The sequence below is a fragment of the Streptomyces sp. NPDC046197 genome, from assembly GCF_040646295.1.
Lineage (GTDB): Bacteria > Actinomycetota > Actinomycetes > Streptomycetales > Streptomycetaceae > Streptomyces.
This window is the reverse complement of sequence record NZ_JBEYZY010000042.1, coordinates 1-55,377: the sequence shown is the minus strand read 5'-3', so window position 1 is coordinate 55,377 and position 55,377 is coordinate 1. Positions and strand designations below refer to the sequence as shown.

Below are 55,377 nucleotides of genomic sequence, written 5' to 3'. Positions count from 1 at the left end.
GTCCTCGTACTGGACGTACTTGGGCTTTCGGCCGGTGCGGCGAGAGTGCGTGCCGGGCGTCGCGACGGGGCGAACGTTGCCTGCCGGGGCACTAGTTGCCGGCGACGTCCATGCCGCCGTCGACGGTGAGGATCTGGCCGGTGACCAGGGAGGCGGCGGGTTCCGCGAGCCGGGTCACCCAGGCGGCGATCTCCTCGGCCTCGGCGACCCGGCCGAGCGGGATGGAGTGGACCACGCCCGCGAACAGCCCCTCGACCTGCTCCTCGGACAGGCCGTTGGCGGCGTACGCATCGGTGCGGACGAAGCCGGGCGCGACCGCGTTGACGCGGATGCGGCGCGGGGCCAGCTCGGCCGCCCAGCTCCGGGTGAAGCTGTGCACGGCGGCCTTGCTCGCGCAGTACAGCGAGCTCTCCGGGCCCGGGTTGTGGCCGCCGCGGCTGGAGACGAGGACGACGGCGCCGCCCGGGGAGCGCAGCAGCGGCAGCAGCCGGCGGGTCAGCAGGACGGGGCCGAGTACGTTGGTCTCGAGTACCTCGCGGGCCGTCGCCACGTCGAGTCCGGCCAGCGGGGTGAAGCGGAAGACTCCGGCGTTGTGCACCAGGACGTCCAGCGTGCCGCCGCGCTCGGCCACCGCCTCGGCCACGGTGTCCGCGCCGGTCTCGGTGGTCACGTCGGCGGTCACGGGGACGATCGCCGGGTGCAGTCCGGCGACCTCCGCCAGCCGCTCCTTGCGGCGTCCGGTGATGACGACGGCGGCCGCCCCGAGGGCGGCGAAGGCCAGGGCGGAGGCCCGCCCTATGCCGGTACCTCCTCCGGTGACGACGACGGTGCGCTCGGCAAATGGCTTGTCCGACATGGCAGTTCCCTCTCTGGGCCGGTGGCCGGCCGACGGACGGATCCGGCCATGGCCAGTACACCGGGTCCGGCTGGGGCGCCGGTCGAGTGGACGGCGAGCGTCCGCGGATCCCCAGGGACTGCCTGACGATTCGCGTCGGGTCAGGCCGCGGCGGGGCCGAAGCGCACGCCGGCCGGAGTGCGGTCGGCCGCCGCGAAGGCGAGCAGCCGCATGCCCTCCTCGGTCAGTTCGCGTCGCCGCGCCCGGTCCACCGGGGAGAACGGCTCCAGGACGAGGTGGGCCGCGTCGGCCTCCCGTTCGATGCGCCACAGCCCACGGACGAAACCGTCCACCAGGAACGTCGACCTGACCAGTCCGTTGCGGGTGAGGACGCGGGCGCGCTGTTCGACGGTCAGGATCCGCGAGCGGTCGGCGTGCGAAAGCAGGATGTTGTCGAACTCCGGCAGGAAGCGCACGGGCGCCGGGGTGCCCGGGTCGGGACGCGGCGCGTCCGGCAGGTCGTACAGGACGGCACCGTTCTCGTCGCGGAAGGTGCGCAGCCGCGGGCCGAGCCGTCGTACCACCGCGGCCAGGCCGGTCATGCCGGACCAGGTCTGGACGTCCTTGACGGTCGCCGGACCGAATGCGGCGAGATGGCGCAGGACCATGTGGTCCGGGGTGTCGTCGGCCTCCAGCGGGTGGTTCAGCCACGCTTCGGCGGTGGTGTGCACGGCCTGGCCGCCCCGGCCCCACAGGCCGCGCGGCGGGGTCTGCACCAGCGGCACGAGCGCTCGTACGGCATTGGCGAGGGCGAACGCGTCCCGGTCGGGCCAGTGTTCGGCGAGCTGGGTACCGAGTCGGCCCAGGGTGAGCGGTTCCTTCTCCACCAGCGCCCGGCCGCGCGCCGCCACCTCGGCGAGGTCGAGGCCGGCCACCTTGCGCCCGAAGGTGCTGGTCAGGGAGCGTGCCAGGGAGCCGTGCAGCACCGGCCGCAGCCGCAGGCAGTCCCGGGCGGTGACCAGGTGCAGCGTCGAGCGCATCAGCACCAGCCGTACCGCCGCCCGGCTCTCCAGCAGCTCGGACAGCTCCTCGGGCCGAAAGGCCGCCAGCCGGGTCCACAACCCGGTGTAGGGCGGCTCGGGCGCCTGGGCCTGCATGCCGACCAGGTGCTCCAGGGCGTCGGCCGCGCCCATCGGCGAGCGCTCCAGCAGCAGTTGGCGGGCCAGCAGGGCCCGGTTGAGCGCCACTCGGTCCAGCACACCGTCCGTGTCGTGTGCGGTCATGGCCCTCGCCTCCTCGGGACGTACACGGGGCGGCCCGTCCCGGACCGTCCGGGACAGGCCGCCCGCCTCAGTGGTTCGTGGTTCAGCTCAGCCTTACCAGGACGGTGCCGCTGTACCGGCGTTCCAGCAGCGCGATGAACGCCTCCGGGAGCGCGGCCACCCCGCCCTCGACGACCGTGTGCGGGAAGACGATGCTCCCCTCCCGCAGCCACGCGCCGAAGCGGGTGTTCCAGTTCTCGATCTGGTCGGGCGTGTGCAGGGTGGCGAAGCCGCGCAGGGTCAGGTCCTTGCTGATGACCTGCATCAGCGGCAGCCGGGGGGCGCCGCCGTCGCCGGAGCCGTGCTGGCCGGCCAGCGCACCGCAGAGCGCGAACCGCGCACCGCGGGAGGCCACCTGGACGGCCGCCTCGAACTGTTCACCGCCGACGTTGTCGAAGACGACGTCGAGGCCGTCGGGGGCCAGCTCGGCGAGCTGTTGGGCCACCGGCCCGTCGTGGTAGTCGAAGGCGGCGTCGAAGCCCAGCTCGTCGACCAGGAAGCCGGTCTTCTCCTTGGAGCCGGTGCTGCCGATGACCCGCTTGGCGCCCCGCAGTCTGGCGATCTGCCCGGCCAGCGCGCCGACGCCGTTGGTGGCTCCGGAGACGAACACGACGTCGCCCTCGCCCACCTCGGCCGTGTCCACCATGCCGTGCCAGGCCGTCGGTCCCTGGGACAGGAAGTACTCGGGGCCGGGCAGCAGCGCGCGGTCCCGGGGGAAGAACTCGTGGGCGGTGCCGACGGCGTACTGCCGCCACCCGGAGAAGTGCTCCACCAGGTCACCGACCGCCAGCTGGGGGCTGCGCGAGGCGACGACCGTGCCGACCGTGCGTCCCCACATGGCGACTCCCGGCTGGAACACCGGGATCGGCAGCTTGGTGCCGGGGTTCATCTGGTCCCGGGCCACCGAGCCCAGGGTCATCCAGTCGTTGCGTACGACGACCTGGCCCTCGCCCGGCTCGGGCAGTTCCGACTCGCCGAGTTCGAAATGATCGAGGGTCACCTCGCCCTCGGGATAGGAGGCCAGCCGGACTTCGCGGCTGGTCGCCGGCAGCTGATCGGCGGTCATGCGGTGCTCCTTGTCAGACGGACGGGCAGGGCGAGCAGGTTGTGGTTGACGTCACCGGCCCGCCACCGCAGGTCCTCCTCGGGGACGGCGAGGGCCGCGTCGGGGAATCGGCGGGTCAGCTCGGCGAGGGCCACGGACAGCTCCAGCCGGGCCAGGGGCGCGCCCAGGCAGCGGTGGATGCCGTGGCCGAAGGCCAGGTGGGGGTTGCCGGCACGGTGGAAGTCGGTCCGGTCGGCGTGCGGGAAGACGTCCTCGTCCCGGTTGGCGGAGGCGAAGGCGAGGAAGACCGCGTCCCCGGCCGGGATGACGACGCCGCCCACGGTGACGTCCTCGGTGGCGATGCGCGGCAGGCCGGAGGTGTCGTTGCCGTTGAGGTTCACCGTGCGCAGCAGTTCCTCGACCACGGCCGGGATGTCCCCGGGGTGTTCCCCCAGACGGCGCCAGACGTCGCGGTGTCCGGCGAGCAGGGTGGCCACCACGTTGCCGAGCTGTCCGGCGGAGGAGTCGAAACCGGCGCCGAGGAGGGTGAAGCCGAGCCCGACCAGTTCGTCGAAGCCGAGGCGGTCCTCGCCGATCCGTGCCGCGGCCAGCGCCGACAGCACGTCGTCGGCGCCACGGCGGCCTTGGGCGGAGGTGGGTTCGCCGTCTTCGGCCACGCCGCCCCGGCGCTCCCCCACCAGTCGCGCGATGTACGCGCCGAGCCTCTCCCCGCCCTCCGCGGCCCGTTCCGGCGGGCCCGACACGTCGGCGAACTGCCGTACCCAGACGTGGAACTGTTCCCGGTCCGCCTCCGGCACCCCCAGCAGCTCGCAGATCACGGTCATGGCGAGCGGTGCCGCGAAGCCGGCCACCAGATCGACCGGGCCCTGCCCGGCCTGCTTCTCCAGCGCGTCCAGCAGCCCTGCGGCCAGCTCCCGCACCCGTGGCCGCATCGCGGCGATCCGGGCGGCGGAGAAGGCCTGTTCGGCGAGGGCGCGCAGCCGGGTGTGGTCCGGCGGGTCCAGCGAGATGATCATTCCGGGCGGGGCCTGGAACAGTCCGCTGAACCGGGGCGCCCCGGGTGCGTAGGCCGCGGCCCGGCTGAAGCGCGGGTCGTCGAGCACGGCCCGGACGTCGCGGTGCCGGGTGACCAGCCAGGCGTGGCCGCCGCCGGCCCACTGGACGCGGACCACCGGGCGCTCGGCCCGCAGTCGTGCGAACAGCGGGGCGGGGCCGCGGTGGCTCGACCCGGGGAACGGGAAGGGGGGCAGGTCCTCGACCGGGCCCGGCGTGGGGTGCGTCATGGCGTGTCCTCCCGGTCGGCGGTCAGCGCAGCGTGCGGAAGAAGGACCGCAGTTCGCCGACGAGCAGTTCGGGCTGTTCCAGGGCGGGGAAGTGGCCGCCCCTGTCGTGGTCGGTCCACCGGCGCAGGTCGGTGAACCGGTGCTCGCACCAGGCGCGCGGCATCCGGGCGTCCTTGGGGAAGACGGAGCAGGCCGTCGGTACCGCCACCGGGTCGAGGGCCATCCGGTTGTGGCTCTCCCAGTAGATGCGCGCGGAGGACGCACCGGTACCGGCCAGCCAGGCCAGGGTCACCACGTCGAGCAGCCGGTCGCGCGGGATCACCTTTTCCAGGTCGCCGTCGTGGTCGCTCCAGGCCCAGTACTTCTCGGCGATCCAGGCGAGCTGGCCGACGGGCGAGTCGGTGAGGGCGTAACCCAGTGTCTGCGGGCGGGTGGCCTGGACGGCGGAGTAGCCGCCCTCGTTCTGCTGGAACTCCTTCAGCGCCGCGAGTCCGGCCAGGTCGCGGGCGTCGAGTTCGACCTGCTCCTGCGGGGGTTTGGCGAACGGCATGGCCAGGTGGACGCCGAGCAGGTGGGGGGCGTCCAGGGTGCCGAGCGCGCCGGTGAGGAAGGAGCCCCAGTCGACCCCGTGGGCGGCGTAGCGCTCGTACCCCAGGCGGGCCATGAGCTTTGCCCAGGCCGCGGCGGTGCGCTCCACGGTCCAGCCGGTGGTGGCCGGCTTGTCGCTGAGGGCGTAGCCGGGCAGCGAGGGAGCCACCACGTGGAAGGCGTCGGCCGGGTCGTGAGGGTTCGTCAGCGGTTCGATCAGGTCGAGGAACTCCACGACGGAGCCGGGCCAGCCGTGGCTGAGCAGCAGCGGCACGGCCTGCGGGTGCGGGGAGCGCACATGCAGGAAGTGGACACGGAGTCCGTCGATCCGTGTGCGGTACTGCGGCAGCGCGTTGAGCCGGGCCTCGGTGGCACGCCAGTCGTAGGTGGTCCGCCAGTGGCCGGCCAGGTCACGCAGATACGTGAGGGGCACGCCCTGCGACCAGTCGTCGACCGTCTCCGCCTCCGGCCACCGGGTACGCGCCAGCCGGTCACGAAGGTCGGTGAGGGCCGACTCGGGAAACTCGACGCGGAAGGGCGTGAGTGCCGTGTCCATGCGGGGTTCCTCTCGGGCTGCCGAAGGCTGGGTGCGCCCAGGAACGCTACGGACCGCCCCTTGAGCCGGAGTCGACCGGCGCACCCGTCTCCCGAAGAGCGGACGCAGCGCCAACGCGGTTTCTCACAGCGGTCGTTGAGCACCGGTCCGGGATCGCCGCGCCCTCGGACGGCCGGTCGGGCCGACGGAGCACCGGACCGGGACCGGCGCGTCCCCACCGGCGCCCCGGCACGCCCCTCCCAGCGCCCCAGCACGCCCCTCCCGGCGGCGCGGCGTGCCCCCGGCGACCCAGCATCCGGTCCCGCCGGCCCGGCGCGCCCCGGCGACCCAGCACGCCCCTTCCCAGCGGCCCGGCGTGCCCTCCCGGCGGCCCGGCGCGCCCCCGGCACCCAACACGCCCCCTCCCAGTGGGCGGCGTGCCCCCGGGCGGCCCAGCACGCCCCTCCCGCCGGCCCGGCGCACCCCCGGCAGCCCAGCACGCCCTCCCGGAGGGCGGCGTGCCCCCGGGCGGCCCGGCACGCCCCTGGCGGCCCAGCACGCCCCTCCCGCCGGCCCGGCGCACCCCCGGCAGCCCAGCACGCCCCCTCCCAGCGGGCGGCGTGCCCCCGGGCGGCCCAGCACGCCCCTGGCGGCCCAGCACGCCCCTCCCGCCGGCCCGGCGCACCCCCGGCACCCAACACGCCCCCTCCCAGCGGGCGGCGTGCCCTCCCGGCGGCCCGGCGCACCCCCGGCGGCCCACCCCCCGGGCGACCGGGCGGGCAGGACGACCGGGCGCCGCACCGGAACGCGACGCGGCCATGGCGCCGACTGCCCCCGTCCCGTAATCGCCGACTCGCGCGCAAGCGCCTGCCCACCGCGGCGCGAGTGGCCCGCCAGCCGGGTGCGAGCGGCCGGACGGAGCGTGCGGGGCCGGTTCGTCGGTGACGAGGAGGACAGGGATGAGCACAGACCCCGCGACGGGACCGCTGCACGGCCTGCGCGTTGTGGAGCTCGCGGCGATCGGGCCCGCCCCCTTCGCCTGCATGGTCCTCGCCGACCTGGGCGCGGACGTGCTGCGCGTGGAGCGCGCCGACGGCCGCCGCCCCTTCGCCGACTGGCACCGGGTCCTGGACCGGGGCCGCCGCGTGACCGCCCTGGACCTGAAGGACCCGGCGGGCGTGGCGGAGCTGCTGCGCCTGGCCGAGGGCGCCGACGTCCTGGTCGAGGGCTTCCGTCCCGGAGTCGCCGAGCGGCTCGGCATCGGCCCCGACGTGTGCCTGGAGCGCAACCCGCGGCTGGTGTACGCCCGGATGACCGGCTGGGGACAGGAGGGACCGCTGGCCCACACCCCCGGCCACGACATCAACTACCTGGCGCTGACCGGTGCCCTGCACGCCATCGGTGAGGGCGGCGGTCCGCCGGTCCCCCCGGTCAACCTCCTCGGCGACTTCGGCGGTGGTGGCATGTTCCTGGTCGCCGGCGTGCTCGCGGCGCTGTACGAGCGGCAGGGCTCCGGCCGCGGTCAGGTCGTCGACGCCGCGATCGTCGACGGCACCGGCGCCCTGCTCGGCATGCTGGTCGGCATGGCGGCCGCGGGCCGCTGGCGCCACGAGCGCGGGGCGAACCTGCTGGACGGCGGGGCCCCGTTCTACACCTGCTACGCCTGCGAGGACGGCCGGTACGTGGCGGTGGGTGCTCTGGAGGACCGCTTCTACGCGGCCCTGCTGGCCGGCCTGGAACTGGACGCCCGGCGGCTGCCGGACCGCGGCGACCCGGCCAACTGGCCCGCGCTGCGCCGCAGTTTCGCCGACCGGTTCCTCGGCCGGGACCGCGACGCCTGGGCCCGTCACTTCGCGCACACGGAGGCGTGCGTGACCCCGGTCCTCACGGTCGACGAGGCCGCCGGCCACCCCCACCACCGGGCCCGCGGCAGCGGCCCGGCCACGTCCGCACCCCGCTTCAGCCGCACTCCAGTGGCGCTCCACCGGCCGCCGTCATGCTGCTGAACCGATGCTTCCGCGGCCTTCGGCCGCCGAGAGACCGGTTCCCGAACGCCGGACACCCCCCGAGTATCAGAGAGGTACATCATGGCTATTGAGTCCCAGCAGGCTCCGTCCGTCGAGACGGAGGTGGGAAATTACGCGCACGGTGCGGACGCGGCGGCCGAGGGGGCGAACCTCGACCCCAAGCGCTGGGCGGCGCTGCTGGTGCTGCTCGTCTCCGCGTTCATGGATCTGCTGGACGGGACGATCGCCAACGTGGCGGCGCCCTCGATGCAGCGCGAGCTGGGCGCCGGGTACTCGGCCATCCAGTGGGTGCTGGTGGGCTATCAGCTCGCCTTCGCCCTGATGCTGATCCTCGGCGGGCGTCTGGGTGACATCTACGGTCGCAAGAAGATGTTCCTGCTCGGCGTCGCCGGCTTCACCCTGGCCTCGCTCGCGGCCGGTGTGTCGCAGGAGCCGTGGCAGCTGGTGGCGGCCCGCGTCGTCCAGGGGGCCTTCTCCGGTGTGATGGTCCCGCAGGTGCTGTCCATCATCCATGTGACGTTCTCCGACAAGGAGCGGGGCACCGCCTTCGCGCTGCACGGCCTGGTCGGCGGACTCGCGGCCACGCTGGGTCTGGCCCTCGGCGGCCTGATGGTCGAGTGGAACCTCTTCGGCCTGGACTGGCGGCTGATCTTCCTGGTCAACGTGCCGGTCGGCCTGCTCGGTCTGGCCTACGGGTCCAAGGTCATCAGCGAGTCGAAGGCGCCGCACGCGCTGCGGCTGGACACGCTCGGCGTGGTGCTGGCCACCGCCGGCATGGTCATGCTGGTCTACCCGCTGCTCCAGGGCCGCGAACTGGGCTGGCCGGTCTGGGGCTATGTCTCCATGATCGCCGCGGCGCCGGTGCTGGCCGTCTTCGTGCTGTGGCAGAGGGCCAAGGCCCGCAAGGACGGCTCGCCGCTGGTGGAGCTGAGCCTCTTCCGCATCCGCAGCTTCTCCTCCGGCCTCGCCGTCAACATGATCTTCTACACCGGCATGGGCATGTTCACCATCGGGTGGACCCTGTACATGCAGATCGGCCAGGGCTGGTCGCCGATGCGCGCCGGTCTGACCAGCCTCCCGTTCTGCGTCGGTGCCTTCCTCACCGCCACCTCCTCGGTGATGATCCTGGTGCCCAAGTTCGGCCGCAAGGCCATGCAGGTCGGTGCCGTCGTCCTGGTCGTCGGCCTGGCCACGTACATCTGGGTGGCCGGCGCGAAGGGCAGCGAGGTGACCTCCTGGCACATCGCGGCGCCGCTGTTCCTGGTGGGTCTGGGCTTCGGCACGGTGGCCACACCGCTGCCGCTGATCGTGACCTCCGAGGTCCCGCACAAGGACGCCGGTTCCGCCTCCGGTCTGGTCAACACCAACACCCAGCTGGGCTTCGCCATCGGCGGTGCCCTGGTCAGCGTGGTCTTCTTCGGCGGCCTGGTGGGCAATACCGGGTCCAGCGTGGACGACCACATGGCGAACCTGCGCAAGGACCTGGTCGTCACCGCTCAGCTCACCCCCGGTGAGGCGCGGACCACGGCCGAGGCCTACCGGACCTGCGCCACGGACCGGGCCGGTCAGAAGGACCTGCAGGTGACCCCGGCCAGCTGCACCGCGGCGCCGCTGCGGGACGCCAGGGTCGCCCCGGTCCTGTCCAAGTACCAGGGCGAGGTGCGCGGCGACTCCTTCGCCGCCAGCTTCCAGACCCTGATGTCGGTGTTCATCGGCATCACGGCGGTGGTCTTCGCCCTGATGTTCGCCATCCCGCGCAGGCTGCGGAGCGAGGACCAGGGACAGGCCGAGGGCACTTCGGCAGAGGTGTCCTGACCTCTCGCAGCACCGCCCGCTCATGGCGCGGCGGGACCCGGACGGCCGTGCGCCGTCCGGTCCCGCCGCGCCGTCGTGCGCCCGCGCGCCGGTCCAGCGCCGTTCGAGGGGTTCTCCGGCCCTCCGCCGGACCGTGGACGAAGCAGCCGGAACGGACGTCCGAAAACCACCGGCACACATCGGGACAAGGGAGGGGCGATGGCTGAGCGGAGCTTCCAGCTCTACGACACGACCCTGCGCGACGGCACCCAGCAGGAGGGCCTGGTGCTGACGGTCGAGGACAAGCTCGCCGTCGCACGCCGGCTCGACGCGCTCGGCATCCACTTCATCGAGGGCGGCTGGCCGGGGGCGATACCGAAGGACACCGAGTTCTTCCACCGGGCGCGGACCGAACTCCAGCTGCGCAGCGCCCAGTTGGCGGCCTTCGGCGCGACCCGCAGGCCGGGCGTCTCGGTCGCCGTCGACCCACAGGTCAGGGCCCTGCTGGCGGCCGAGACGCCCGTGGTGACCCTGGTGGCCAAGAGCCACACCGGGCACGTCGGCCATGCCCTGCGCACCACGCTCGCCGAGAACCTGGCCATGATCGGCAGCACCGTGCGGCACCTGGTGCACGCCGGGCGCCGCGTGTTCCTCGACGCCGAGCACTACTTCGACGGGTACCGGCTCAACCGCGAGTACGCCCTCGCCGTCGTCCACACCGCCGTCGAGGCCGGCGCCGAGACCGTGGTCCTGTGCGACACCAACGGCGGCTCACTGCCCAACGAGGTGGGGGCCGTGGTCGCCGACACCATCGCCATGACCGGGGCGCCCGTCGGCATCCACTGCCACGACGACACCGGTTGCGCGGTCGCCAACACCATGGCGGCGATCGACGCCGGCGCCGTCCACGCCCAGGGCACCGCCCACGGCTACGGCGAACGCTGCGGCAACGCCAACCTGTTCACCGTCATCGCCAACCTCCTGCTCAAGCGCGGCAAGAAGGTCCTGCCGCTGGACCGGCTGCCCGAACTCACCAGGACGGGTCTGGCGATCACCGAGATCACCGGGGTGCGCGCCGACCCCTCGGCCCCGTACACCGGCGCCTCCGCCTTCACCCACAAGGCGGGGCTGCACGCCTCCGCGCTGCGCGTCGACCCCGACCTGTACCAGCACACCGACCCGGCCCTGGTCGGCAACGTGATGCGCACCCTGGTGTCCGACATGGGCGGCCGCTCCTCCGTCGAGCTCAAGGCGCGCGAGCTGGGCTACCAGGTCGCCGCGGGCTCCGACGTCGTGGCGCGGGCCGCCGCCCGCGTCAAGGACCTGGAAAACCGGGGCTACAGCTTCGAGTCGGCCGACGCCTCCTTCGAGCTGCTGCTGCGCGAGGAGCTCGCCGGCAGTCCGCCGCCCCCGCCGTTCGAGGTCGAGTCCTGGTCGATCGGGGTATCCAGCCGGCCCGACGGGCAGGTCCGCACCGAGGCCTGCGTACGGCTGCGGGTCGAGGGGGAACCCGTCACCGCGGACGGTCACGGCAACGGCCCCGTCAACGCCCTCGACACCGCTCTGCACCGCGCCCTGGACCCGTACTTCCCCGCGCTGGCCGGACTGGAACTGGTGGACTACCGGGTCCGCGTCCTCAGCGGGCAGACCGGCAGCGGCGCGGCCACCCGGGTCCTGATCTCCTACCGGGACGGCGAGCGGCGCTGGGGCACCGTCGGCGTCGACCAGAACACCGTCGCGGCCAGCTGGGCCGCGCTGCTCGACGCCGTCCACTACGTCCTGCTCGACCGGTCCCGCAGCGCCCCCGGTTCGCCGCCCCTGGCCGTCGCCGCCTCCGGCTGAGCCGGCGGTTCCCGCAGTACCCCGGCTCACCGCCACCGGCCCTCGCCGCCACCGGCCGAGCCCCGACCTCCTGGAGCACCTGTGCGTGTGGAAGACGTCTTCATACGGGGGACCTCCGTACGGCTGCCCTCCGTGCTCAATGTCGCCGACGCGGTCGCCACGGGCGCCTGCCCGCCCCGTGTCGCGTCCGCCACCGGCATGGTGTCGGTGGCGTACTCACCCGAGGAATCCGCCGCCGAGATGGCCGCGGCCGCCGCGCGCACCGCGCTGGGCCGGGCGGGCAGCGACGGCGGCGACATCGACCTGCTGCTGCACGCCGACACGTACCACCAGGGCCAGGACCTGTGGCCGGTGGCCTCGTACGTCCAGCGCGAGGCGCTCGGCAACAGCTGCCAGGCCGTGGAGATCCGGCAGATGTCGAACGGCGGCCTGGCCGCCCTCGACCTCGCCACCGCCTACCTCACGTCCGGGCACGGCCGCGCCGACGCCCTGCTGACCACCGCCGACCGCTTCTGCGAGCCCGGCATCGACCGCTGGCGCACCGATCCGGGCACCCCCTACGCGGACGGCGCCACCGCACTCGTACTGTCCCGGCGGGGCGGCTTCGCGCGGCTCAGGTCGCTCGCCCTGTTCGCCGACCCGGAGCTGGAGCCGATGCACCGCGGCGACGAGCCGTTCGGCCCCGCGCCGTTCAGTCACCGCGTGCCCGTCGACTTCGAGGAGGCCAAGCGGGCGTTCATCGGCCGGGTCGGCATGTCCTACGCCATCACCCGGGCCCACCACGGCCAGCAGACGGTCGTCAAGCAGGCCTGCAGCGACGCCGGTCTGGAACTGGCCGAGGCCGACTGGGTGCTGCTCCCCCACTTCGGGCGGCGGCGACTGAAGTCCATCTACTACGAGCCGTTCGGCATCGACCCGGCCCGCACCAGCTGGGAGTTCAGTCGCGCCGTCGGACACCTCGGGGCCGGCGACCAGTTCGCCGGACTCGACCATCTGCTCGTCTCGGGGAAGGCGGGCCCCGGGGACCGCGTCGTGCTCGTCAGCGTCGGCGCCGGCTACAGCTGGGGCTGCGCCGTGGTGGAGATCCTCCGTCCCCCGCGCTGGGAGCAGCAGGACGCCGGAGCCTGAATCCGGCGGCTCGCGTTCCCGTCCCGGCTTTCCGGAGCCCGGATCCACCACTTCTCCACCCTCGCTCGACCATCCGTATGTCAGTCTGCTGGCACGCCGTACGCACGGCTGTCGAAGGGAAGGTTGCCGTGGCGCCGACCGCTACGTCCGAGACCTCTGCTCCCCACGTCACGGAGCACTCCATCACCGTCGCGGCCCCGGCCGCCACCGTCTACGCCCTGGTCGCCGACGTCTCCGCGTGGCCGCAGGTGTTCGGGCCCACCGTGCACGTCGAGGTGCTCCAGGACGCCCCCGCCGAGGGGGGCGAGCAGACCCTGCGCATCTGGGCCGTCGCCGACGAACGCGTACGCACCTGGACCTCCCGCCGCGTCCTGGACCCGGCCTCCCGCACCATCACCTTCCGCCAGCTCGTCCCCGCCGCGCCGGTCGCGGCCATGGGCGGCGCGTGGCGCGTCGAGGAACTGGAGGACGGCAGGACCCGCGTGGTGCTGCTGCACGACTACCGCGCCGTGGGTGACGACCCGGCCGCCGAGGAGCAGATAGAGCGGGCCGTCGACGGCAACAGCCGCGCGGAGCTCGCCGCGCTGAAGAACGCGGCCGAACTGGGCGAGGCGCGCGAGGAGTTGCATTTCACGTTCAGTGACTCGGAGACCGTCGTCGGCGCCGCCGGGGACGTCTACGCCTTCCTGGACCGCGCCGACCTGTGGCCCGAGCGGCTGCCCCACGTGGCCCGCCTGGAGCTCACGGAGGACGAGCCGGGCATCCAGCACATGGACATGGACACCCGCAGCCCCGACGGCTCCACCCACAACACCACCTCGGTCCGGGTGTGCTTCGAGGACCGCCACATGATCGTCTACAAGCAGCTGCGGGTGCCGGTGGCGATGAGCGGGCACAGCGGGCGCTGGGTCATCGAGTCCCTGGGCGACGGCACGGTCCGGGCCACCTCCTGGCACACCGTCACGCTCGACCCGGAGGGGGTGCGCAGCGCGCTCGGCCCCGAGGCCACGCTCGCCGAAGCGCGGGCACTGGTCCGCAAGGCGCTGGGCACCAACAGCTCCACCACGCTGCGCCATGCCAAACAGTTCGCGGAGGAAGCGCGTGTCGGATCGTAGCCCGGACGAGCCGGTGGTCGTCGTCAACTACTTCACGGTCAAGGGCGACCTTCCGGCCTTCCAACGGCTGTTCCAGGAGTACTCGCAGTTCATGCGCCACCGCGAGGACTTCGACTTCCTGGTCACCGTCAGCCTCCTGGACCGGCCGCACGTCTACGCCCACCTCGGCCACTGGCGCACCCGGCGCGGCTTCCTCGACACCGTCCACGACCCGGACTTCCAGGCCCGGATCAAACGGTTGGCGCCCCTGGTGGAGACCGAGGCCGACCAGGCGGTCAGCGTGGCCCGGGTGCTCAGGGAGAACGCCGACGTCGGGGCCGGGAACGTGGTGCTCACCCGGGCCGCGGTGCACGGCGACCCCGCCGCCTTCGAGAAGCACTTCGCCGCGGTCAACGACCACTTCGGCGAACTGGGCCACTTCGGCGGCAGCGACCTGCTGCGCTCGACGCTGCGCCCCGGGGAGTACACCGGGGTGCAGTGGTGGCGCAACGCCGGGGACTGCGAGCGGGCCCTGGACAGTCAGACGTACCTGAGGCTGCGCGCCGCGCTCGCCGAGGAGGCCGAGGTGGCCGTCGTCCGCACCCGTCACGTGGCGTACGAGCGGGTGATCGGCTGAGGGCGCCGTCGGCGCCTCGGCACCGGTGGCGCGAGAGCCGGGGACCAGCGGTCCTCGGCTCTCCCGCGTTCCGTGCGCGAGGCCGCTTCGAGCAGCCCGGAGCAGGCTGTCCCCATGGCCGACACGACACACATCACCGTGGTCCGCGGGCAGCCCGACGAGACCGAACTCGCGGCCGTCACCGCCGTACTGCTCGCCCTCGCCCGGCGCCGGGACGCGCCGGACGAGGACGAGCGGACCGCCTTCGCGGGATGGACCGTCAAGGGCGGCGGCTACCACACCCCGGTGGCCTGGTCGGGTCCGTGATCAGGGACCACGCCACGAACGGGGCGGGAACGGGGCTGCTCCACGAGAGTGCGCCGCCCGCCCTCCGGCAGGACAAGCCGCGGCCGAGCCGCAGAGACGGCCGCACGACATGTGAGGGGGAGGAGCGATGACCGGTCACCGGACCTTCACCGAACTCATCCAGGAACAGGCCGCGAGGACACCCGACCGGGAGGCGCTGATCCTGCTCGGGGAACGTTCCGGAGCCCTGTGGCCCAGGACGGTCTCCTACGCGGAACTCGACCGGGCCGCCCGGGTCCTGGCCGGCCGGCTGCTGCGGCACACGGGCCCCGGGGAGCGGGCGCTCGTGGTGCACCGCGGGCGGGCGGCGTTCGCCACCAGCTTCCTCGCCTGCCTGTACGCGGGTGTGGTCGCCGTACCGGTGGCTCCGCCCGGGGGCCGCGCGCACCACGACGAGCGCATCGCCGGGATCGTCAAGGACGCCGCGGTCTCCTGCGCGCTGACCTCGACCGGTGAGGCCGCCGAGGTGTCCCAGCTGCTCGCCCGTACCGGTCATGGGCACGTCACCTGCGTGCTCACCGACGCCCCGGTCCCGGCCGAGCTCCGCCCGGACTCGGAGTCCACCGGTGCCGCGCCGGCATCCGGCTCCGGCGCTGCCCGGCGCACCGCGGGCGCCTTCCCGGCCGGCCGGTCCGGTGCGCCCGGGTCCACCCCCGCCCCCGAGGCGGCCGCGTTCCTGCAGTACACCTCCGGCTCCACCCGCGAGCCCCGCGGGGTGGTCGTCAGCCACGGCAGCCTGCTGGCCAATCTGCGGGCCATCGGCGACGCACTCGGCACCCGGCCGGGCATCCGCCTCGGCGGCTGGCTGCCCTTCCACCACGACATGGGCCTCGTCGGCCAGTTGCTGCTCCCCCTGTGGCTGGGCGGCACGGCCGTCCTGCTCTCCCCGGCCGCCTTCGTCAAGCGGCCCGCGCACTGGCTGGAGACCATCTCCCGCTACCGGCTCGCCGTCAGCGGCGCCCCCGACTTCGCGTACGAGCTGTGCGTGCGGCGGATCAACGACTCCCAGCTGGCCGGACTCGACCTGTCCCACTGGCGGGTGGCCGTCAGCGGCGGCGAGCCGGTGAACCCGGACACCCTGCGGGCCTTCGCCGAGCGCTTCGCCCCGGCCGGGCTGCGGCCCGAGGCGCTCGTCTGCTGCTACGGCCTGGCCGAGGCCACCCTCCTGGTGTCCGGCTCCGCCACCGCTCCGGCCCTGAGCGGCAGCGGTGCGGGCCAGGCGCACTGCGGCCCGGCGGCCTCCTGCGACATCCGCATCGTCGACCCCGAGACCTGCGAGGAGCTGCCGGAGGGACGCACCGGTGAGATCTGGGTGCGCGGCCCGGGCGTCGCGGCCGGTTACTGGGCTCGTCCCGCCGAGACCGCAGCCGCCTTCGACGGCCACCTCGCCTCGGGCCGCGGCGGCCATCTGCGCACCGGTGACCTCGGCACCCTGCAGGGCGGCCTGCTGCGGGTGACCGGACGCATCAAGGACGTGATCGTGGTCGCGGGTCGCAATCTCTACCCGCAGGACCTGGAGCGCACGGTGCAGCGGGTCACCGGCCTGTTCGGCGCCGGGACCGCCTTCGCCGTACCCGGGGAGCGCGAACGCATCGTGGTGGTCCAGGAGTTGCGGGCCCGCAGCCACTACGACATCGACCTCGGCGCCCTGGCCTCGGCCGTCCAGCAGCGGCTGCGCGAGGAGCACGAGGTGACGGCCGGGGCCGTGCTGCTGGTGCGGCCCGGAACGGTCCGCAGGACAACCAGTGGCAAGGTCGAACGCGCCGCCATGCGGAGGCTGTTCCTGCGCGGCGAGGTGCGCGCGCTGCACCAGAGGGTCGAACCCGAGATCGAGCGCCTGGTGACCCCGGGGAGGCGGCGGTGAGCCGCGCCCAGGACCGTATCGACGCCTTGGAGCGCGCCTTCGGCCCGCTCGACGATCCGGCCAATCCGCTGGGCGGCGCGGCCCTGCTCGCCGCCGACGCGGCGGGCGAGGTGCTGCCCGGAGCCGAACGCGTCCTCGACGAGTGGGGACTGAACGCCGAGTTCGTACCCGTCTCCCTGGGCGGCCGGCTGGAGCGCATGGACGTGCTCGGCCGGGTGCTGCGCCCCGTCTTCCGCCGCGATGCCTCGCTCGGCTTCGGCTACGGGCTCAACTGCTTCTTCGCGGCCACCCCGGTGTGGACCGCGGGCAGTCCCGGGCAGCAGCGGCTGGCCGCCCGGACCCTGCTGGAGGGCCGCCGGATGGCCGTCGCCCGCCACGAGGTCGCGCACGGCAACGACTTCGTCAGCGACGAGTTCACCGTCCGCCCCGAGGGCGACGGACTGCTGCTGGACGGCAGCAAGTCGGCGATCGCCAACGCCTCCCGCGCCGACGGCCTGGTCGTCTTCGCCCGTGCCGCGGGTGTCGACCCCAGCCTCAGCAGCAGCCGTACCGTACTGCTGCTGCACCGCCCCGACCTGCCCCCCGGCACCGTCGAGGACCTGGGCCGGCGGGCCACCACCGGGATGCGCAGCACCGAGTTCGGCGGGCTGCGGATCACCAAGTGCCCGGTGCCGCACGGGGCGGTGCTCGGCGCCCCGGGCGACGGCTACGAACTGTCGCTGCGCTCCTCGCTGGTGATCCGGGGGCTGATCCCGTCCATCGTGCTGGCGGGCGCCGACACCGCGCTGCGCACGGTCGCCCGGTTCGCCGCCCGGCGCCGCGCCGACGGGCGTTCCTCCCTGGACGTCCAGCACGTGCGCGACGTCCTCACCGGCGCCTTCCTGGATCTGCTGCTCACCGACTGCCTGGCCCTGGTGGCCACCCGCGCGCTGCACCTGCTGCCCGGCCAGATGAGCGCCTACGCGGCCGCCGCCGCCTATCTGACGCCCAAGCTGGTCTCCGAGTCCATGGACGAGATGTCCGCCGTACTCGGCGAGGAGACCTTCGCCGAGGACGGCATGTACGGGATGTTCCAGAAGCAGCTGCGCGATCTGCCGGTCACCTCCCTCGGGCACGCCGGCAGCGCGGGCCGGCAGGTCAGCCTGCTGCCGCAGCTGCCGTACTTCGCCCGGTACGCCTGGTTCGCCGACCCGGAGGCACCGGCCGAGCTGTTCCGGCCGCACGAGGACCTGCCGCCGCTGGACCTGTCGAAGCCCACCCTGCTGGGCGACGCCGACCCGCTCGCCGCCACCCTGGTGGCCTCGACGGATCTGCTGGAGGAGGACGAACTTCCGGCGGGCTCAGGGGAGTCCGGGACCACGCTGCGCTTCCTCGCCCGCCGTCTCACCAGCGAGCTGAACGACCTGCGCAGGGCGTTCTCGGAGATCTGCCCCACGGACCGGCAGGCCCTGGCCAGCCCGCACAGTTTCGGCCTCGCCGACCGGTACACGCTGGTGATCGCGGCCGCCGCGGGACTGGGGGTGTGGCGCGCGCAGCGGTCCGCCGGCGCGGCCGCCGACCCCTTCCTCGCCGACGCCGCCTGGCCCACGGCCGCCCTGTACCGGCTGTGCCGGCGGCTGGGTCTGCCGCTTCCGGACCGGCCCGCCGCCGCCGAGCAGCGCGTGCTGCGGGAGGTCCTGTCACGGCTGCACGGTCGACGCAGCTACGACCTGTACGACTCCACGCTTGCCTGACTGCCGGAGGGGGCGCCCTCCACGACCGACCCGGGACTTCGGTGAGCCCGGGTCCCCCAAGGGAGCACTTACGATGCGTGAACAACAGGACGACGACTTCGGCAGGGCCTGCCGCGAGTGGCTGCTGGAACGGCTCGCACACTATCTGAACCGTCCGGTGGAGGAGACCGCGCCGCTGCACGAGTACCTCGACTCGGTGGCCGCGCTCAGTCTGTACGGGGACATCGAGGCGGAGTTCGGGCCGCTGGTGGAGCCCACCGACATCTGGCTGTACCCCACCGTGCGCGAGCTGGCCCGCTACATGGCCGACCGGGACGCGCGGCGCACCGGCAGCCAGGTCAGGGCGGCCTTCGTCTTCACCGGCCAGGGCAGCCAGCACCCCGGCATGACCGAGGGTCTGTACCGCAACTCCACCGGCTACCGGGGCTTCCTGGACGAGGCGGCGGCCGCTCTGCGTCCCTACACCGGGCTCTCGGTGGTCGAGCTGATCCTGGCCAGGGATCCGCGGATCCACCAGACCGCGCTGACCCAGCCCGCGCTGTTCGCCGTCGAGTACGCCCTGGCCCGTACGCTGGAGGAGGCCGACGTGCATCCGGTGGCCGTACTCGGCCACGGCATCGGCGAGTTCGCCGCCGCCACGATCGCGGGCTCCCTCACACTGCCCGACGCCGCCAAGCTGGTCGCGCTGCGGGGGGCGTTCATGCAGTACCTGCCCTCCGGCGGCGGCATGATGGCGGCCTGCATCACCCCCTACGAGGCCGCCGAACTCGTCGCCGACGAGCCGGGCGTGGGCATCAGCGCCATCAACGCCGCCAAGTCCACGGTGCTGTCCGGCGACCGGGCCGGTCTGGAGCGGATCGAGGACCGGCTGGCCGAGCGCGGCGTGCGCTGCCGCCATCTGACCGTCACGCACGCCTTCCACTCGCCGCTGATGGCGCCCGTGGTGCCCAAGTTCGAGGCGGTGGTCCGCCGCATGCCCGGCGGTGCCGCCCAACTGCCCTTCTATTCCACGGTGCACGGCCGGCTCGTGACCGAACCACTGCTCGCGCCCTACTGGACCGAGCAGCTCACCGCGCCGGTGCGGTTCGCCGACGCGGCCCGGCAGTTGCTGGCCCAGCAGACGCCCACCCACGTGGTGGAGATCGGACCGCGCCCGGTCCTCACCCCGTATCTGCGCCGGATGGGCGGCACGGCCGGCCCGGTGTGCCTGCCGGTGTGCCAGGGTCCGCACAGCGACGCCGTGGACCTCGCCGGAGTGATCTCCGCGCTGGACGCCGGCCCGCTGGCCGCCGCACTGGCCGGGGCGTGAAGTGACGGGCCGGATCAAGGCGCCCGTTCCCGCTCCCGGCCCCGACGGCCCCTGGGACCGGTTGCACGACGACCTCGCCGGGACCGGCACGGCGCTGGTCCACGCGGTGATGCGGGACTGGCTGCCGCACCAGGAGGCCGACGAGCGGCTGCGGCCGCTGCTCGGGCGGGACTGGCTCCGGTACGAGAACCTGGCCCGGCCCGGGATGCGGGAGCGGTTCCTCGCCTCGCGGCTGCTGCTGCGGCACACGGCGGCGGCCGCGCTGAAGACCGCCCCGCACCTGGTCGACCTGTCCTACCAGCCGGGGGGCCGCCCCTATGTGCGCGGCTGCGACCAGATCGAGATCAGCCTCAGCCACACCGAGGACATGATGGTCGTGGGCATCACCCGCCGGGGGCGCATCGGCGTCGACGTGGAGCGGGCGGACCGCAGGCTCGCCCACACCGGCTCGGAGTCGCAGGCGTGCACACCGTTCGAGAAGGCACGACTCGACGCGGGCGGTGAGGCGGCGCGCAACGACACCCTGGTGCGGCTGTGGACGCTCAAGGAGGCCTACAGCAAGGCGCTCGGCCAGGGACTGCGGTTCCGCTTCACCGAGTTCGGCTTCGCGCTGGAGGACTCGGGCGCGTCGCTGGTACGCCCGGACGGCACGCCCGCGCGCGGCCCGGAGTGGCAGTTCGGCACCTTCGCGGTGGGCGGCCGCTATGTGGTGAGCGTCGCGGTGGGCGACACGGGCTTCGGTGAGCTGTCCGACCTGTCCGTGGGCACCACCTTGGACCAGGGCCTGCTGGACGCCCTGGTCCGGGCGACCGGCTCGCGGTCAGGGAATCCAGCCGGCCTCCTCGGCGAGCCGGATGGCGTCGATGCGGTTGCGGGCGCCGAGCTTGCTGACGATCGCCGTCAGGTAGTTGCGGACCGTGCCCTTGGACAGGAAGAGGCAGCCGGCGATCTCGGCGGCGTCGGCGCCGCGGGCGGCGAGGCGTAGCACCTCCAGCTCGCGCGCGGACAGCGGATTGTCGGCGCAGTCCCAGGCGGCCAGGGCCAGTTGGGGATCGACCACCCGGCGGCCCGCCGCGACCGACCGGACGGCCAGTGCGAGCTGGTCCGGCGGGGAGTCCTTGAGCAGGAAGCCCGTGACATGCGCGGAGAGGGCGCGTCGCAGGGTTCCGGGGCGGCCGAGGCTGGTGAGGATCAGGGTGCGGCAGGACGGCAGTTGCTCGTGCAGATCGGCCGCCGCCGTCAGCCCGTCGGTGCCCGGCAGGTCGACGTCGATCACGGCGACGTCCGGCCGGGTCTCCAGTGCCGTCCTCACGATGCAGTCGCCTCGGTCGACCTCGGCGACGACCTCCAGGTCGGGTTCGAGTTCGAGCAGCGCCACGAGGGCGCCCCGGATCATGTGCACGTCCTCAGCGAGGAGGATCTTCAACGACAGCACCCATCTCCCCCTTTGTCACCCCATGCCGGGGTACCTCAGACCGCTGCCTTCCCCCGGACCGCGTCGTGCGCCGGAACTCCCGTGTCGGTGCTGCGCGGCCGGAGCGGTGCCCACGCGTCCAGGTGGAATCTGCCGTCCTCGCCCACCCCGGCGTCGAGTTCGCCCCCGATCGCGGCGAAGCGGGTGCGCAGGTTGCCCAGGCCGCTGCCGCCCGCCTCGGGCTCGTCGGGCAGTCTGGAGCCCTCGCCTCCGCTGTGCGGACGGTCGTTCACCAGGGACAGCCGGACGACGTCTCCCTCGACGCGTGCGCCGATGGTACATACCTGTACGGCGCTGTGACGGAGCATGTTGGTGATTCCCTCGCGCAGGGCGGTGGCCAGCACCGTGTCGACGACGGGGTGCAGCCGTCCGCACTCCACCTTCACTTCGGCGCGCACGTCCGCGGCGGCGAGGACCGCGCGGGCGGACTCGGCCTCCTCGCTCAGGGACATGTCCCGGTATCCGCGGGAGACCAGTCGCACGTCGGCGAGCGCCTGCCGGGCGACGACGAGCAGTTCGGCGGTCTCGGTGGCCGCACGGTCGGGCCGGGGCTGGATCAGCCGCTGGATCAGCTCGCCCTTGAGCGTGATCGCGGAGAGGCTGTATCCGAGCAGGTCGTGCAGGTCCCGGGCGAACCGCAGCCGCTCCTGGACCACCGCCATCTTGGCCATCTGCTCCCGGGTCTCGTGCAGTTCCTGGACGAGGTCGGCGAGCCGGCTCAGTCCGTAGACGACCAGGCCGGTGAGCCCGCCGGCGACGAGGAAGTAGCACGTCTCCAGCACCCCGGCGCCGGAGAGCAGCGAGTAGGGGATGATGCCGGCGACCACGACCCCGTACGCCGGCCACGCCAGCCTGGGCGGCAGAGTGAGCAACAGCGTGGCCCCCAGCGGGCCTTGCATGCTGCCCCAGCTGGTGTGGAACCAGACCATGGGGAGGTAGGTCAGCGCGGCCTGCACGCCGAGGACGGTCAGGCGGCGCCGCAGGGACCAGGCGCGCGCCCGTTGCGAGGACACGCTGAACTGGAGACCGAAGTTCAGCAGGACGGTGGCGACGCACGTCACCAGTAACGCGGGGCTCAGCCCCGGCGTGCCCAGGACGTTGATCACCGTCGCGAAGCAGTAACAGGCCAGAGCCACCACGGTGATGCCCCGGGCGACCCGCGGCGCCGGAGTCTGCTGCCGCGGGGAGACGGCGAGTACCCGGCGCAGCAGAGCGGATTGGCCGGTTCCCTTTGGTTCGGCGGACCCGCCCGCCTGCTGACGAGGAATTACAAATTCCGCATCACGGTACTCGTCCGGCATCGCCGTCTCCTCGCCGGGGACTGGGTGGGTGATGCGCATGGTATGACTAACCGTTGGTTCTGGGCCACCGTGAGCGACCGCCGCAGCGATTCAGACAAACACCGGAATGGGATTGAGTTCGCCGTACTTCGTCGGGCGCGCGAGCCTTCCCAGGCGTACCGGAACATCGAACAGCCGCCCCGGGGCGAACCTCGCCCAGAAGTGCCGCATGCCGGGGACGATCACCTTCACCACGGGAAGCCCGACGTCAGGGCGCGTCTGGTCCAGCACCAGCAGTTCCATGCCGTGGGCACGCACCAGCTCCTGCGCGGTCTCCACGTCCCCCCGCAGGTCGTCATGGGTCGGTACGGCACGGCTCCCCGGCCCGAGGGTGGCCTGACCGGGGTCAGCCACCAGGTAAGGCTGGTTTTCGACCGTCGCGCCTTTCCACCATTGGTCCAGTTGCGGATGGGAGGCGCGCCAAACCCGTAATTCCTCGCCGACGGGCAGCAGTTGGCTCATTTCCGTTACCGCCCGGCGTAGCGCGATCCGCGGGTCGAAATGTGCGCCGAACCCGAAACACAGCGCCTGCTCACCCTCTCCGGTGAGCCGCGACAGCGCGGCCACGACCGGGATACCGAAGTCGGCCGTCAGGTCCAGTGCCCACACCTGACGCCCCAGCCGTTCGTAGGCCGTCCGGCTGCGGGCGAGCCAGGGTTCGTCGAAGGCGTCGAGGTCGACGCCCGGTTGCCGGGTGCGGTTGTACCACCACACGGCCACAGCATCCCGCTCCACCAGTTCCAGGAACCCCTGCACCACGGCGTCCTCCGGGCTGCCGCCGGCCGCGTTGCCGTTGGAGTCCGCCCACGGCGCCCGTTCCGTGCCGTCGGGGGCGGGCCCGTAGTACAGCATCGAGGTGGGCAGCATCCGGTGGGTACCCGAGGTCAGGGACCACACCGGCGTCCACTCCACGGGCTCGCGCGGATCGAACGGCTCGGGCACCACCTGGAACGGCCCGCAGGACGCGTTCCACCGGTCGCGGTCCTGGAACTGCCGGTCCGCGTACAGCTGGCAGGCGTTGGGATGGACGGCCGAGGCGCCCAGCCCCGCCATGGTGTCCCGGACGACCGGCTCGTCTCCCTGCCGCGTGCCCGAGTAGCGCTCCACGGCCTCGCACAGCGCCCCCACCTGGGCCTCCAGCGGGGTCGTGCCCTTGCCGCCGCTGTGACTGCGCAGCCCGCCGCGGACCCCGTTCAGCGAGGACGCCCGCAGGGCGGCGTTGCGCCCCGACCGCCAGCGATGGAGGCCGTCGGGCGTGCCCGCCACCGGATGGAGGCCGGAGACGACGCCGGTGACCGGGTCGACGAGGTGCCGGTAGCGGGCCAGCATCAGCTCGGGGGACAGCGCCCGGTGACCGCCGGCCGTCCCGTCGGCCTTGGGACGCGACCGCAGGACGAAGGGCCGCAGCACCTGCCGCGTCACCAGCCCGGGATCCCCGCACTCGGGGCACTGCGGACGCCTGGTCACCGCATGGTGGCGGGTGCGCAGCGTACGGGTGTCCAGGGCGCAGACGGCGCTCTGTTCGGCGTACCGCATCCCGGCCACCCACTTGACCGCCTCCAGTACCGCGGTGTGCAGGCCCAGACCGCGCACCACCGCGAGCGACGCGTCGGGCAGGGGCACCGCGCCAGGCAGGCCCAGGGCCTGCCGGACCGGAGCCTGGGAGAAGATCCGGGCACGGAGCCGGTGGGCCAGACACGACCAGCAGGCGCGCTCACCCGGCCCGAAGACCGGGCCGACCCACGCCTGCGAGCCGCACGGCTTGGCGAGCAGCCAGTGCCTCCCCTCGGCCCGCAGCCGGCTGTCGAGCTCGCCGAGCCGCGGATCGAGGTAGTCGTCGCACAGGACCAGCACGAACTCGGCCCGCCGGTCGCCCGTCGCGACCGTCAGCCCCGAGGCGACGCACTCCCTGCGGACGAGCGCCCGGTTCACCCTCCCCAGGGTGACGAGGTCGACGAGCGTGGCGCGCAGCGCCGATACGGCACTCGCCCCGGGCAGACCCGCCAACTCCCAGTAGGCGGCGGCCGAGTCGTCCCCCGTCGGGTCGCGGTACCCGATCAGGTCGGCTCGCGCGAGTTCGGCTATGACGTGCGCCGCCTCGCCGGGTGACAGTGTCCCCGACGCCTCGTCCAGCACGGCCGGAAGGGTCCGGGTTCCGTCGAGCAGCGGGGCGAGTGACTCCACATGCGCACCCTGCAGCGCGGTGGTTCCGCGTTCCGACAGCAGGTAGACGGCCTCTCCCGCGACGACCTCCACCCGCAGGTGCGGTTTGAAGCCGACGGTGTGCGAAGGGCCCGCGAGCGACACGCCCTTCATCTACGGGTGGCCTTCGCGGACGCGAGCAGATCACCGGACACGCACCACGTGAACGCCACCACCGACGAACGGTCCAGATCCTCGATCAGCAACCGCATCTCGTGCGGTGTTCCCATGCCGTACACCGGCTCCGCGGCCGCCAGGCCGAACTCGGCCAGCAGGGAGCACGGGTCCTCGGAGTAACGCTGTGCCAGCTCCGGTTCCAGAGCGGTCCTGGCCGTCAGCAGGGCGACGCGGTGATCGTCCGGACGCATGACGGCGACGGAGCCGTCCGCGTCGGCTGGTGCGGGTGACAGGGCGATGCTCATGGAAGGTCCCCCTTGAATTGGCGTCGTACGAGCTTGAGTTCGACGGTGCCGAGGGCATGGATTCTGCTTCAGTGGCCGGGAACCAGCCCAGTGCCGTCCTCATCACCGGGGCATGACATTTTCATGCCCGCCCTCGTGAACCGCTCACTGGGAGTCCAACGCCCCTGGTGCGAGGCTCGGTCAATACTCCAGAGCTGTGGCCTGGGCCCAGCCGGGAACCGGCCGCACGAGCGAACGAAAGGGGAGGACTCTCCATGGAGATCAAAGTCCTCGGACCACTGACCGCTCGCGAGAACGGCGTGTCGGTCGTTCCCACCGCCGCCAAGCCACGCCAGATCCTCGCCCTGCTCGCCCTGCAGGCCGAGCGTGTGGTGACCGTCCCGACCCTGATGATGGAGATCTGGGGCGAGAACATACCCCGCAGCGCGGCCACCACCCTGCAGACCTACATCCTCCAACTGCGCCGCAGGATAACGCAGGCACTGGACGGCGACCCGACCCGGCAGGCCAAGGACGTCCTGGTCACCCAGCACGGCGGCTATCTGCTGCAGATCCAGCCCGGTCAGATCGACGTCCAGGAGTTCACCCGGCTCGCCGCCTCCGGGCGGGCCGCGCACGAGGCCGGGGACCACCGGGCCGCCTCCGACCTGCTGGGGCAGTCGCTGCGGATGTGGCAGGGGCCGGCGCTGGTGGACGTACGCGTCGGCAGCGTGCTGGAGCTGGAGGTGCTGCGGCTGGAGGAGGACCGCATGGCCGCCCTGGAGCGCCGCATCGATGCCGACCTGCATCTGGGCCGGCACACCGAGATCGTGCCGGAACTGCGGGTCCTGGTCGCCCAGCACCCCATGCACGAGAACTTCTGCGCCCAGCTGATGACCGCCCTGCACCGGGCCGGCGCGGCCTGGCGCGCCCTGGACGCCTATCAGCGGCTGCGCGAGACGCTCATCGAGGAGCTCGGCCTGGAGCCGTCGCCGCGGCTGCAGCGTCTGCACCAGGCCGTTCTGTCCGCCGACCCGGCACTGGAGCTGTCGGTCCCGGCGAAGGGCTGAACCACTCCAGCACGTCTCTAGCCGGCGTACCTACGTTCGGCCGATGACGATCCTCGACGACCTGACGGTCACACCAGCCGCCCCGGACCTGCGACGCGCCGCCGACGAGCTGCGGCGACTGAAGGAGGAGGTGGGCCGGGGCCCCGACCCCGAGGCCACCAGGCGGCAGCACGCGAAGAACAAACTCACCGCCTACGAGCGCCTGGAACTCCTCTTCGACGAGGGGACGTTCACCGAACTGGAGCCGCTCAGGCGGCACCGGGCCACCGGCTTCGGTCTGGAGGACAGGAAGCCGCACGGCGACGGTGTCGTCATCGGCTGGGGACTGGTCCACGGCCGCACCGTGTTCGCCTACGCCCACGACTTCCGCGTCTTCGCGGGAGCGCTCGGCGAGGCGCACGCCGCGAAGGTCCACAAGGTCATGGACCTGGCACAGTCCGCCGGCGCCCCCCTGGTGAGTCTCAACGACGGCGCCGGCGCCCGTATTCAGGAGGGCGTCACGGCGCTGGCCGGCTACGGTGGCATCTTCCGCCGCAACGTGGCGGCTTCCGGAGTCATCCCGCAGATCAGCGTGATGCTCGGGCCGTGCGCCGGGGGCGCCGCGTACTCCCCCGCCCTCACCGACTTCGTGTTCATGGTCCGCGAGAGCGCTCAGATGTTCATCACCGGGCCCGACGTGGTCCAGGCGGTCACCGGCGAACGGATCACCCACAACGGCCTCGGCGGCGCCGACGTGCACGCCACCGTCTCGGGCGTGTGCCACTTCGCCTACGACGACGAGCCCTCCTGCCTGGAGGACGTGCGCTACCTGCTCTCGCTGCTGCCGTCGAACAACCGCGAGACACCGCCCGCCGTGCGTACGGAGGACCCCGCCGACCGGCGCACCGACGCCCTCGTCGACCTGGTGCCGGCCGACCCGGGCCGTTCGTACGACATGCGCGCGGTGATCGAGGAGATCGCCGACGACGGCGAGTACGTCGAGGTCCACGAGGCGTGGGCGCGCAACGCCGTATGCGCGCTGACCCGGCTGGACGGGCACCCGGTCGGCATCGTGGCCAACCAGCCCGCCGCGCTGGCCGGCGTGCTCGACATCCACGCCAGCGAGAAGGCGGCCCGCTTCGTGTCCACCTGCGACGCCTTCAACATCCCGCTGGTGACCCTCGTCGACGTGCCCGGCTTCCTGCCCGGCGTCGACCAGGAGCACAGCGGCATCATCCGGCACGGCGCGAAACTGCTGTACGCCTACTGCAACGCCACCGTGCCCCGTATCTCGCTGGTGCTGCGCAAGGCCTACGGCGGCGCCTACATCGTCATGGACTCCCGGTCCATCGGCGCCGACCTGTCCTTCGCCTGGCCCACCAACGAGATCGCGGTGATGGGCGCCGAGGGAGCGGCGAACGTCATCTTCCGGCGCGAGATCAACGCCGCCGACGACCCCGAGGCGGTCCGCGCCCGCCGGATCGCCGAGTACAGAAGCGAGCTGATGCACCCGTACTACGCCGCCGAACGAGGCCTCGTCGACGACGTCATCGACCCCGGCGACACCCGGCGCGTCCTCATTCGCTCGCTGGCGATGCTGCGCGCGAAACAGGCCGAAGTGCCTGCTCGCAAGCACGGCAACGTGCCGACGTGATCCGGTGCCGCCGCAGGTCCATGGCGGCGCGAGCGCCGGTCGAGCACACAGACGTTCCATGGCTGAACCGGCAACGGCCGCACGCCACGAGCGGGCGGCCGACCGGTCCGGCCGGCCGGGGCGTTCTCACCCCGAACGCGCCCGGCCGCCGCAGCCGGCGGTCCCTGCGCCGCCGGGGCCCGGCGGTGTCGGCGCAGACAGGCGGAATCGGCAGTGACACGGACGAAGGGATCGACAGTGGCCCGCACAGTTCCATCCGGCAAGTGCCCGTCGCGGCACCCCGCCCCGTCGAAGACGAGGTAGCGCCATGCGCAAAGTCGCCATCACCGGGCTGGGCGTCGTGGCCCCCGGCGGGGTCGGTGCGAAGCAGTACTGGGACCTCCTGACGGCCGGTCGCACCGCCACCCGCAGGATCACGTTCTACGACCCCTCGCCCTTCCGCTCGCAGGTCGCCGCCGAGTGCGACTTCGACCCGCGGGCCGCGGGTCTGACGCCCCAGGAGATCCGGCGCCTGGACCGGGCCGCGCAGTTCGCGGTCGTCTCCGCCCGCGAGGCACTGGCCGACAGCGGACTGGACACCGGCGCCCACAACCCGTCCCGCATCGGGACCTCGCTGGGCAGCGCCGTGGGCTGCACCACCAGCCTGGAGCGCGAGTACGTCGTCGTCAGCGACGGCGGCCGCAAGTGGAACGTCGACCACGAGTACGCCGTACCCGAGCTCTACCGCCACTTCGTGCCGAGCTCCATGGCCGCGGAGGTGGGCCACGCGGCAGGCGCCGAGGGACCCGCGGCGGTGGTCTCCACCGGCTGCACCTCCGGCCTGGACGCACTCGGCCACGCGGTGGAACTCATCCGCGAGGGCACCGCGGACGTGATGATCGCGGGCGCCACCGAGGCCCCCATCTCCCCGATCACCTCGGCCTGTTTCGACGCCATCCACGCCACCACCCCGCGCAACGACACCCCGGAGAGCGCCTGTCGGCCCTTCGACCGCACCCGCAGCGGCCTGGTCCTCGGCGAGGGCGCCGCCGTCCTGGTCCTGGAGGAGCTGGAGGGCGCCCGACGCCGCGGGGCCCACATCTACGCGGAGATAGCGGGCTTCGCCTCCCGTTGCAACGCGTTCCACATGACCGGTCTCAAGCCGGACGGCCGGGAGATGTCGGAGGCCATCGACGTCGCCCTCACCGAGGCGCGGCTCTCCCCCGACACCGTCGACTACATCAACGCCCACGGTTCGGGAACGAAGATGAACGACCGTCACGAGACCGGCGCCTTCAAGCGCAGCCTCGGCGAGCACGCGTACCGGACCCCCATCAGCTCCATCAAGTCGATGATCGGGCACTCGCTGGGCGCCATCGGCTCCCTGGAGATCGCCGCCTGCGCCCTGGCCATGGAGCACGGTGTGCTGCCGCCCACCGCGAACCTGCACGAGCCCGACCCCGAACTGGACCTCGACTACATCCCGTTGACCGCCCGCGAGCAGCAGACCGACGTCGTCCTCAGCGTGGGCAGCGGCTTCGGCGGCTTCCAGAGCGCGATGGTGCTCGCCCGCCCGGAGAGGAGCGCCGCATGACCACGGCAACCGTGGTGACGGGTCTGGGCGTCACCGCACCCAACGGCCTGGGCACCGAGGAGTACTGGAAGGCCACTCTGGCGGGCGAGTCGGGCCTCGGTCCGGTGACCCGTTTCGACCCCGCCCAGTACCCCTCCCGCATCGCGGGGGAGGTCTCCGGCTACGTCGCCGAGGAGCACATACCCAGCCGGCTGATGCCGCAGACCGACCACATGACCCGGCTCGCGCTGACCGCGGCCGACTGGGCGCTGCACGACGCCGGCATCGACACCTCCGCCCTGCCCGAGTACGGCATCGGCGTGGTCACCTCGGCGTCCGGAGGGGCCGTCGAGTTCGGCCAGCGCGAGCTGGAGAACCTCTGGAGCAAGGGCAAGGAGTACGTCAGCGCCTACCAGTCCTTCGCCTGGTTCTACGCCGTCAACACCGGCCAGATCTCCATCCGGCACAAGCTGCGCGGCCCGAGCGGCGTGCTGCTGACCGAGCAGGCGGGCGGCATCGACGCCATCGGCCAGGCCAGGCGGCATGTGCGCAAGGGTTTCCCGGCGGTCATCACCGGCGGGGTGGACGCGGCCGTCTGCCCCTGGGGCTGGGTGCCGCAGATCGCCTCCGGCCTGATGAGCACGGTCGACGACCCGGAGCGGGCCTATCTGCCCTTCTCCCCCGACGCCAGCGGGTACGTGCCGGGCGAGGGCGGGGCGATCCTGATCGTCGAGGACGAACACTCGGCGCGGGAGCGGGGCGCCGAGCACCTCTACGGTGAGATCGCCGGCTACGGCGCCACCCTGGACCCGGCACCCGGCTCGGGACGGCCGCCGGGCCTGCGCCGGGCCGCCGAGAACGCGCTCGCCGACGCGGGCCTGCAACCCGCCGACGTCGACGTGGTGTTCGCCGACGCCTCGGGGGTGCCCGCCCTGGACCAGGCCGAGGCCGAGGCCCTGTCCGGCCTCTTCGGCCCGCGGGCCGTCCCGGTGACCGCCCCCAAGACCATGACCGGGCGGCTGCTCGCCGGCGGGGCCGCCCTCGACACCGCCACCGCCCTGCTGGCCCTGCGCGACGGCATCGTGCCGCCCACCGTCCACGTGCCCCAGGCCGATCCGGCCCACCGGATCGACCTGGTCACCGGCGCGGCACGCGAGGCACGGCTGCGCACCGCACTCGTGCTGGCCCGCGGGTACGGCGGCTTCAACGCGGCACTCGTCGTGCGCCGTTCCGCCTGAGACACACCGGACGTCACCCCACAGACCGCCGGGGCCACCACGCCCCGGCAACCCCCCACGAGCGTGCCCCGGCCGACCGCCCCCCACGCGGCCGACGGGATTCCCTGCGCACCCGCGTTTTTCCGCATTGTTCCATCGTTGTTCCATCGAGAGGACGGCACCGACATGACCACCACGACCACCACCACCGTCACCCTGGCCGACCTCACCCGGATGCTCCGCGAGAGCGCCGGCGAGGAGGAGGGCATCGACCTGGACGGTGACGTCATGGACACCCCGTTCATGGAGCTCGGATACGACTCCCTGGCGCTGCTCCAGGTGATCGGCCAGATCCAGCGGGAGTACGGCATCAGCATCCCGGACGACGCCGTGGTCGACGCCGAGACCCCGGGGGCGCTGCTCGCCCTCATCAACGAGGGCCAGGCCTCCGCCTGACCGTCCCGCCCCGAACGCGGCCGCCCCGCCCCTGTCCCCCGTGGCGGGGCGGCCGTACTCATCCCCGCGCCCGCCACCGGCGGTCCGCGGACCGCGCCACGAGGAGGGAACCATGTCGCTCACCGAGCACAGCGCGGTGATCCGGAGGCTGGTCGTCAGCCCGGGCGCCGCGGCAGGGAACAGGGCGCGGGCCGCGGCGTCGCCCGCCGCCGTCTCGGCGGTGCTGCGCGCCTTCGGGCAGCCGCTTTCGGCCCTGCCCGTGCGTACCGTCGTGCACATCGCGTCGGCCGCCCCGGACCCGGCGCTGCGGCCCGTGCACGAGGGCTTCACCGTGCGCACCGCGTCCTCGTCCGGTCGCGCGCTGCGCCGCGCCCACGACGAACTGCGCAGCGGCGCGGTCGACTTCGCGCTCGTCGCCGGGTTCGACGGGCCCGGCCCCGACACCATCACCGTGTACGCGGTCAAGCGCGCCGCGGAAGCGGTCGCGGACGGCGACAGCGTCGTCGGCGTCCTGGACCTCGGTGACACCGACGACCTCGACGCCGTCCCGCCGCTGCGGCCCCTGCGCCACGGACGGCGCGAGACGGATCCGCAGCGGCACCGGCTGCTGCTGTGGTCAGGCCGGGACGGCGACGACGAGCGGCGGGTCCGCGGCGAACTGCTGCCCCTGCTCTCCTCGTTGCACAGCGAGGCGTACGCGGCCCTGCCCACGGCCGTCCCCTGCGGCACCGCGCCGGGGCCGGTGCGCGGTGCCGCCGTCGCGATCGCCCGGCTGGCCGCGGGCACGGTCCACAAGGCGCCCGTGGTGCGGGCCGGCCGGCCCCGGTCGGTCGCCCTGCTCTTCCCCGGCCAGGGCTCACAGCACCACCGGATGGCCGCGGGCCTCTACCGGCGCGAGCCCGTGTTCACCGCCGCCGTCGACGCGGCCCTGTCCCACATGGGCGAGGAGGGGCCGCGCATCCGCCACGACTGGCTGACCGGCGGGCGGCCCACGATCGGCATCGACGACGTGCGCCGCGCGCAGCCCCTGCTGTTCGCCGTGGACTACGCCCTCGGCCGCCTGGTGCTGAGCTGGGGGGTCCGCCCGGTGGCGCTGCTCGGCCACAGCGCGGGCGAACTGGTCGCGGCGGCGCTGGCCGGAGTGATGTCGCTGCGCGACGCGGTCGGGATGGTCATGGCCCGGGTGCGGGAGGCCGTGCGGGTGCCCGAGGGCGGGATGCTGGCGGTGGCGGCCGGCGAGGAGAGCCTGCGGCCGTATCTGAACGACGAGGTGGCCGTCGCCGCCGTCAACACCGCCCAGCAGGTGATGCTCGCCGGGCGTGCCGCCCCGCTGACCGAGGTACGACAGCGGCTGCTGCGGGACGGGTACGTCGCCGTCACCGTCCCGGCCACCAGCCCCTTCCACTCACCGGCGATGGCTCCGGCGTCCGACGCCGTCGAACACGACTACCGCCGGGTCCCGCTGCGCGAGCCCGCGCTGCCGCTGTACTCCGGTTACACCGGGGCCCTGATGCGCGCCGAGGAGGCCCGCAGCGCCCGCTTCTGGGCCCGTCAGATCACCGACACGGTGTACTTCAGGGCCGCCCTGGAGGAACTGCTCGCGGTCGACGACGTCCTGATGGTCGAGGCGGGGCCGCGCCAGACGCTCACCGCGTTCGCGCGCAGGCACCGCGCGGTGCGCCTGGGCGCCAGCGCGGTGGTGCCGCTGCTGCCGGCCCGGCCGGGGACGGCCGAGGCGGACCGGCAGTCGGTGCTGACCGCCGCGAGCCGGCTGTGGACCGAGGGCCACGACCTCGACCTGGTCGCGCTGTCGCGTCTGTGGACCTGGAGCGACGAGGACCTGCCCGCCACCGGTGGGGCGGACGCCGCCACGCCGTCCCTCGCCTCGGCCGCGCACCGCTGAGGCACCCGCCCCGTCCGGCCCCACAGATGAGGTACGGCACGCGACCATGAGATACGTGACCATCGTCTACCGGTTCCTCGCCGACTGCCTGGTCGCCCACGGCTGGACGTGGATCGGTCCCGCCTGGCCCCTGCACCGCCCGCACCCCCGCCTCGACGGGCCGCCCCCCGGCCACCCCGAACGCCTGCGCCCGGACATTCCGCTGAGCGGGGTGGAGGCGTTCGTGGAACGGGAGTTGGCGGGCTGATCCGGACGGAGGCGCACACCGGCCCGCCCGGCGGGAGTACGGAGGGCGGGCCCGGCAGACGAGAGAGCAATGATTCCGCCGCATCGCTTGTCATGATTCACGCATTCGGCCCACTGGAACCGCCACCGAGCACCCTACGTGATGCACTGAACACACAGCGCAGCGCAACGTCGCGAGCTGACCTCGGCCCGTCGTGAAGCCCCAGCCGACCGGCCATCTGCATCACGCGGGCACAAGGAAGGCGTGACAGTGATCAGTAGCGGAGACACGGGTCGAACAGCCAGGTGGAGTCTGCGTGGCGGCGTGGCAGTGCTGGCCGCCTGCGGGTTGCTGTCGGCCGCCCTGTATCCCGGCACGGCCCCGGCGTCCCCCGCCGCGACGCGGTCGGCCCGCCATGCCGCCGAAGCGGCGGTCCCGCCGGAACTGCGGCGTTACTACCAGCAGAATCTGCACTGGAGCCGCTGCCCTGACACCCGTTCGTTCCAGTGCGCCACCATGAAGGTGCCGTTGGACTACGCCCGTCCGGGCGCGGGCGACATCCTCCTGAAGGTCACTCGGAAGAAGGCGACCGGCAACGGCGCGCGGATCGGCTCACTGCTGGTCAACCCCGGCGGTCCCGGCGAATCCGCGATCCACTACCTGGTGGACGGCGGCGCCGACAGCTTCTCCCCCGCCGTGCGCGCTTCCTACGACCTGGTCGCGACGGACCCGCGTGGCGTGGGGGACAGCACCCCGGTGAACTGCAAGAGCGGCACGCACGCCATCCCCATGAAGTTCGGCCTGCACCCCGCGGCCGACGCCGCGAAGATCAGCACCTATGACGCGGAATTCGAGCAGGTCGCCGCCGCGTGCGCACGGCATGCCGGGCAGCTGCTGCCCCATGTCGGCACCCTCGAGGCGGCCCGGGACATGGATGTGCTCCGCGCGCTCCTGGGCGATGACCGGCTGCACTACGTCGGCTTCTCCTATGGCACCTACCTGGGCGCGACCTACGCCGATCTCTTCCCGTCCCGGGTGGGCCGGTTGGTGCTGGACGGCGCCGTGGACCCCGCTCTCGACGGGTACCGGCAGATCCTGGAGACCGCGGCCGGCTACCAAGCGGCCTGGAAGTCCTTCGCCGCCGACTGCGCCACTCTCACCGACTGCCCGCTGGGCCACTCCGTCGAAGCGATCAGCCGCGGACTGGACACCCTGCGGCGCTCCCTGGACCGCACCCCCCTCCGGCGGGGCAAGGACATCTCCGTCACCGGTGAAGATCTCATCACCGCGATCACGACGGCGTTGACGACTCCCGCCCTGTGGAAGCAGTTGCGCGCCGCACTCCGAGGAGTGCTGGCCGGTGACACCACCGCACTGCAGCAGCTCCTCGGAAGAGGGGAGGACGCCGCCGGCAACTCCGCCTATGCGCTCTATGCGGTCGGATGCCTGAGCTCCACCTTCGCCCCCCGGCTCACACCCGCGCAAGCCCGGGCGGCCCTGCCGCAGTTCCTGCGTGCCTCGCCCCAGTTCGGGGAGTCGTTGGTGGCTTCCTTGATGCTGTGCAGCCACTGGCCGATCCGGCCGGCCCAGAGCGCGCACCCCGTCACGGCGTCGGGCGCCTCCCCGATCCTGGTCGTCGGCACCACCCGCGATCCGCGCACCCCGTACCCGTGGGCCAAGGCACTCGCCCGCCAGCTCTCCTCGGGCCGCCTGCTCACCTACGACGCCGACGGGCACACGGCGTACCACACCGGAAGCACCTGCATCGACACGGCCATCGACCGCTACCTGACACGTGGCCAGCTCCCGCCCACCGGCACGGTCTGCACCTGACAGAGCCGCACCGGCATCCCGGTTCCGGGCGGACGGCGCCGCGGCCGCAGGCCGCCCGGAATGCGCTGCGGTCCGGATCGCCTTACGATGAGGACAGCCGCCAAATGCGTCGGAAGCGATGCGAATTGGGAGGCGATCCTCATGTTCGGCATGCGACGCCGGAGGAGGACGCTCGTGCCCCTTGCGGCTGCGAGCCTGCTGTCCGCGGTCCTCCTGCCGGTGACTGCGACTCCGGCGAGTGCCCAGGCGTACTGTCGCCAACTCGAACTGAACGGCTCTTTCGACCGGCCTCCGGGCGACCCCGGCGGGACTGCCGGCCTCTCGGTCCTGTGTCTGATCAATGCCGAGCGCGCCCGACGCGGGCTTCCGGCGTACACGAGCAGCAGCGCCCTGACCGCGGCGGCCACCAAGCACGCACGGGCTTCCCGGGACGGAAAGTGGTGGGGGTCCCGGGACCCCCACGTCAATCCCTACACGGGCTCGACCCCCGGTAGCCGCATCGCGGCGGAGAACTACTGCCCGAATCCGAAGTACTGGCGGTACGGCGAGGTCACCTACACCGGCTGGGGCGGTGCGGGCACGCCGAGAGCCGCCGTGCACTGGTGGGTGTACGTGAGCACCTACGGTCACCGGCAACTCGTCCTCGACAGGCAGTTCACCGGCATCGGTGCCGGCGCCATCGCGGGCGCCGCCGATGCAGCCGGTACGGGAAAGGCGAATGCCGGAACGTTCGTGGTCGACTTCGGCGTCTGCCTGCGATGACCCCGTGCCCGCGCCAATCGGCGGCCTACGCCGGCGGTGCCTGCTCCGCGCGTCGCCGGCGCGCCGTCCGGTCCCGGATGACGCCGGTCAGGGACGGCCCCCCTCGGAAACACCACAGCGCGATGACGGGGTCGCAGATGGCGTATCCGAGGGGGGAGTTGTGGTCGAGGGGCAGAATCGGGTTGCCCTTAGCAGTTCGGCCGTGACGGTGCGGATGGTCGCGCGCAGCCGACTCTGGGCGGGGTCGTCCAGTCGTGGGTGCCGGATCATGCGGTAGGTCATGGACTCGATCTCCCGTGGTGCGCGCACCCGGCGCAGGCCGGGATCGGCGGCCTGTGGGGCCACGATTCGCAGGGGAGGTTTGACGCCCTGCCGGCGGGGATCACCCAGGCCGCACCGGGAGCGCACCTGTGTCGGCCGGGCGCGCGCTGGTTTGACAGGCGGCTGGGTGAGAGGAACTGGCCCGTGTTCTCCAGGCGTTCCTCGCCGGAGCACCGGTGGAGACACGGGGCTTCGAGCGTGAGGCTCCCTATCGGCGGATGTCCGACTCCGAGCTCGGGGCGGCGTTTGGGTGGCTACTGAGGCCCCGCTCCCCTGGATCACACCGGTCCGGGGCCTCGGTCCCGGGCAGGCCCGGCCCAGTTCCGGGGTCCGAGCGGCCGTCCGGTTCCGCCGGCACCGTGGACGGGTCAGCCGGGTCGGCCGGGGCGGCCGACGAACCGCTGTGCACCCCCGTAGCGCAGTAGTTCGTCGGCCGCCCCGGCCGACCCGGACCGGCCTGCACGCAGCCGGGTCAGCACGGCCCTCCGGTCTGCCGGCGACGCATGAACGTCTTTCGACAGGGGTTCTCAGCACCGTGCCCTCTCGCATCCCCGTGCATCGCTTCTCCTTGGCGAAGCGTCCAAGATATTGGCACTCAGCGGCACTTGAGGTCAACCAGATGCTCCAGTGGTCCAATGAGGAAGCGATATGGCCGATCTGCCTCTTGAGCGAGCGAAGGGCGACCCTATGCTGGGGGGGTGGTCATGAAGGCAGAGGGCGACCAGGGGCAACAGCGTTCGCTGGCGGAGCGATTGAACGCCTTGTTCGCGATGGCGCGCTGGACCGATGCTCATGGCCGGCAGAGGGAGTACTCGACCGCCGAAGTGGCCAAGGCGGTCACCGCCGATCCGTCACATCAGGCCACACTGTCCAGGAGTTACCTGGCGATGCTGCGCAACGGGTCGCACACGAACCCGACCTTGAGTGTGCTGGAGGGACTCGCCAAGTTCTTCGACGACCACCGCCCGGCAGGGACACCGCCGATCACAGTGCAGTCGCTGGTCACCCGGGACGACCCCGAAGAGGAGCTGTGGCGGCAGCGGCTTGCCGATCACCAGGTGCGGGCGATCGCGATGCGGGCGGGCCAAATGACTCCGGCCATGCGCAGGCAACTGCTCAAGATGATTGCGGTCCTGGATCAGGACGACGCTCCTGATCAGGGCACTGAAGCATGATCAGGGACGCAGCGGCCCTACGCGAACGCGAGCTCCGCCGGCAGTGCAAGCAGCTGCTGCGGAGGCTCGATGTTCGACCACCACTGCGTGTGGACGACCTGTGTCGCAGACTCGGCGAGTATCTGGGCAGTCCCATCCGGCTGATTCCCTGGGCGCTGCCGGTCCCAGGGCCCTTCGGCTTATGGATGTCCCGGCCGAACGAAGAGGTGATCTTCTATCAGAAGGAAACCACCCGCGTTCACCAGGACCACATCATCCTGCACGAGGTCGGCCACATTCTCGCCGATCACCAGGACGACGGTGACCCGGGCGAGGAATTCCCCGATCTCGGCCCGGACTTCCCGCGTGACCTGACCAGCCGGGGCTTCCGTCGCACCTGCTACACCGAGGACTACGAGCGCGAGGCCGAGCTGATCGCGACCATCATCCAGGAGTGGGCGATGGTCATCGACTACGTGAGCCCCCGTACGCCCGAGGACCCCGCGCTCGATCCGCTGCGTTCGGCGCTGAACCCCCCGTGGGGGTGGGCGTGATGTTCCAGATGCCGCTGATCGTCCTGCTGGGTGCCGGGGTCCTGTGGAAGGGCACGGACCTGGTACGCGCCCCGCACAACCGGGTGCTGCGCTTCCTTGTCGCCTCTCTCCTTCTGCTGATGACCGGGGAGATCCTCAGCTTTCCGGAGATCAACACAGCGATCGACAGCGCCACGGTCACCGGCCTCGGCAAGGTGGCGTTCAACGCGCTGTACATGTCCGGCCTCTTCGCCCTCGTCCTGGTCTTCGTCTCCGTCATGCGCGGCACGGAGGCCGAATACCGTCGGCACCTGCGGATCAACACCGGCCTGCTCGCCGGTACCCTGACCGCTCTGGTCCTGTCGATGATCGCCACACCCGGGGGGATGCGTGGCCACTCGCTGAGCACCCCGCACATGGCGCATCCGGCCATCGCCTCGTTCTACCTCGTCGGCAACGCCTACTTCATCTACGCCTATCTGGCGTCCGGCATGTGGGCGCTGCGCTGTGCGCGAAGGGCGCCCCGGAGCCTCGGGCCGGGCCTGCTGACCATGGCCCTGGGACTCGTCGGGCTGACGGTCACATCGGTCGACCGGATCGTCCTGGTGGTCCTGCGTATCGACGAACCCGGCTCGCACCAGGCGTTCAACGCGGTGAACTGGTCGCTGTCCGACTGGGCCATGGGCGTTGTCCTCATCGGAATCTGCTACTCGGCGGGCGTACAACTGGTCACCCGCGTGCGGTCGGTCGTGCATCACCGCCGCATGTACCACGAGCTCGCCCCACTGTGGACGGCCCTGTCCGCCGCCTACCCGGAGCTCGTCCTGAACCGTCCGGTGGACGGGAGCGGGTGGCATCGGCTCCGCCGGCAGCGCACCTATGAACGGCGGTTCTACCGCCGGCTCATCGAATGCCGCGACGGACTGGTGCGGTTGAGCCCCTACCTGACGCGGGTCGCGCCCGATGCCGATCTCGCCCGTGGCCCGGCCGATCAGCTCGCACGGCACATCGCCGAGGCACTGGCACTGAAGCCGACCACCGAGTCCCCGCACACGGAACTGCCCGCCGCCCTGGTCGCCTCGCCCGCGGACAACGACCTGGGCGCCGACGCCCACGAACTCATCGCCCTCTCCCACGCCCTGCGCGAAAGGACATCATGAGCAAGGTGCTGATCATCGCGGACCGCGTCATCGCCGGACCCGCGGATCGGGTGATCGTCGACGGCGCCGTACTCGTCGAGTCCGGCGTGATCGGCGCCGTCGGCGGCGCCGCCGAGCTGGACGCGGGGGTCGATGCGCAGGTGCCCCGGTTGCGGTGTCCCGGGGCCACGGTGATGCCCGGGATGACGGACTGCCATGTCCACCTCGCCTTCGACGCGGGTCCGGATCCGATCGGTGCGGTGGCCGACGCGGACCCGGGCGAGCTGTCCGCCGCCATCGCGGACCGCGCCGAACAGATGCTGTCCGCCGGAGTGACGACCGTACGGGATCTCGGTGATCGTGACGCCCTCACCGTGGCGTTGCGTACGTCCATCGCCTCCGGGGCCGCGGTCGGACCACGCATCGTCGCCGCGACCGCACCGCTGACCTCACGCGGGGGCCATTGCGGCTTCCTCGGCGGTGAGGTGAGCACGGACGACGACATCCGGGCACAGATCGCCCGCAACGCGGCGGCGGGGGCCGACTTGATCAAGGTGATGGCCTCGGGCGGCGCACTCACCCCGAGTGGTCCACGTATGTGGGAGGCGCAGTTCACGCCCCGCCAACTGCGTCTGATCGTCGAGGAAGCCGAGCGCCACGGTCTGGGAGTGGCCGCGCACGCGCACGGCTCGGACACCATTGCCCACTGTGTGGCCGCCGGTGTCCGAACGATCGAGCACTGTTCCTGGCGCACCCCGCAGGGCATCGTCCACGATCCGGCGGTCATCCGCCGCATGGTCGAGGACGACGTCGCCGTCTGCCGCTGCGTCTCCGGGGACTGGCAGCTGTTCCTCGATCAAATGGGGCCCGAGCGTGCCAAGGCGATGGTCGAGGTCATCCTGGACATGCGCGAGGCCGGTGTCCGCTTCATCGCGGGCACCGACGCGGGCGTGCCGGGAGCACGGTTCGGCGACTACGTCGGCATGCTCGAGTTCTTCGCCTCGGTCGGCTTCACACCCGCCGAGATCCTCGACATGGCCACCGTCAACGCCGCCCACGCCCTCGGACTGTCCGACACCGGCGCCCTGTCCCCCGGCATGCGCGCCGACCTCATCGTCGTCGACGGCAACCCGCTGACCGACCTGGGCGCCCTTCGCCGGATCCACCACGTCTTCACCGCGGGTCGGCGGGTCACCGAGTGAGGAGCGCCGAGCGCCGGGCCGGGGGAAGGTCAGGCGCTCTTTTCGGCGGGCTCCAGAATCGCCACGCACTCCATGTGTGAGGTCATCGGAAACGCGTCACCTGAAGCAGGAGGCGAAGAAGCACCGATCGCCACCATGAACGTATTCTGGTCGATCCCTGTGACAGGCGAGCCTCCTTCCTTCTGCACGGCCCGCTTGCCAAACCCCGAGTACGCCGGCCCCGGCACCTTCCCACGTGGCTCAGTGAGCCGCGTTCTCCAGATCCGAAAGCAGAGCGTCGAGGATCGACTCCTCTTCGACACGCATTCCGTGCTCTGTCATCGCGGCGGCCAGGGGCGGATCCCACGGCGTCGCGGCGGCAGTTCCCGTCAGGGCCTGTGGCTTGCTCACTCTGGCTACGGCTTCCCGGTAGTCGGCGGCTCCGTAACGCCAGGGCCGCCATGGGACGCCTCGGCCCAGCACCGTGGCGATGTGTACCCCGCCCCAGTCGAAGTCGCCGTGGTAAAGGAGCACCGCTCCTCGCGCGGACAGACCGCGCAGCAGCGCGAGGGCGGCAGCCGACGGCTGCCCCTGGAGGCACGCCATGGGAGGGCAGGCCGGCCCGAAGGCATCAGCCGCAGCGGACAGAACTGCTGGGTTCTCACACACGTGGACGGTCCCACTGGCGGTAGCGATGCCGGAAGTGCTGTGACGAGTGAGGGAACGCAGCGTCAGGATCACGGGCTCGCCCTCGCCGGCCATCCAGTCGAGGGCTGGTGTGCCGCGCAGGTTGAGGGCCAGGACGGTGGACGACACGTCGTCCCTGAGTAGGCCGGCCGAAGCCCAGGCGGCGCGGCGCCACTCGGCTCCGACGCCGTCGGGAAAGCCTGTCAGGGCGCGAATCCCCGACAGGACGAGTGTGGCGAGGGGCGTTCCCTCGTCCAGGGCGTGGGCGCCGGATAGATGGCGTGCCGCGAACGCCGCACGTGACGTCGGGGGGACCGCGGGCAGTGCGCGCAGCGCCTGCACGGCGGCGGTCACCAGAGGCCCGGCGGCTTCCGGCGTGCGCGCGAGCCGTCGTGCGAGACCTTCCTTGCGGACACGCTCTGCCCAGACCGCCAGTTCGGCACTCAGGCCGGCCAGCGGGGCCAGCACCTCGTCCCATGCCTGTGCCTCTCTTTCACGCGTCTCCGCACGCAGTACGACAGGCCCGGTGAGAGCCACCACGGCGGCCCCCAGGCCGTCGGGGCTGACGCCGGAGCGACGCAGGACCGCGTCCACCGCTTCGAGGCGAACCGTCAAAGAGCGGCTGGCAGTCGGGGCGCGTCCCAGCAGCCGCTCGGCGGCTCGGCGCTGAAGGTCGTCGGGTTGCGCCAGGGTGACCGTGCCGGTGAGCGGCCGGCCCCCGGCCATCCGCCTGCGAACGCGTTCCAGGAGCCAGGCGAGACCGGGGTCTCCGAGCAACCGTGCAAGGCGTTCGGTGTCGACCCGATCGTCGCCCCGCGATGTCACGGGTGGCACCGCCCCACCCGTGTCCGTCGGTCCCCTGCCCTCCCCCGGTACCCTGGGTACGGAACCCGCTCCGGTCCTGGCGGGCGGGGCCAAAGGGTTCACCTCCACAAGGACTCCTGTTCTCCGATGATGTCGGGACCCGCGAACCCTGTCGGCCCGGCGACCGCTCCGGACGCGTCCTCGCCGTCCCGTCCGAGGCCGTCGGCCTGGGCGGGAATCCGCTTCGTGTGGACGGTGGCACCGGGCTCGGTGCCACGCCGTCGCTCCCCGCCGTCCCACTCCCACCTGGTCACCAGAACGGCGGCGATGTCGTCGACCCGCGACAGCTGTGCGATGGCGATGCCGGGCACCTGGGGGTAGCAGGCCCACTCCCGCTCGCTGGTCATGACAACGTCGAGATCGAAGGCGCGCAGCAGTCCCAGGCACTTGGCGCGGGAGTCGTCGTCCACTCCGGCGAACGCCTCGTCGAGGGTGACAAGGCGCGGGGCGTACGCGCCGCCGGCGGTGGCGTAGTGGGAGGACGCGGCCGCGAACAGTGGCACAGACGCGGCCAGTACGCGCTCGCCGCCCGAGGCGGGCCCGGTGGCCGGGACCCACTTGCCGTGCTGGTGCCGCTCCACGCCGAACTCGTGCCAGGTGCGGTAGTCGAGGGCGGCGGCGAGGTCCTCCTGCCAGCTGCCGGCGCTGTCGTCGGCCTGCCGACGGGCGATCTGCTCCTGGAGGAATGCGCCGACCGCGGCTCTGTCCTGCGGCGACCAGGCGTCGGCGGACTGCCGTAGCCGCTCACGGACCTGGGCCAGTCCCTGCGGGGCCCGGCGGGAGGCCCGCCACACGAGGCGCAGCTTCATTCCTGTCGAGGTCGGGCGCTCCTCCAGCTCCTGGTTCATCGCGCGCACCTGGCGTTCGGCCGTCCCGATCAGCTCCTGGAGCGTCCCGGCGACCTCTGTGATCAGATGGGTCTCCAGGATCTCGCGCTCGTGTGCGGACAGGAGACGGGTCAGTTCTGCAACTTCGGTGGACAGGGCTTCGGCGAGTTCGGGAACGGCCCGTTCCCGGCCCTGGTAGACGATGTCGACGCGCATGCCGTCCTCGCTGGGGCGGGCCGTCGCGGTGTGGCCGTGCCGGGACAGCGCGTCCTGGAGTCTGCCGAGTTCCTCGCTCAGTCGCTTCTGCACGCGTTCCCAGGCCGCGTCCGAGTCGTCGATCGTCGAGAGCCGGGACTCGACGGCACGGGCGAGACTCACGGCGGGAGTCGCCGCCCACGTTGCGCCGTCGCCGTCCGGGACAGGCAGGTCGGGGAGGGCGACGGCGAGCAGTCCGGTCGACACGAAGCGCTGGAGTGCCGCGACGGCGCGCTCGCGCGCGGCGGTGGCATCCGTGATGTCCTCGGTGAGCCGCTCGATACGGCCTTCGGCATGACCCGCTCGCCGGTCGGCGTCGCGGATGTCCTCCTGGGCACGCTGCTGCTCGGTCTCGCAGGCGCGCGCTGTGGCCGCGGTCTCCTCCAGCCGCCGCTGGAGTTCCGCGACGGCCGCTCCGACGGTGGACCGCAGCGTGCGCAGGTGTTCGTCCGCCGCGACGGCCAGCCGCGCCGCTTCCGTGGCACGCTCGGCCAGTTCGACGACGAGCTGCTGTGCCCGGTCGGTCTCGGCCTGCTCCTCGGTGACCGCCTGTTCGGCGTCCGCGCGCTCGCGCAGCGCCGGCCACAGCGCGGCGAGGTGGGCAGTGTGATCGGCGAGCGCCTGCCGCACGCTGCCCAGCCCGCCGGGGTCCGCGGGGAGGTTCAGGGCGGCTGCGGTCTCGGCGAGTTCGGCCGCGGCACGGTCTGCGTTTCCTGCCGTTCGGGCAAGGTCGGCGGCGCGCTCCCGCTGCCGGGTACGGGCTCGGTGGACCGTGTCGGCCAGCACGCCGACCCGTGCGTGAGCGTGGCGCAGGTCGTCGTCCCCCGGTACGGCCGCCAGCTCGGCGTCGAGCACCCGGCGGCGCTCGGACAGCGCGCCCAGTTTCTCGGCCAATTGCTTGAGCTCGGTTTCCAACGCCGCCCGCTCGTACCGCAGTTCGCCGATCCGGTTGCGGCGTGCCTGCTCCCGGGCCCCGTCCCCCACGTACTGGGCGTCGTCCTTGGCCCAGCTCCCGGTCAGCGCCCCGATGCGGAAGCGCCCGTCCGTGGAGACCCACGTACAGTTGCCGCCGGTCTCCGGGCGGTTCTCCGGCGCTCCGTCACCAGGGCGGTCCACGAGGCCGATGGCGGCCAACAACCGCCGGACCGTCTCCTCCCCCACGGCGGCGGCCCGCACGTCGGCGTGGTCGATGGCCGGGCACAGGGCGCGGCCGAGACCGCCCGCGAGCCGTGGATCGGGCGGGTCCAGGGGGGCGAGCAGCACATCGTGGCCGTCCGCCGCCGTCGCGGAGCCGTCCGGCGCCACCCAGGCGTCGAGGAGGCCCGACGCCTCCAGTGCCGCTTCCAGGCCCGCGCGTTCGGCCGGGGTCACCTGCGGCCGGAAGTCGACCAGCCGCCACAGCGGAGCCCCGAGGGCCAGGGTGCGGGCGTCGGCGGCGCGGGTGCGGGGTGCGGCGGGGCCGCGCTGGCCGCCCGTCTCCAGAGCAGTGAGTTCCTCGGTGACGGACCGCAGGCGCTGTGCCGTCGCGGCCCGGCGGTGGTCGAGGGCGGCGGCCTGGTCGGCCAGCCGGGAGGCCAGGTCGCGGTGGGCTCCGTCCGCCGCCGTGCGGGCCGGGTGAGGGCCGTTCAGGGAGCCCGCCCAGCTCTGCACCGCGTCGAGCACCCCGGGCAGCCCGTCCACGCGCAGTTCCACGCAGCCCGACAGGCGCTCCCGCACGGCCGCGACCAGTGCGCGCCCCGCTTCCGCGACGCCTTCCTCGGCCTCGGCCAGCTGCTCGGCGCTGTGCACGGCCTCCTCGTCGGCCTCGTCGGCGCGCAGCCGTGCTGCGGTGCGTGCCTCCTCGGTGCGTTCGGCCAGGGTCGCCAGGGCCTCGACATGCTCCATGGCGCGCCGTCTGGCCGCCGTGGCCTCGTCCGCGGCGCGGCGCAGGGAGGTGAGGGGGGCGCCCTCGGTGCGCGGGACGTCGATCCGCGCCGCCGCCGCGCTGTCGGACACCTGGTGCTGGATGCCGTCCAGTGCTTCCTGGGCCCCGGTCAGCCGGTTCCGCGCGGTGGCGAGCCGGCCGAGTGCCCGGGTATGTGCCTGGGACGCCGTCTGCCGGTCCATGTCGGCACGACTCCGTTCCGCGGCTGTCCGGGAGGCGTCGGTGGCCGCCTGGTCGAGTGCGCGTGCGTCGCGCATCTCGGGACCCGACCTGAGTGCCGCGTCCTGGGCGCTCAGCCGTGCCGCCCGCTCGACGAGCGTCCGCGCCCGCTCCTGGGCTTCCGTCCGGTCCGCCACGGCCTGGTCCCGGTCGGCCTGGGCCTTGCCGAGTTCACGCTGGAGGTGTTCGTAGCGGGCGTGTTCGGTGCGTGGCAGGCGGGCCCGGCGGCGTGCGGCGATGCGGGCGTAACGCCGGTAGTGGTCGAGGAAGGCCGAGGAGGCCTGTTCGGCCTCGCGTGCGGCCAGCAGTTCCTCCTTCTCCTCGTCCAGCGACCGGAACGCCTCCGCCGCGTCGGCGATGACCGCCTGGTCCATCGGCGGCAGTGCCTCGGTCAGTGCCCGGGACAGGGCGGCCTCGCTCGGACGTTTGGACAGCTGGGGCTGGCGCAGCTGGATCAGCAGGTCGACGAGCGCGCCGTAGCGCCGCTCCCCCAGCCCGAAGAGGGCTTCGTCGACTGCCCGGCGGTACGTCTTGGCGGTGTCGTACACCATGCCGTGGCCGCCGATGGCCTCGGCGAGCCGGTCGCGGGACAGCGCGGTGCCGGTGGCGTCCAGCAGGTCGAGTCCGGCGCGCACCCGCTGACCCGTGACGGCGAACCAGTGGCGGGCGATGCCTCGTCCCGTGACTGCCTTCAGCCCGCACAGCAGGGTACGGAAATGCGCCTCACCGGTGGTCTCGTCGAGCCGTCCGAACTCGATCCAGGTGTAGCCGAGCCGTTCCGGATACGGGTGTTCGCCGCCCAGGAGCAGGTTCCACTCCATGCGTTTGCCAGGATCGCCGTCGGGCTCGACCCGGCGGGCGGAGAGATCGCCATCCAGCAGGAACGGCAGGGTGAGGGCGAGCACCTTCGACTTGCCGGTGCCGTTGTTGCCGCGCAACAGCAGCCGCCCGTCGCGGAACCAGAACTCCTCGACGTCGTAGTGGAACAGGTCGACGAGCCCGATCCGCAGGGGCCGCCACCGGCCGGGGGCCGGACTGGGGAGAACGGGGGGCGGGGTCGGCGCGGTCACTGCGCGGATCACCTTTCGTCGCCGGTGTGCCGGACCACGGGGTTGCCGACCGCGTACCGCGCGAGGGCGGCGCGCGGCACGACGCCTCGTGCGGTGCGCTCGGCGAGCCCCAGGGCTTCGAGCTTGGTCAGGGCCTGTTCCACGAGGGCGGGTTCAGCGCCCGGCTCCCGGGCCGTCTTCGACCAGAAGGTGCCGTGCTCGGCCGCCAGTTCCCGTACGCGCAGGGCCAGCCGGTCAGGGGTGACGGGCCCCTCGGCCCGGGCCAGGTGCTGGGCGAGGAGCAGCGTGATGTGGCCGTGCGTGCCCTGTTCCGGCATGCGTACGTCGGTGAGGTCGTCCTGCGGATCGACCATGGCGATGCCTTCGGCGCGTACCTCGGCGACCAGTCCGGTCAGTTCGTTGATGCGGGCGGTGATGAACCCACGCTGCCGGGTGAGGTAGGCGAGTTCGTCGTCGGGCAGGTCGTCGTAGTAGAGCACGGGGTCGTCGAGAAGGCGGCGGGTCAGTTTCCAGCGGATGGCGCGGAACCTCAGCTCGTCGCTGTCCAGCGCGGTGGGCGCCGTCATCTCCGCCAGGCGTTCCTCGAAGTCCTCCGCCGCGATCAGGGAGGGGCCGCGCAGGACGGCGGGCATCCCGGCCAGTACCCGCCGGCGCACGTCGTACAGCACGTCCCCCGAGCCGCTGACGTACGCCTCCTCGTCACCGGCCACCCGCCGCAGCACCCCCAGCCGCAGCAGCAGGCGTACGACGGCCGCGAGGTCGAGGCGTTCGTCGCGCCGCTCCAGGGTGAACGTGATCCCGGCGGTGACAAGTTCGGGGTCGGCAGCGGCCAGTACGACGTGTTCCGCGAGCCGTCCGAGGGCCACCTGCGCCTCGCCCCGCTCCAGGGCGGCGAGGGTCAGGCAGAGCAGGACGTAGCGGCGCCGGGTGAAGGGCAGCCCGGTCCTGGACGCCTCGCGGGCGGGGTGGGTGGCGTCGGTGAGGGTGCCTGGTGTCTTGCGCAGCCGTGCGGCGTCGGCGTCAGTGCGCAGCGTCCAGCCGACGTTGCGTTCGAACCAGTCGCGCAGTTCGGCGGCGTGCCGTCGTACCAGCCGGAACTCGTCGGCGTACGGTCCGTCGAAGGTGAGCAGCGGCTCCTTCAGCAGGGCTCGTGCGGCGCGCTGGAGGTCGGCCTCGCGCTGGCCGTCGAGGATTTCGGTGGCGGAGCCGGTCATGTGTCCTCCGTGAGCCGGGCGGAGACGTGGACGCCGACGCGCTGTCGCGGGACCGGGGCGCCGGAGCGGCTTTCGCGGTCCGCCGTGAGATCGACGATGTCGACCAAGTGGTCGGGACCACGGAAGACTCCGTCGGGTGTGCGCACCTCCGCCGTGCTCCCGTCGTCGAGCGCGGTCAGCCGTACCTCCATCGTTCCGTCCCCGCTGGTTGCGGCTGTGGTCGTCATCCCCGGTCGCCAGGTGGCGAGGGCGTCGCCGAGCAGGCGCAGGAACAACTGGAAGACGAGCGGGTCGAGTTCGCCCAGTCCGGAAAGCCGCACCGGTCCGCCCGTCGCCAACCGCTCCCGCACCTCCCGGGTCTCCCCGGCCTGCTGGGCCGCGATTTCAGCGAGCCTGCGTTTGGCCTCGCCCCGGTCGGCCACCCGGCGCGGCTTGCCACGGCGTTCGTAGCTTCCGGTACGGCGCAGCTGTGGACTGATCCGCAAGGGATGCGCCTCGGCCCACGGGGTCGAGGCCGGTTCCGGGGTGGCGGTCCGTTCGGCGAGGGTGTCGGCGTCGACGGTGAGATGCCGGGAGGAGTGCAGTCCAAATGCCACCCGCCACAGACGGTGCCGCGCCGCGTCGTCCGGCGCCTGCGCGAACCAGCGCGCCAGGGTGCGGAAGTCGGCGGAGCGGTCGGAACGTCCCGCCCGCCGTTCGTTCAACTGCCGTACAACCGCCAGCAGCTGCGGGATCGCCCCGAGAGCCCGTCCTCGCAAGAGCCGCGCCTGCGACTCCCGGCCCTCCTCCGACACGAACCACTGGGCGAGCCCGGACCACCGCGCGGCCCACTTCTCGTACGCCGCCGCCTGAGCGTGCTCGGCAACCTCGGGCGCCGCGTCGGCAGCCTCCCGCCCGGCGGCAAGCGACAGCAGCGGCTCCACCTTCCCCTGCTCCTCCAGCTCCCCGATCAGCAGGGCGATGCGCCCGCCGAGCGTGATGAGGTCCTGGATGAACCGCTCCAGGTACTGGATCAGCCGGTCCTTGTACGCGAGGAACGCCTCGACTTCAATGTCGTGCAGGTCGATGGTGCGCTGGAGCGACCCCATGAAGGCACGCGCGTTGTCCGCGAGGTCGGTGAAGCGTGCCGTCAGCACGGACAGCGCGATGTGCACCTTGGCCGGATCCGGCTCGTCCTCCTGGACGATCACCAGCAGCGCCCGCAACTGGGTGACGATGTCGTGCAGCGCGACCGCCTGAAGCTCCCCGCGCCGCCCAAGCGCCTCGTCGTACGTCCCGAGCGCGGCCTCGGCGGCTTCACCGGCCCGGGTGAGCTGGTAGACGAACCGCCTGCGGTAGAAGTCCTCGACCGCCGTCACCCGGGCGTGGTCCGGATCGGCCCGCAGATTCCCCCAGGCGACGAGACTGTCCAGCGCCTTCACCACCGGCTCGACGTCGCCGGGCCGCGTGTCCGCGTCCAGGGCCGCGTACACGTCCTCCGGCCGCAAATGCACCGCGAACCGCTCCTTGGCGGCGAGGAAGGCATGCATCACCTGGCGGTAGAGGGGGGCGTTGGGGACGGTGAGGTGGGTGAAGGGACTGTAGTCGACGAAAGGCGGGGGGAGGCGCTCGGAGGTCTGGGGTGTCATCGTCGGGCCATTCTTCCGGACCCCTGGCCCCACCTGGACGTGATGTCCAAATTCCGTACGCCCGGACCGATCAGCACGATCACGTGGGAGGCATGAGCGGGCACTCGGCCCTCGGACCCGGGATGCCAGTCCAGCGGGCGGCAGGTCCGGCGATCAGGAGCAGCCCGCTGCCGCCGATTTTCTCGGCGCCGATGGTGCGCAGGGCGGCCCCGGAGCGCAGGCCATATGGCCGGATCTTGTGCTCAGCGGCGGAGGGACCTGGTCACCATGGGAGTACGCGATTCCGGACGGCCGCCCGCCAGCTCTCGCAGCTTCTCCCGCGTCTCAGGGTCCGTCGAGTACACGATCGTGCCGACCATACCCCGGGTCAGCAGCACCTTGTACGTGTTCCGGATTAGCCGGTCCACCTCGGTGTCCGAGGTGGACTTCTTGAAGACTGGGTCCTTGGACGCCGTGCGGTCCGCAACCCAGCGGTCGCCACGCCGGACCAGATCGGGGCCGATGATGACGCCGGACCAGTCGTACTCGAAGCCCTGGGCGGTGTAGACACAGCCGACCTGCCCGAAGCCTGCCGGGTCGGTGGCCCACAGCGCAGTCGGCGGCGCGCCGGAGACGGAGCGGTCGCCGCGCAGGTTCCACGGACGGGCCCATCGTGCACATCGGCGTCCGCCCCCGGACGCCTGCCCGGGTGTGGCTCAGGCGTCGATGATGACGGGGATGATGAGGGGCTTGCGGCGGTAGGTGCGGAACGCCCAGTTCGCCACGGCGCGGGCGAGGAGTTGTTCGAGTTGGCGCGCGTCCCCGACACCTTCCTCGGCCGCGGTGGCCAGGGTCTTCTCGATGACGGGTATGACCGGCTCGAAGGTGGCGTCGTCGTGCACGAAGCCCCGGGCCAGGAAGTCGGGGGCCTCGGCGAGCGCGCCGGTGTCCGCGTCGACGATCGCCACCACCGTCACCACGCCTTCGGCGGCGAGGGTGAGGCGGTCCTTGAGGGACGCTTCGGTGGCGCCGCCGACTTCCATGCCGTCCACGTAGACGTTGCCGGCGGGGACCTTGCCCGTGATGGAGGCGCGCCCATCGACCAGGTCGACGACGACACCGTCCTCGGCGATGACGACCCGTTCGGGGTCGACACCGGTGCGGATGGCGAGGTCGCCGTTGGCCCGCAGGTGGCGCCACTCACCGTGCACGGGCATGACGTTGCGGGGCTTGACGATGTTGTAGCAGTAGACGAGTTCGCCGGCGCTGGCGTGCCCGGAGACGTGCACCTTGGCGTTGCCCTTGTGGACCACGTGGGCGCCCCACCGGGTCAGTCCGTTGATCACCCGGTAGATGGCGTTCTCGTTGCCGGGGATGAGGGAACTGGCGAGCAGGACGGTGTCGTCCTTGCCGATGCGGATCACGTGGTCGCGGTTGGCCATCCGTGACAGCGCGGCCATCGGTTCGCCCTGGGAGCCGGTGCACACCAGAGTGATCTTGTGGTCCGGGAGCTTCTCCAGCTCCTTCGTGCTCACGACCAGACCGGAGGGGACCTTCAGATAGCCCAGGTCACGGGCGATGCCCATGTTGCGGACCATCGACCGGCCGACGAAGGCGACCTTGCGGCCGTGCTGGTGGGCGGCGTCCAGGACCTGCTGGATGCGGTGCACGTGGCTGGCGAAGCTGGAGACGATGACCCGGCGCGGCGCGGTGCGCATCACCTGCTCGATCGCCGGGTTCAGCTCACGCTCGGAGGTGGTGAAGCCGGGTACTTCGGCGTTGGTGGAGTCGGTGAGGAACAGGTCCACGCCCTCCTCGCCGAGGCGGGCGAAGGCGCGCAGATCGGTGATGCGGTCGTCGAGAGGGAACTGGTCCATCTTGAAGTCGCCGGTGTGCAGCACCATCCCGGCCCGGGTACGGATCGCGACCGCGAGGCTGTCGGGAATGGAGTGGTTGACCGCCACGAACTCGCAGTCGAAGGGCCCGAAGCCACGCCGGTCGCCCTCCCGCACCCGCACCGTCCGCGGCCGGATGCCGTGTTCCTTGAGCTTGGCCTCCAGGAACGCCAGCGTCAGCTTGGAGCCGACGACGGGAATGTCGGACCGCTCCCGCAGCAGGTACGGCACGCCGCCGATGTGGTCCTCGTGGCCGTGGGTGAGGACCACGGCGACGATGTCGTCCAGCCGGTCCCGGATCGAGGTGAAGTCCGGCAGGATCACGTCCACCCCGGGCTGGGTCTCCTCGGGGAACAGCACGCCGCAGTCGACGATGAGCAGCTTGCCCGCGTGCTCGAAGACGGTCATGTTGCGGCCGATCTCACCCAGGCCGCCCAGGGCGATGACCCGCAGCCCACCTTCGGGAAGGGGCGGCGCGGCTTTCAGGTCGGGATGCGGATGACTCATACCCTGACGGTACCCGGAGAGCGGGACAGGGTGATCCACTACCCCTGACCCCTCCACCTTGCTGAGGTGCTCGGGCTTCACGAGAAGACGGCCATGCGCTACGCGGAGTCCGCACGAGCTCTGCTGGAGCAGGCTGCCGAGACCGACCCCTGATGGGGATTCTTGGAAACGACTGGTGTTGCCCTCGCCTCACTTGATCCAGTTCTCAACGACTGGGGAGGGTTGGCAGGTATCACGCCGGCGACAAGCCGGTGCCGCGAGGCCGTTCAGGTGCAGTCCGTGCTCGCGGCCCTGCTCAAGGCTGTACGAGAATCTTCCGGGCCTACTTTCGCCTCTTCCGCGGGAATGGCCGGCCGTGCCGCGTAGCGGCTGCGCATCGCGTCGCTGGCTGCGGGGCCCGCGGTGAAGACGTAGGCGGCGCTGTCGTCGAGTCGGCGGCCGGTTTTGGCGTCGACGACCACGGGCTCGACTTCCTCGCCGCTGTGCGCGTCGACGAGGATCATGCTGCGCTCCGTCGGCGTGAGGCGGGAGTTGCCCCACGCGGCCAGGGCGACGATCACCGGGCGCAGGGAGCGCCCGAGTTCGGTCAGGACGTACTCGTGCCGGACAGGGCTGGTCTGGTAGGGCCGACGCTCCAGCAGACCGTCCGCGACCAGGGTCTTCAGCCGGGTGGTGAGCATGCTGGAGGAGATGCCCAGGCTCTCCTGGAACTGGTCGAAGCGGGTGTAGCCGTCGAAGGCGTCGTGGAGGATCAGCAGTGTCCACCACTCGCCGACGTGTTCCACCGTCGTGGACAGCGGGCACTCCCGGTCCTCCAGCCTGATCCGGCTTGCCACGGCGACCATCCCCTCAGTTACTGCTAAAATCGAAGTTAGTAGCTTCTATTTTAGCAGTAGACGGGAGCGGCGCCTCGTATACCCGCGCCCGGGAACGGAGCACAACGTGACCACCTCCATCAGCGAATCCCTCGAAGGCCGACGCGCTCTGGTCACCGGCGGTACCAAGGGCACCGGAGCCGCGATCGCCCGACGCCTGGCCCAGGCCGGTGCGATCGTGCTGGTCACCGCCCGCAGCCGCCCCGACGACGTCGAGGAGAAGACGTTCATCACCGCCGACCTCTCCACCGCCCAGGGCGCCGCCCACGTCGCCTCCGAGGTGGACGCCCGCATGGGAGGCGTCGACATCCTGGTCAACACCCTCGGCGGCTCCGAGGCACCGGCAGGAGGATTCGCCGCGCTCGGCGAGGACGACTGGGCAAGGGAGCTGAACACGAACTTGCTGGCCGCCGTCCGCCTGGACCGCGCACTCCTCCCGCACATGATCGCCACGGGCAAGGGCGCGGTCGTGCACGTCACCTCGATCCAGCGCCGCATGCCGCTGTGGAACGGCACCCTGGCCTACGCCGCCGCCAAGGCCGCCCTGACCACCTACAGCAAGGGCCTGGCCAACCAGGTCGCCCCGCACGGCGTCCGCGTCAACACCGTCTCGCCCGGCTTCGTCCAGACCTCGGCCGCGGACAACCTCGTCACCCGGATCGCCGACGACGCCGGCATCAGCCAGGAAGCGGCGCTGGGCCGGCTCATGGACTCCCTGGGAGGCATCCCGCTCGGCCGTCCCAACCGGCCCGAGGAGGTCGCCGAGCTCGTCGCCTTCCTCGTCTCCGACCGCGCCTCCGCCATCGTCGGCGCCGAACACGTCATCGACGGCGGCACCACCCCCACCGTCTGAACCCGCCACCACCATCAGGAGCGTCATGCACGACAACCAGCCCCGGACCATCACCCCGGGCGACCTGCCCGAGGTGATCACCCGCTACCTCACAGCGCACCGCGCCCACGACACCGCCACCGCGGTCACGACGTTCACCGACGACGCCACAGTGATCGACGACGGCAACACCTACCAGGGCAGCGCCGCGATCGAACGGTGGCTGGACCGATCCGCCACCGAATTCACCTACACCATCCACCTCACGAACGCCCAGCAGACCGACACGGCCCACTACATCGCCACACACCACCTCGAAGGCAGCTTCCCCGGCGGCACCATCGATCTCCGCTATCGGTTCACGCTGCGCGACGACCTCATCGAACGCCTCGCCATCGAACCCTGAGCCCGCTCCCACACCACCTATTCCCGGCCAGGGGAGAGGCCCCACCCACTCCAGACCGCCCCGTCCCAGCCCTCGTACCCATCCAGCCACCCGACCAAGAGCCAGCCCTCAAGTTCGGCATCCACCCGCAGATCAGCACTTGCACGCCTGAGGAAGCAAGGCGAGCAACTCCGGGGCCATCCTCAGCACAGGGTGAGGAGATTCAAGATTCAAAGGTCTCCATCACCCCGCGAGTTGACCCCGAACCGACGGGGCCATCCCCCAGAATCCGGGCACCGCACCCTCGGGTTCGCGCTGAAGAGCCTTCAGTTTCCACGAACTCGCGGGCGTCCACGGCCTCCGGGAACGACGGAACAGCCATCAGCGCCAAGCCATGATCTTGGACAACAGAGGGCCCCGGCCACGTGACGGCCGGGGTCCTCTGCGTGTGCACGTGTCGGTTCAACCGCAGCAGTCGCAGCCGGGGCGGCAGCCGCAGGCGTCTGTCTCCCCGCTGGCGACCGGCACCGCGGCGGTGGCCGGGGGCGCGCAGCAGCTCTTGCCCTGCCAGGCGTCGCGGCCTTGCGGGGGTGTCGCCGAGATAAGCACCAAGGCCACCCATAGTTGATCTCGAGCGGCCCGGGACCAATGAGACCGCAGTTGGCGCTGAGATTGATCAAGACCGTCGCCGGTCCTTGACGCACCTAGGATTGCGAGGGTGACGGCAAGAAACAGTGACATCGAGAAGGCGGCCGGTGTGCTGCGCGCCGGGGGCCTGGTGGCTCTCCCGACCGAGACCGTCTACGGTCTGGGCGCCAATGCCGAGGACCCCGCCGCCGTCTCGCGCATCTTCCAGGTCAAGGGACGTCCGCCCTCCCACCCGCTGATCGTCCACATCGGCAGCGCGGAGCATCTGGACGACTGGGTGAAGGACGTGCCCCAGGCGGCGCGCCTGCTGGCTGAACACTTCTGGCCGGGGCCCCTCACGCTGGTCCTGGGGCGTGGGCAACGGGTGCCCCTGGAAGCGACGGGTGGCTTGGAGACGGTGGCCGTGCGTGTGCCCGATCACCCCGTCGCGCTCGCGTTGCTGTCGGCCTTCGGCGGCGGTGTCACGGCGCCGTCCGCCAACCGCTTCGGCTCGGTTAGCCCCACTACGGCGGACCATGTCCGTGCTGAGCTCGGCGAGGCGGTCGACTTCGTGCTGGACGGCGGCCCCTGTGAGGTCGGGGTGGAGTCGACCATCGTCGACGCCACCGGGGAGATCCCGAGCATCCTGCGGCCGGGCGGGGTGACGCGCGAGGACCTCGAAGCGGTGTTGGGGTGCCCGATCGCCGTCCCTGCGACGAGCCGTGTCCGGGTGCCGGGCCAGCATCCGTCCCACTACGCGCCGCATGCGCGAGTCGTCCTCGTCGAGCCGGAGAAGGTCATTGCCGAGGCGGAGCTGGCGCAGGAGCTGGGGCACCAGGTGGGCGTCTTTCTGCCTGCCTCCTTCGCCGACGCTCCGGTGAAGGCGCACGCCGTGGTGACGGTCCCGTCTTCGATGGCCGCCTACGCGCGCGGGCTGTACGGGGCCCTGCGTGACCTCGACCGGCAGGGGTGCGACCTCATCATCGCCTCCGTGCCCATGGAGGAGGGGCTGGGACTGGCGATCGCCAACCGGCTCCGCCGCGCCGCCGGTCCCCGGCCCTCATAAGTGACCGGTCGCCGGCCGTGGTCGCCGCCTCCCAGAAGTGACGGCCGCGGCCGACCCGGACTTTGCGGCGATCAGGGTGCCGTGGTGACGGGCACGTCGAGGCCGCGGGTGGCGACGAGGCGTGCGGTGCCGTCGGCCAGGCCGTAGCACAGACCCGTCACGGCGGCGTGTCCGGCGGCGACCTTCTCGGCGAGCAGCCGGGAGCGGTCCAGCAGCAGGTCGACGGTGTGCCGGATGTGCTCGTCCAGGATCTCCTCGCCGCTTACGCGGCCGGCGGCCCGGGCCGAGAGCACGCTGGGCGTGACCCGCTCGACGACGTCGCGCACGTAGCCAGCCGGGGCCACCCCGCCCTCCAGGGCGGCGCCGACGGCACCGCACGCCTCGTGGCCCAGGACCACGACCAGGGGACAGTTCAGTATGTCGACGCCGTATTCGATGCTGCCGATCACTTCCGGTCCCATGACGTGGCCTGCGGTGCGTACCACGAACGGGTCTCCCAGGCCGCGGTCGAAGATGATCTCGGCGGCCAGGCGGGAGTCGGAGCATCCGAACAGCACGGTGAACGCGCCATCGTCCAAGCCGCCCGGGCGGGCCGGTGCATAGAATCCGACCCCATGCCGAAGCTTGATGAGCTGCTCGTTGCGATAGCTGCCCTTGTGGAGTCCGGGCAGAGCAATCAGATGTCCCTGACCGTGGTCACCAGTGGTGCTGTCATCACCGGTCG

The 55,377-nt window shown here is 72.2% G+C and carries 42 protein-coding genes and 3 pseudogenes; 27 read left to right on the top strand and 18 right to left on the bottom strand.

All coding sequences use genetic code 11. The features are described 5' to 3' along the window. Positions 1-91: 91 nt before the first annotated feature. From AB0A61_RS35585 to AB0A61_RS35565, 5 genes are all read right to left on the bottom strand, one after another. Entirely contained in the window at positions 92-856 is a 765-nt protein-coding gene (locus AB0A61_RS35585; protein ID WP_361301970.1) for an SDR family oxidoreductase, read from the bottom strand. Between the two features lie 140 nt (positions 857-996). After that, positions 997-2,118 carry a winged helix DNA-binding domain-containing protein gene (locus AB0A61_RS35580; RefSeq protein WP_361301967.1) on the bottom strand — a complete coding sequence of 374 codons (1,122 nt, stop codon included), beginning with the start codon at positions 2,116-2,118 and terminating at the stop codon, positions 997-999. A gap of 82 nt (positions 2,119-2,200) precedes the next feature. Beyond that, a complete protein-coding gene (locus AB0A61_RS35575; RefSeq protein WP_361301964.1) occupies positions 2,201-3,223 on the bottom strand; it encodes an NADP-dependent oxidoreductase in 1,023 nt (340 codons plus the stop codon). Continuing rightward, on the bottom strand, positions 3,220-4,506 hold the full coding sequence (locus AB0A61_RS35570) for a cytochrome P450 (protein WP_361301961.1): 1,287 nt from the start codon (positions 4,504-4,506) through the stop codon (positions 3,220-3,222). The genes AB0A61_RS35575 and AB0A61_RS35570 overlap by 4 nt, the downstream gene beginning before the upstream one ends. 22 nt (positions 4,507-4,528) lie before the next feature. After that, on the bottom strand, positions 4,529-5,650 hold the full coding sequence (locus tag AB0A61_RS35565; RefSeq protein ID WP_361301958.1) for an epoxide hydrolase family protein: 1,122 nt from the start codon (positions 5,648-5,650) through the stop codon (positions 4,529-4,531). Between the two features lie 938 nt (positions 5,651-6,588). On the opposite strand from AB0A61_RS35565, the gene AB0A61_RS35560 reads away from it, so the two are divergent. From AB0A61_RS35560 to AB0A61_RS35510, 11 genes and pseudogenes are all read left to right on the top strand, one after another. Next, the gene (locus AB0A61_RS35560; protein ID WP_361301955.1) at positions 6,589-7,635 is read left to right on the top strand and encodes a CaiB/BaiF CoA-transferase family protein; all 1,047 of its coding nucleotides are present in this window, start codon (positions 6,589-6,591) and stop codon (positions 7,633-7,635) included. 81 nt (positions 7,636-7,716) lie between these two features. Continuing rightward, a complete protein-coding gene (locus tag AB0A61_RS35555) occupies positions 7,717-9,471 on the top strand; it encodes an MFS transporter (protein WP_361301952.1) in 1,755 nt (584 codons plus the stop codon). A 198-nt stretch (positions 9,472-9,669) separates the two neighbouring features. Then, positions 9,670-11,292 carry a citramalate synthase gene (gene cimA, locus AB0A61_RS35550; protein ID WP_361301949.1) on the top strand — a complete coding sequence of 541 codons (1,623 nt, stop codon included), beginning with the start codon at positions 9,670-9,672 and terminating at the stop codon, positions 11,290-11,292. Positions 11,293-11,379: 87 nt separating this feature from the next. Next, the gene (locus AB0A61_RS35545) at positions 11,380-12,420 is read left to right on the top strand and encodes a ketoacyl-ACP synthase III family protein (RefSeq protein WP_361301946.1); all 1,041 of its coding nucleotides are present in this window, start codon (positions 11,380-11,382) and stop codon (positions 12,418-12,420) included. 128 nt (positions 12,421-12,548) lie between these two features. Then, positions 12,549-13,535, top strand: coding sequence for an aromatase/cyclase (locus AB0A61_RS35540; RefSeq protein ID WP_361301943.1), 987 nt, complete (start codon positions 12,549-12,551; stop codon positions 13,533-13,535). Next, positions 13,522-14,151, top strand: coding sequence for a hypothetical protein (locus tag AB0A61_RS35535; RefSeq protein ID WP_361301941.1), 630 nt, complete (start codon positions 13,522-13,524; stop codon positions 14,149-14,151). Before AB0A61_RS35540 ends, AB0A61_RS35535 begins: the two co-directional genes overlap by 14 nt. Before the next feature lie 114 nt (positions 14,152-14,265). Further along, a complete protein-coding gene (locus AB0A61_RS35530; protein ID WP_361301940.1) occupies positions 14,266-14,457 on the top strand; it encodes an acyl-CoA carboxylase subunit epsilon in 192 nt (63 codons plus the stop codon). A 127-nt stretch (positions 14,458-14,584) separates the two neighbouring features. Beyond that, positions 14,585-16,360: a fatty acyl-AMP ligase gene (locus AB0A61_RS35525; RefSeq protein ID WP_361301937.1), complete on the top strand. Its 1,776-nt coding sequence runs from the start codon at positions 14,585-14,587 to the stop codon at positions 16,358-16,360. Continuing rightward, positions 16,357-18,093, top strand: a complete 1,737-nt coding sequence (locus AB0A61_RS35520) for an acyl-CoA dehydrogenase family protein (protein ID WP_361301935.1) — start codon at positions 16,357-16,359, stop codon at positions 18,091-18,093. The genes AB0A61_RS35525 and AB0A61_RS35520 overlap by 4 nt, the downstream gene beginning before the upstream one ends. A 73-nt stretch (positions 18,094-18,166) precedes the next feature. Next, complete coding sequence (locus AB0A61_RS35515; protein WP_361301932.1) at positions 18,167-19,402, top strand: acyltransferase domain-containing protein; 1,236 nt, start codon at positions 18,167-18,169, stop codon at positions 19,400-19,402. 109 nt (positions 19,403-19,511) lie between these two features. Beyond that, positions 19,512-20,111: pseudogene (locus AB0A61_RS35510) on the top strand (4'-phosphopantetheinyl transferase superfamily protein); the annotation flags it as partial. Positions 20,112-20,222: 111 nt separating this feature from the next. Here AB0A61_RS35510 and AB0A61_RS35505 read toward each other — a convergent pair. From AB0A61_RS35505 to AB0A61_RS35490, 4 genes are read right to left on the bottom strand one after another with little or no spacing between them, the layout of a single operon-like run. Continuing rightward, entirely contained in the window at positions 20,223-20,834 is a 612-nt protein-coding gene (locus tag AB0A61_RS35505; RefSeq protein ID WP_361301976.1) for a response regulator transcription factor, read from the bottom strand. A 38-nt stretch (positions 20,835-20,872) separates the two neighbouring features. Continuing rightward, positions 20,873-22,216 carry a histidine kinase gene (locus AB0A61_RS35500; RefSeq protein WP_361301929.1) on the bottom strand — a complete coding sequence of 448 codons (1,344 nt, stop codon included), beginning with the start codon at positions 22,214-22,216 and terminating at the stop codon, positions 20,873-20,875. A gap of 51 nt (positions 22,217-22,267) precedes the next feature. Beyond that, positions 22,268-24,532: a TOMM precursor leader peptide-binding protein gene (locus AB0A61_RS35495; RefSeq protein ID WP_361301926.1), complete on the bottom strand. Its 2,265-nt coding sequence runs from the start codon at positions 24,530-24,532 to the stop codon at positions 22,268-22,270. Continuing rightward, positions 24,529-24,840, bottom strand: a complete 312-nt coding sequence (locus AB0A61_RS35490; protein WP_361301923.1) for a hypothetical protein — start codon at positions 24,838-24,840, stop codon at positions 24,529-24,531. The genes AB0A61_RS35495 and AB0A61_RS35490 overlap by 4 nt, the downstream gene beginning before the upstream one ends. A 254-nt stretch (positions 24,841-25,094) precedes the next feature. Here AB0A61_RS35490 and AB0A61_RS35485 point away from each other — a divergent pair, with 254 nt between their 5' ends. The 9 genes from AB0A61_RS35485 to AB0A61_RS35445 all read left to right on the top strand — a co-directional run bounded on the left by AB0A61_RS35485 (position 25,095) and on the right by AB0A61_RS35445 (position 35,471). Continuing rightward, complete coding sequence (locus AB0A61_RS35485; RefSeq protein ID WP_361301920.1) at positions 25,095-25,889, top strand: AfsR/SARP family transcriptional regulator; 795 nt, start codon at positions 25,095-25,097, stop codon at positions 25,887-25,889. 43 nt (positions 25,890-25,932) lie between these two features. Next, the gene (locus AB0A61_RS35480; RefSeq protein WP_361301918.1) at positions 25,933-27,522 is read left to right on the top strand and encodes an acyl-CoA carboxylase subunit beta; all 1,590 of its coding nucleotides are present in this window, start codon (positions 25,933-25,935) and stop codon (positions 27,520-27,522) included. Between the two features lie 307 nt (positions 27,523-27,829). Further along, complete coding sequence (locus tag AB0A61_RS35475) at positions 27,830-29,095, top strand: beta-ketoacyl-[acyl-carrier-protein] synthase family protein (RefSeq protein ID WP_361301915.1); 1,266 nt, start codon at positions 27,830-27,832, stop codon at positions 29,093-29,095. Continuing rightward, entirely contained in the window at positions 29,092-30,312 is a 1,221-nt protein-coding gene (locus tag AB0A61_RS35470) for a ketosynthase chain-length factor (RefSeq protein ID WP_361301912.1), read from the top strand. The genes AB0A61_RS35475 and AB0A61_RS35470 overlap by 4 nt, the downstream gene beginning before the upstream one ends. A 165-nt stretch (positions 30,313-30,477) precedes the next feature. Continuing rightward, positions 30,478-30,747, top strand: a complete 270-nt coding sequence (locus AB0A61_RS35465; RefSeq protein ID WP_361301909.1) for an acyl carrier protein — start codon at positions 30,478-30,480, stop codon at positions 30,745-30,747. A 112-nt stretch (positions 30,748-30,859) separates the two neighbouring features. Next, a complete protein-coding gene (locus AB0A61_RS35460) occupies positions 30,860-32,650 on the top strand; it encodes an acyltransferase domain-containing protein (RefSeq protein ID WP_361301906.1) in 1,791 nt (596 codons plus the stop codon). 55 nt (positions 32,651-32,705) lie between these two features. Next, positions 32,706-32,897, top strand: coding sequence for a DUF6059 family protein (locus tag AB0A61_RS35455; RefSeq protein ID WP_361301903.1), 192 nt, complete (start codon positions 32,706-32,708; stop codon positions 32,895-32,897). Positions 32,898-33,200: 303 nt separating this feature from the next. After that, positions 33,201-34,709, top strand: coding sequence for an alpha/beta hydrolase (locus tag AB0A61_RS35450; RefSeq protein WP_361301900.1), 1,509 nt, complete (start codon positions 33,201-33,203; stop codon positions 34,707-34,709). A 174-nt stretch (positions 34,710-34,883) separates the two neighbouring features. Further along, positions 34,884-35,471: a CAP domain-containing protein gene (locus AB0A61_RS35445; protein WP_361301897.1), complete on the top strand. Its 588-nt coding sequence runs from the start codon at positions 34,884-34,886 to the stop codon at positions 35,469-35,471. A 25-nt stretch (positions 35,472-35,496) separates the two neighbouring features. Here AB0A61_RS35445 and AB0A61_RS35440 read toward each other — a convergent pair. Continuing rightward, positions 35,497-35,661: pseudogene (locus tag AB0A61_RS35440) on the bottom strand (DUF6010 family protein); the annotation flags it as partial. An 835-nt stretch (positions 35,662-36,496) separates the two neighbouring features. On the opposite strand from AB0A61_RS35440, the gene AB0A61_RS35435 reads away from it, so the two are divergent. The 4 genes from AB0A61_RS35435 (at position 36,497) to AB0A61_RS35420 (ending at position 39,820) form a co-directional block, all read left to right on the top strand. After that, positions 36,497-36,967 carry a hypothetical protein gene (locus AB0A61_RS35435; RefSeq protein ID WP_361301973.1) on the top strand — a complete coding sequence of 157 codons (471 nt, stop codon included), beginning with the start codon at positions 36,497-36,499 and terminating at the stop codon, positions 36,965-36,967. A 185-nt stretch (positions 36,968-37,152) separates the two neighbouring features. After that, the gene (locus AB0A61_RS35430; protein ID WP_361301895.1) at positions 37,153-37,500 is read left to right on the top strand and encodes a hypothetical protein; all 348 of its coding nucleotides are present in this window, start codon (positions 37,153-37,155) and stop codon (positions 37,498-37,500) included. Then, positions 37,500-38,639 carry an MAB_1171c family putative transporter gene (locus AB0A61_RS35425; RefSeq protein WP_361301892.1) on the top strand — a complete coding sequence of 380 codons (1,140 nt, stop codon included), beginning with the start codon at positions 37,500-37,502 and terminating at the stop codon, positions 38,637-38,639. The genes AB0A61_RS35430 and AB0A61_RS35425 overlap by 1 nt, the downstream gene beginning before the upstream one ends. Then, the gene (locus tag AB0A61_RS35420) at positions 38,636-39,820 is read left to right on the top strand and encodes an amidohydrolase family protein (RefSeq protein ID WP_361301889.1); all 1,185 of its coding nucleotides are present in this window, start codon (positions 38,636-38,638) and stop codon (positions 39,818-39,820) included. Before AB0A61_RS35425 ends, AB0A61_RS35420 begins: the two co-directional genes overlap by 4 nt. A gap of 240 nt (positions 39,821-40,060) precedes the next feature. Here AB0A61_RS35420 and AB0A61_RS35415 read toward each other — a convergent pair whose 3' ends face one another. The 7 genes and pseudogenes from AB0A61_RS35415 to AB0A61_RS35385 form a co-directional block, all read right to left on the bottom strand. Further along, complete coding sequence (locus AB0A61_RS35415) at positions 40,061-41,311, bottom strand: TIGR02679 family protein (protein ID WP_361301886.1); 1,251 nt, start codon at positions 41,309-41,311, stop codon at positions 40,061-40,063. A gap of 98 nt (positions 41,312-41,409) precedes the next feature. Further along, positions 41,410-45,645, bottom strand: coding sequence for a TIGR02680 family protein (locus tag AB0A61_RS35410; RefSeq protein WP_361301883.1), 4,236 nt, complete (start codon positions 45,643-45,645; stop codon positions 41,410-41,412). An 8-nt stretch (positions 45,646-45,653) separates the two neighbouring features. Continuing rightward, the gene (locus AB0A61_RS35405; protein WP_361301880.1) at positions 45,654-46,859 is read right to left on the bottom strand and encodes a TIGR02678 family protein; all 1,206 of its coding nucleotides are present in this window, start codon (positions 46,857-46,859) and stop codon (positions 45,654-45,656) included. Then, a complete protein-coding gene (locus AB0A61_RS35400) occupies positions 46,856-48,487 on the bottom strand; it encodes a TIGR02677 family protein (protein ID WP_361301877.1) in 1,632 nt (543 codons plus the stop codon). The genes AB0A61_RS35405 and AB0A61_RS35400 overlap by 4 nt, the downstream gene beginning before the upstream one ends. A gap of 242 nt (positions 48,488-48,729) precedes the next feature. Then, positions 48,730-49,137, bottom strand: a pseudogene (locus AB0A61_RS35395) (DNA/RNA helicase domain-containing protein); the annotation flags it as partial. Between the two features lie 45 nt (positions 49,138-49,182). Continuing rightward, positions 49,183-50,868, bottom strand: coding sequence for a ribonuclease J (locus AB0A61_RS35390; RefSeq protein WP_361301874.1), 1,686 nt, complete (start codon positions 50,866-50,868; stop codon positions 49,183-49,185). Between the two features lie 266 nt (positions 50,869-51,134). Next, positions 51,135-51,713 carry a helix-turn-helix domain-containing protein gene (locus AB0A61_RS35385; RefSeq protein WP_361301871.1) on the bottom strand — a complete coding sequence of 193 codons (579 nt, stop codon included), beginning with the start codon at positions 51,711-51,713 and terminating at the stop codon, positions 51,135-51,137. Positions 51,714-51,810: 97 nt separating this feature from the next. Here AB0A61_RS35385 and AB0A61_RS35380 point away from each other — a divergent pair, with 97 nt between their 5' ends. The 3 genes from AB0A61_RS35380 to AB0A61_RS35370 all read left to right on the top strand — a co-directional run bounded on the left by AB0A61_RS35380 (position 51,811) and on the right by AB0A61_RS35370 (position 54,653). Next, positions 51,811-52,596 carry an SDR family oxidoreductase gene (locus AB0A61_RS35380; RefSeq protein ID WP_361301868.1) on the top strand — a complete coding sequence of 262 codons (786 nt, stop codon included), beginning with the start codon at positions 51,811-51,813 and terminating at the stop codon, positions 52,594-52,596. Positions 52,597-52,621: 25 nt separating this feature from the next. Beyond that, entirely contained in the window at positions 52,622-52,981 is a 360-nt protein-coding gene (locus AB0A61_RS35375) for a nuclear transport factor 2 family protein (RefSeq protein ID WP_361301865.1), read from the top strand. Between the two features lie 697 nt (positions 52,982-53,678). After that, the gene (locus AB0A61_RS35370) at positions 53,679-54,653 is read left to right on the top strand and encodes an L-threonylcarbamoyladenylate synthase (protein ID WP_361301862.1); all 975 of its coding nucleotides are present in this window, start codon (positions 53,679-53,681) and stop codon (positions 54,651-54,653) included. A 71-nt stretch (positions 54,654-54,724) separates the two neighbouring features. Here AB0A61_RS35370 and AB0A61_RS35365 read toward each other — a convergent pair whose 3' ends face one another. Continuing rightward, positions 54,725-55,231: a carbonic anhydrase gene (locus AB0A61_RS35365; protein WP_361301859.1), complete on the bottom strand. Its 507-nt coding sequence runs from the start codon at positions 55,229-55,231 to the stop codon at positions 54,725-54,727. Positions 55,232-55,377: the final 146 nt, after the last annotated feature.

Bases quoted from the DNA above. Each gene is read 5' to 3' on its own strand.
- AB0A61_RS35585 (WP_361301970.1), bottom strand. From the start codon at position 856: ATGTCGGACAAGCCATTTGCCGAGCGCACCGTCGTCGTCACCGGAGGA.
- AB0A61_RS35580 (WP_361301967.1), bottom strand. From the start codon at position 2,118: ATGACCGCACACGACACGGACGGTGTGCTGGACCGAGTGGCGCTCAAC.
- AB0A61_RS35575 (WP_361301964.1), bottom strand. From the start codon at position 3,223: ATGACCGCCGATCAGCTGCCGGCGACCAGCCGCGAAGTCCGGCTGGCC.
- AB0A61_RS35570 (WP_361301961.1), bottom strand. From the start codon at position 4,506: ATGACGCACCCCACGCCGGGCCCGGTCGAGGACCTGCCCCCCTTCCCG.
- AB0A61_RS35565 (WP_361301958.1), bottom strand. From the start codon at position 5,650: ATGGACACGGCACTCACGCCCTTCCGCGTCGAGTTTCCCGAGTCGGCC.
- AB0A61_RS35560 (WP_361301955.1), top strand. From the start codon at position 6,589: ATGAGCACAGACCCCGCGACGGGACCGCTGCACGGCCTGCGCGTTGTG.
- AB0A61_RS35555 (WP_361301952.1), top strand. From the start codon at position 7,717: ATGGCTATTGAGTCCCAGCAGGCTCCGTCCGTCGAGACGGAGGTGGGA.
- cimA (WP_361301949.1), top strand. From the start codon at position 9,670: ATGGCTGAGCGGAGCTTCCAGCTCTACGACACGACCCTGCGCGACGGC.
- AB0A61_RS35530 (WP_361301940.1), top strand. From the start codon at position 14,266: ATGGCCGACACGACACACATCACCGTGGTCCGCGGGCAGCCCGACGAG.
- AB0A61_RS35525 (WP_361301937.1), top strand. From the start codon at position 14,585: ATGACCGGTCACCGGACCTTCACCGAACTCATCCAGGAACAGGCCGCG.
- AB0A61_RS35515 (WP_361301932.1), top strand. From the start codon at position 18,167: ATGCGTGAACAACAGGACGACGACTTCGGCAGGGCCTGCCGCGAGTGG.
- AB0A61_RS35500 (WP_361301929.1), bottom strand. From the start codon at position 22,216: ATGCGCATCACCCACCCAGTCCCCGGCGAGGAGACGGCGATGCCGGAC.
- AB0A61_RS35495 (WP_361301926.1), bottom strand. From the start codon at position 24,532: ATGAAGGGCGTGTCGCTCGCGGGCCCTTCGCACACCGTCGGCTTCAAA.
- AB0A61_RS35490 (WP_361301923.1), bottom strand. From the start codon at position 24,840: ATGAGCATCGCCCTGTCACCCGCACCAGCCGACGCGGACGGCTCCGTC.
- AB0A61_RS35485 (WP_361301920.1), top strand. From the start codon at position 25,095: ATGGAGATCAAAGTCCTCGGACCACTGACCGCTCGCGAGAACGGCGTG.
- AB0A61_RS35480 (WP_361301918.1), top strand. From the start codon at position 25,933: ATGACGATCCTCGACGACCTGACGGTCACACCAGCCGCCCCGGACCTG.
- AB0A61_RS35475 (WP_361301915.1), top strand. From the start codon at position 27,830: ATGCGCAAAGTCGCCATCACCGGGCTGGGCGTCGTGGCCCCCGGCGGG.
- AB0A61_RS35470 (WP_361301912.1), top strand. From the start codon at position 29,092: ATGACCACGGCAACCGTGGTGACGGGTCTGGGCGTCACCGCACCCAAC.
- AB0A61_RS35465 (WP_361301909.1), top strand. From the start codon at position 30,478: ATGACCACCACGACCACCACCACCGTCACCCTGGCCGACCTCACCCGG.
- AB0A61_RS35460 (WP_361301906.1), top strand. From the start codon at position 30,860: ATGTCGCTCACCGAGCACAGCGCGGTGATCCGGAGGCTGGTCGTCAGC.
- AB0A61_RS35435 (WP_361301973.1), top strand. From the start codon at position 36,497: ATGAAGGCAGAGGGCGACCAGGGGCAACAGCGTTCGCTGGCGGAGCGA.
- AB0A61_RS35430 (WP_361301895.1), top strand. From the start codon at position 37,153: ATGTCCCGGCCGAACGAAGAGGTGATCTTCTATCAGAAGGAAACCACC.
- AB0A61_RS35425 (WP_361301892.1), top strand. From the start codon at position 37,500: ATGTTCCAGATGCCGCTGATCGTCCTGCTGGGTGCCGGGGTCCTGTGG.
- AB0A61_RS35420 (WP_361301889.1), top strand. From the start codon at position 38,636: ATGAGCAAGGTGCTGATCATCGCGGACCGCGTCATCGCCGGACCCGCG.
- AB0A61_RS35405 (WP_361301880.1), bottom strand. From the start codon at position 46,859: ATGACCGGCTCCGCCACCGAAATCCTCGACGGCCAGCGCGAGGCCGAC.
- AB0A61_RS35400 (WP_361301877.1), bottom strand. From the start codon at position 48,487: ATGACACCCCAGACCTCCGAGCGCCTCCCCCCGCCTTTCGTCGACTAC.
- AB0A61_RS35390 (WP_361301874.1), bottom strand. From the start codon at position 50,868: ATGAGTCATCCGCATCCCGACCTGAAAGCCGCGCCGCCCCTTCCCGAA.
- AB0A61_RS35385 (WP_361301871.1), bottom strand. From the start codon at position 51,713: ATGGTCGCCGTGGCAAGCCGGATCAGGCTGGAGGACCGGGAGTGCCCG.
- AB0A61_RS35375 (WP_361301865.1), top strand. From the start codon at position 52,622: ATGCACGACAACCAGCCCCGGACCATCACCCCGGGCGACCTGCCCGAG.